The organism is Methylobacterium sp. WL8, assembly GCF_008040045.1.
In the GTDB taxonomy this organism is placed as follows: Bacteria; Pseudomonadota; Alphaproteobacteria; order Rhizobiales; family Beijerinckiaceae; genus Methylobacterium; species Methylobacterium cerastii.
Window position 1 is genome coordinate 55,484 of record NZ_VRVF01000010.1, and the last position, 46,134, is coordinate 101,617.

36 protein-coding genes and 1 pseudogene are annotated in these 46,134 nt (G+C 70.3%); 23 read left to right on the forward strand and 14 right to left on the reverse strand.

Annotated elements, in window-relative coordinates:
- Positions 1 to 6: 6 nt before the first annotated feature.
- Positions 7 to 936: a penicillin-insensitive murein endopeptidase gene (gene mepA / locus FV234_RS06110; RefSeq protein ID WP_147828391.1), complete on the forward strand. Its 930-nt coding sequence runs from the start codon at positions 7 to 9 to the stop codon at positions 934 to 936.
- Between the two features lie 116 nt (positions 937 to 1,052).
- Here the strand turns inward: mepA and FV234_RS06115 are convergent, their stop codons facing one another.
- Both FV234_RS06115 and FV234_RS06120 read right to left on the reverse strand, forming a co-directional pair.
- Positions 1,053 to 1,349: a hypothetical protein gene (locus FV234_RS06115; protein ID WP_147828392.1), complete on the reverse strand. Its 297-nt coding sequence runs from the start codon at positions 1,347 to 1,349 to the stop codon at positions 1,053 to 1,055.
- 62 nt (positions 1,350 to 1,411) lie between these two features.
- Positions 1,412 to 2,314 carry a LysR family transcriptional regulator gene (locus tag FV234_RS06120; RefSeq protein ID WP_147828393.1) on the reverse strand — a complete coding sequence of 301 codons (903 nt, stop codon included), beginning with the start codon at positions 2,312 to 2,314 and terminating at the stop codon, positions 1,412 to 1,414.
- A 170-nt stretch (positions 2,315 to 2,484) separates the two neighbouring features.
- Here FV234_RS06120 and FV234_RS06125 point away from each other — a divergent pair, with 170 nt between their 5' ends.
- Genes FV234_RS06125 through atzF form a run of 6 tightly spaced genes read left to right on the forward strand, consistent with a single transcriptional unit; the run spans position 2,485 to position 8,677 of the window.
- On the forward strand, positions 2,485 to 3,429 hold the full coding sequence (locus tag FV234_RS06125) for an NrtA/SsuA/CpmA family ABC transporter substrate-binding protein (protein WP_147761689.1): 945 nt from the start codon (positions 2,485 to 2,487) through the stop codon (positions 3,427 to 3,429).
- Position 3,430: 1 nt separating this feature from the next.
- Positions 3,431 to 4,324 carry an ABC transporter permease gene (locus FV234_RS06130; protein WP_147828394.1) on the forward strand — a complete coding sequence of 298 codons (894 nt, stop codon included), beginning with the start codon at positions 3,431 to 3,433 and terminating at the stop codon, positions 4,322 to 4,324.
- Between the two features lie 5 nt (positions 4,325 to 4,329).
- Positions 4,330 to 5,109, forward strand: coding sequence for an ABC transporter ATP-binding protein (locus tag FV234_RS06135; protein WP_147828395.1), 780 nt, complete (start codon positions 4,330 to 4,332; stop codon positions 5,107 to 5,109).
- A complete protein-coding gene (locus tag FV234_RS06140; RefSeq protein ID WP_147828396.1) occupies positions 5,106 to 6,023 on the forward strand; it encodes a polysaccharide deacetylase family protein in 918 nt (305 codons plus the stop codon). Before FV234_RS06135 ends, FV234_RS06140 begins: the two co-directional genes overlap by 4 nt.
- A 4-nt stretch (positions 6,024 to 6,027) precedes the next feature.
- Complete coding sequence (locus tag FV234_RS06145; protein WP_246686125.1) at positions 6,028 to 6,831, forward strand: alpha/beta hydrolase fold domain-containing protein; 804 nt, start codon at positions 6,028 to 6,030, stop codon at positions 6,829 to 6,831.
- Positions 6,832 to 6,880: 49 nt separating this feature from the next.
- Positions 6,881 to 8,677: an allophanate hydrolase gene (gene atzF / locus FV234_RS06150; RefSeq protein WP_147828398.1), complete on the forward strand. Its 1,797-nt coding sequence runs from the start codon at positions 6,881 to 6,883 to the stop codon at positions 8,675 to 8,677.
- A 15-nt stretch (positions 8,678 to 8,692) separates the two neighbouring features.
- On the opposite strand, the gene FV234_RS06155 is transcribed toward atzF, so the two are convergent.
- The gene (locus tag FV234_RS06155) at positions 8,693 to 9,331 is read right to left on the reverse strand and encodes an invasion associated locus B family protein (protein ID WP_147828399.1); all 639 of its coding nucleotides are present in this window, start codon (positions 9,329 to 9,331) and stop codon (positions 8,693 to 8,695) included.
- A gap of 8 nt (positions 9,332 to 9,339) precedes the next feature.
- Positions 9,340 to 12,282 (reverse strand): YadA-like family protein, encoded by a 2,943-nt coding sequence (locus FV234_RS06160; RefSeq protein ID WP_187273596.1) that lies wholly within the window; start codon positions 12,280 to 12,282, stop codon positions 9,340 to 9,342.
- Between the two features lie 705 nt (positions 12,283 to 12,987).
- On the opposite strand from FV234_RS06160, the gene FV234_RS06165 reads away from it, so the two are divergent.
- The 4 genes from FV234_RS06165 to FV234_RS06180 all read left to right on the forward strand — a co-directional run bounded on the left by FV234_RS06165 (position 12,988) and on the right by FV234_RS06180 (position 19,503).
- Positions 12,988 to 15,651, forward strand: coding sequence for a DUF3772 domain-containing protein (locus tag FV234_RS06165; RefSeq protein WP_238272238.1), 2,664 nt, complete (start codon positions 12,988 to 12,990; stop codon positions 15,649 to 15,651).
- 356 nt (positions 15,652 to 16,007) lie between these two features.
- A complete protein-coding gene (gmd, locus tag FV234_RS06170) occupies positions 16,008 to 16,991 on the forward strand; it encodes a GDP-mannose 4,6-dehydratase (RefSeq protein ID WP_147828401.1) in 984 nt (327 codons plus the stop codon).
- Positions 16,992 to 17,043: 52 nt separating this feature from the next.
- Entirely contained in the window at positions 17,044 to 18,015 is a 972-nt protein-coding gene (locus FV234_RS06175; protein WP_147828402.1) for a GDP-mannose 4,6-dehydratase, read from the forward strand.
- Positions 18,016 to 18,072: 57 nt separating this feature from the next.
- Positions 18,073 to 19,503, forward strand: coding sequence for a phosphomannomutase (locus tag FV234_RS06180; protein ID WP_147828403.1), 1,431 nt, complete (start codon positions 18,073 to 18,075; stop codon positions 19,501 to 19,503).
- A 42-nt stretch (positions 19,504 to 19,545) separates the two neighbouring features.
- On the opposite strand, the gene FV234_RS06185 is transcribed toward FV234_RS06180, so the two are convergent.
- The gene (locus FV234_RS06185) at positions 19,546 to 20,553 is read right to left on the reverse strand and encodes a sensor domain-containing diguanylate cyclase (protein ID WP_147828404.1); all 1,008 of its coding nucleotides are present in this window, start codon (positions 20,551 to 20,553) and stop codon (positions 19,546 to 19,548) included.
- Positions 20,554 to 20,775: 222 nt separating this feature from the next.
- On the opposite strand from FV234_RS06185, the gene FV234_RS06190 reads away from it, so the two are divergent.
- The 3 genes from FV234_RS06190 to FV234_RS06200 all read left to right on the forward strand — a co-directional run bounded on the left by FV234_RS06190 (position 20,776) and on the right by FV234_RS06200 (position 24,601).
- Positions 20,776 to 21,279 carry a CAP domain-containing protein gene (locus FV234_RS06190; RefSeq protein ID WP_147828405.1) on the forward strand — a complete coding sequence of 168 codons (504 nt, stop codon included), beginning with the start codon at positions 20,776 to 20,778 and terminating at the stop codon, positions 21,277 to 21,279.
- A gap of 37 nt (positions 21,280 to 21,316) precedes the next feature.
- Positions 21,317 to 22,258 carry a TAXI family TRAP transporter solute-binding subunit gene (locus FV234_RS06195; protein WP_147828406.1) on the forward strand — a complete coding sequence of 314 codons (942 nt, stop codon included), beginning with the start codon at positions 21,317 to 21,319 and terminating at the stop codon, positions 22,256 to 22,258.
- A gap of 558 nt (positions 22,259 to 22,816) precedes the next feature.
- Positions 22,817 to 24,601 (forward strand): glucan ABC transporter ATP-binding protein/ permease, encoded by a 1,785-nt coding sequence (locus FV234_RS06200; protein ID WP_147828407.1) that lies wholly within the window; start codon positions 22,817 to 22,819, stop codon positions 24,599 to 24,601.
- A 470-nt stretch (positions 24,602 to 25,071) separates the two neighbouring features.
- Here FV234_RS06200 and FV234_RS06205 read toward each other — a convergent pair whose 3' ends face one another.
- Positions 25,072 to 25,947 (reverse strand): YihY/virulence factor BrkB family protein, encoded by an 876-nt coding sequence (locus FV234_RS06205; protein ID WP_147828408.1) that lies wholly within the window; start codon positions 25,945 to 25,947, stop codon positions 25,072 to 25,074.
- A 280-nt stretch (positions 25,948 to 26,227) separates the two neighbouring features.
- Here FV234_RS06205 and FV234_RS06210 point away from each other — a divergent pair, with 280 nt between their 5' ends.
- On the forward strand, positions 26,228 to 27,106 hold the full coding sequence (locus FV234_RS06210; protein ID WP_147828409.1) for a DMT family transporter: 879 nt from the start codon (positions 26,228 to 26,230) through the stop codon (positions 27,104 to 27,106).
- Positions 27,107 to 27,290: 184 nt separating this feature from the next.
- Entirely contained in the window at positions 27,291 to 28,973 is a 1,683-nt protein-coding gene (locus FV234_RS06215) for an acyl-CoA dehydrogenase family protein (protein WP_147828410.1), read from the forward strand.
- A gap of 467 nt (positions 28,974 to 29,440) precedes the next feature.
- Here the strand turns inward: FV234_RS06215 and FV234_RS06220 are convergent, their stop codons facing one another.
- From FV234_RS06220 to FV234_RS06230, 3 genes are all read right to left on the reverse strand, one after another.
- Positions 29,441 to 30,721, reverse strand: a complete 1,281-nt coding sequence (locus tag FV234_RS06220) for a hypothetical protein (RefSeq protein WP_147828411.1) — start codon at positions 30,719 to 30,721, stop codon at positions 29,441 to 29,443.
- A gap of 89 nt (positions 30,722 to 30,810) precedes the next feature.
- Positions 30,811 to 31,092, reverse strand: a complete 282-nt coding sequence (locus FV234_RS06225; RefSeq protein WP_147753141.1) for a hypothetical protein — start codon at positions 31,090 to 31,092, stop codon at positions 30,811 to 30,813.
- A complete protein-coding gene (locus tag FV234_RS06230; RefSeq protein WP_147753140.1) occupies positions 31,067 to 31,441 on the reverse strand; it encodes a hypothetical protein in 375 nt (124 codons plus the stop codon). The genes FV234_RS06225 and FV234_RS06230 overlap by 26 nt, the downstream gene beginning before the upstream one ends.
- On the opposite strand from FV234_RS06230, the gene aat reads away from it, so the two are divergent.
- Positions 31,440 to 32,126, forward strand: coding sequence for a leucyl/phenylalanyl-tRNA--protein transferase (gene aat, locus FV234_RS06235; protein WP_147753139.1), 687 nt, complete (start codon positions 31,440 to 31,442; stop codon positions 32,124 to 32,126). The two genes, FV234_RS06230 and aat, sit on opposite strands and share 2 nt — an antisense overlap.
- Before the next feature lie 48 nt (positions 32,127 to 32,174).
- Here aat and FV234_RS06240 read toward each other — a convergent pair whose 3' ends face one another.
- Both FV234_RS06240 and FV234_RS06245 read right to left on the reverse strand, forming a co-directional pair.
- Positions 32,175 to 32,828: a DUF2155 domain-containing protein gene (locus FV234_RS06240; RefSeq protein ID WP_147753138.1), complete on the reverse strand. Its 654-nt coding sequence runs from the start codon at positions 32,826 to 32,828 to the stop codon at positions 32,175 to 32,177.
- Between the two features lie 347 nt (positions 32,829 to 33,175).
- Complete coding sequence (locus FV234_RS06245; RefSeq protein WP_147753137.1) at positions 33,176 to 33,592, reverse strand: NADH:ubiquinone oxidoreductase subunit NDUFA12; 417 nt, start codon at positions 33,590 to 33,592, stop codon at positions 33,176 to 33,178.
- Positions 33,593 to 34,152: 560 nt separating this feature from the next.
- Between FV234_RS06245 and FV234_RS06250 the strand changes: the two genes are divergently transcribed.
- The 4 genes from FV234_RS06250 to FV234_RS06265 all read left to right on the forward strand — a co-directional run bounded on the left by FV234_RS06250 (position 34,153) and on the right by FV234_RS06265 (position 41,414).
- Positions 34,153 to 37,878: a vitamin B12-dependent ribonucleotide reductase gene (locus FV234_RS06250; RefSeq protein WP_147828412.1), complete on the forward strand. Its 3,726-nt coding sequence runs from the start codon at positions 34,153 to 34,155 to the stop codon at positions 37,876 to 37,878.
- Positions 37,879 to 38,741: 863 nt separating this feature from the next.
- Positions 38,742 to 39,896: a nucleotidyltransferase gene (locus tag FV234_RS06255; RefSeq protein ID WP_210250849.1), complete on the forward strand. Its 1,155-nt coding sequence runs from the start codon at positions 38,742 to 38,744 to the stop codon at positions 39,894 to 39,896.
- Between the two features lie 2 nt (positions 39,897 to 39,898).
- Positions 39,899 to 40,378, forward strand: a complete 480-nt coding sequence (locus FV234_RS26100) for a hypothetical protein (RefSeq protein ID WP_246686126.1) — start codon at positions 39,899 to 39,901, stop codon at positions 40,376 to 40,378.
- A 13-nt stretch (positions 40,379 to 40,391) separates the two neighbouring features.
- Positions 40,392 to 41,414, forward strand: coding sequence for a CBASS cGAMP-activated phospholipase (locus FV234_RS06265; RefSeq protein ID WP_246686127.1), 1,023 nt, complete (start codon positions 40,392 to 40,394; stop codon positions 41,412 to 41,414).
- Positions 41,415 to 41,484: 70 nt separating this feature from the next.
- On the opposite strand, the gene FV234_RS06270 is transcribed toward FV234_RS06265, so the two are convergent.
- On the reverse strand, positions 41,485 to 42,072 hold the full coding sequence (locus FV234_RS06270; protein ID WP_210250851.1) for a hypothetical protein: 588 nt from the start codon (positions 42,070 to 42,072) through the stop codon (positions 41,485 to 41,487).
- 32 nt (positions 42,073 to 42,104) lie between these two features.
- Entirely contained in the window at positions 42,105 to 43,016 is a 912-nt protein-coding gene (locus FV234_RS06275; RefSeq protein WP_147828416.1) for an ATP-binding protein, read from the reverse strand.
- 746 nt (positions 43,017 to 43,762) lie between these two features.
- Here FV234_RS06275 and FV234_RS06280 point away from each other — a divergent pair.
- Positions 43,763 to 44,116, forward strand: a pseudogene (locus FV234_RS06280) (DUF4113 domain-containing protein); the annotation flags it as partial.
- A gap of 61 nt (positions 44,117 to 44,177) precedes the next feature.
- On the opposite strand, the gene FV234_RS06285 reads toward FV234_RS06280, so the two are convergent.
- Positions 44,178 to 44,852: a Crp/Fnr family transcriptional regulator gene (locus tag FV234_RS06285; RefSeq protein ID WP_147828417.1), complete on the reverse strand. Its 675-nt coding sequence runs from the start codon at positions 44,850 to 44,852 to the stop codon at positions 44,178 to 44,180.
- Positions 44,853 to 45,064: 212 nt separating this feature from the next.
- Between FV234_RS06285 and FV234_RS06290 the strand changes: the two genes are divergently transcribed.
- On the forward strand, positions 45,065 to 45,865 hold the full coding sequence (locus tag FV234_RS06290) for a pentapeptide repeat-containing protein (protein ID WP_147828418.1): 801 nt from the start codon (positions 45,065 to 45,067) through the stop codon (positions 45,863 to 45,865).
- The last annotated feature ends 269 nt before the right edge of the window (positions 45,866 to 46,134 follow it).

Here is a 46,134-nt window from a genome sequence, read left to right on the forward strand (position 1 = left end):
ACCCGCATGCACACGCGCCGCCTCGCCCTCTCCGCCGCCCTCGTCCTTTCGTCGGCCCTCGCTTCGCCCGCCCACGCACAGGACAAGGGGACCCTCAACCCCAAACCCCTGCCGCCGCTGGAGAATCCCGACGCGCCCTCGACGCCGGCCAAGGCGCTGTTCGGGCGGGTGACCGGCCCGGCCTCCGGCCCCGCCCACGCCTACGGCTCCTACGCCAAGGGCTGTTTCTCGGGCGGCGCGGCGCTGCCGATCGACGGGGCGACGTGGCAGGTGATGCGCCTGTCGCGCAACCGGAACTGGGGCACGCCCTACCTCGTCGACTTCCTGGAGCGGCTGGCGGCCAAGGCGCCGCGGGTCGGCTGGCCGGGCCTGCTCGTCGGCGACATGTCGCAGCCGCGCGGCGGTCCGATGCTCACCGGCCACGCCTCGCACCAGCTCGGGCTCGACGCCGACGTGTGGCTCACCCCGATGCCGGACCGGCGCATGACGCGGGCGGAGCGCGAGGAGACCTCGGCCACCGACATGGTGCGGCCCGACCGCCTCGACATCGACCCCGACACCTGGACGCCGGAGCGGCTGAGCCTGATCCGCCTCACCGCCGAGCAGCCGGAGGTGGCGCGCATCTTCGTCAACCCGGCGATCAAGAAGGCCCTGTGCCGGGAGGCGGACGGCAGCCGCGGCTGGCTGCGCAAGGTGCGCCCGATGTACGGGCACAATTACCACTACCATATCCGCCTCGCCTGCCCGGGCGGTCAGGATTCCTGCGGCGACCAGGCCGCCCCGCCGCCCGGCGACGGCTGCGGCGAGGAGCTCGCCTACTGGTTCAGCGACGCGATCCTCCACCCCCGCCCCCCGAAGACCAAGCCGAAGCCACGCCCGCCGATGACCATGGCGGCCCTGCCGGCCGAGTGCCGGATGGTGCTGAAGGCGCGCTGAAGGCGAAGGTTCGCAGGCGGACGGCGCACGCCATCACCCCACCCTGAGGTGCGGACGCGAAGCGGGCGCCTCAGGATGTGGTGGTGGGTTGGACGATGGGTCGGCGGCCCGTCGGATTACGAAAGCTCCTCTCCCGGCGTCGGCTCGGCCGCGGCGGCGCCGGGCTCCGGGGCGGGGGCGGGCGGCGCGGCCGGGGGCTGGTCGACGAGAGTGCCGATCAGGTCGAGGAGCGCCCGGTGCTCGGGGCCGCCGGCGCCGGCGCGCAGGAAGGCGCCGACGGGGGTCTCGGAGGTGCGGCCGCCGGACGACGCGTTCGGCTCGTGCAGGATGGCGACCTCGGCGCCGTCCGCGCGGCGGAGCCACCAGCGGTCGTCGTTCTCGCTGGCGTGGATCAGGCGTCGATCGGTCTTCATGGGGGCGCTGTCCTGGTTGGCACGGACGGAGAAGTCGGCGGGCGCGGTTTCGCTCCCGTACCTCAGGCGCCTGCCTGCCGCCGGTCGAGGCTGTGGGTGAGCTGGTCTGCGAACTTCGCCGCCGCGACGGAGAGCAGGCGCCCGCGCAGCTGCCCGAGGATCATCACCATCGGGTCGAGGTCGCGCGCGTCGATCTGGCGGCTGGCGAGGCGCGGGTCGTCGGGGATGCCGCTCGGCACCTGGAGGCTCACGGCCTCCTCGCGCAGAACGAGGTTGCGCAGGAACTCGAGCGAGCTCGACTCGACCCCCGGCCCGAGCGGCACGCCCTTCCGCGCCAGGGCCTGCTCCAGGTGTAGGCGGATCGCCAGCGACCGGTCGGGCAGGGCCATCGCATGGGCGAGGCAGTCGCGCAGGCGCACCGGCCCGGCCTCCCGGGCGAGGGGATGGCCGGCCCGCATCAGCGCGCAGAGCGGCTGGCGGCAGGAATACAGCACGTGCAGGTCGGCGGAGGGCGGCGGCTGCAACACCAGGGCTAGGTCGGCCTCGAAGGCGGTCAGCGCCGCCACCGCCTGGACGTGGTCGCGCACCTGCACCGTGAACCCGACCTGCGGAAACCGCTCGCGGTAGGCCTGGACCTCCTCCGGCACCACCTGCGTGACGAAGGCCTGGCTGCAGGCCAGCGCCACGTGCCCGCGCCGGACCCCGGAGAGGTCGGCGATCTGCGAGCGCACACGCTCGAGGTCGGCGAGCTGGTCGCGCACGTGCCGGACCAGCAGCTCGCCGGCCGCGTTGAGCCGCATCCCCTGCGCCAGCCGCTCGAAGATCGGCGTGCCGAGTTCGTACTCGATGTCCTGGACTTGGCGCGTCAGCGCCGAGGGGGCGATGTTGAGGCGCTCGGCCGCCCGGCGGATCGAGCCGCTGCGGGCGATTTCGGCGATGCAGGCCAGCGTCCGGGTGTGCTTCATCGCAGATCCCCGCCTCGGGCGCGCTTCGGACGGCCCATACCAACCAGCTAGACCGCCTGTTGCCGAAATCGCAACAGCCCCATCCCGATTGAGCACTCGTTAGCAACGGCAGGGGGATCTACGCTTCGTACCGTCGCCGTTCCCCGCCTCGCCGGCCTCGGAGTGAAGCCATGATCGCCCGCCGCACCCTCCTTGCCGGCCTCGGGGCCGGGCTCGTCTCGGCGCCCTTCGTGGCCCGCGCCGCCGCGCCGGTGACGATCCGCATGGGCTCGCTCAAGCTGATCCATTCGATCGCGCCATACTTCTACGAGCGCTTTACGCCGGCTGGCTACGTGGTCGAGGTGATCCCGTTCGAGAGCCCGACCGAGTGCAAGAACGCGGTGGTCACCAAGTCGGTGGATTTCGGCACCTTCGGCATCGCCTCGGCGACCCTGGGCGCGGCCGCCGGCGAGCCGCTAACGGTGATCGCCTCGACCTGCAACGGCGGCATGGCGATCATCTCCAAGAAGGATTCCGACGTCCGCGCGGTCAAGGACCTCAGGGGCAAGCGCGTCGCCCTGTGGCCCGGCTCGACGCAGGAGGTGTTCGCCCTCGAGCGCATGCGCATGGAGGGGCTCTCGATCAAGGACATCGTGCCGGTGCGCATCTCGTTCTCGGAGATGCACATCGCCTTGGCGCGCGGCGACATCGACGCCTATGTCGGCGCCGAGCCGGCCCCCGGCGTCAGCCTGTCGAGCGGCGTCGGCCAGCTCGTCGAGTACCCCTACGGCACCGAAATGGGCTCGCTCAACATGGTGTTCGGCACCCATCGCGACACGATCGCGGGCAAGCCCGACCTCGTCCGCACCATGCTGGAAATCCACCGCAAGGGCACCGAGTTCGCCGCCAAGAACCGCGACGCGATGATCGACATGGCGGTGATGAAGCTCGGCCAGAAGCGAGAGGCTTTGGTGGTCTCGGCTCCCAACGTCGACCTGACGTGGAAGCTCGGCCCGGACGAGGTGAAGAAGGCCGAGGCCTACGCCCGGCACATGCTCGCCCTCAAGCAGATCAAGCGCCTGCCGGAGCCGGGCTTCGTCGACACCACGTTCGTCGACGCGATGCGGGACGCGTGACATGAGCGCGACGACGGCGACGGAGGCGGACGTGGCCGCCGCGGGCGACGCGGCGCTCCCCCTCTCCCGCACCGGAGAGGGCACCCGCGTTCCACGCCGTCGCACCAAGGACATCCTGCAGCGCATCAAGGGCGCCGCCCTCGCGCTGGCCCTGCCCCTCGCGCTCGCCCTCGTCTGGCACCTCGCCACGGTCGGGAAACCCTACAGCCTGATCCCGCCGCCGGCCGAGGTCTGGACCGAGATGCGCGACCTCGCCGTCGGCGGCGTCAACGACGACGCGTTCAGCGGCACGCTGTGGACGCATCTCGCGGCTTCGCTCGCCCGCGTCTTCGGCGGGTTCGCGCTCGCGGCGGCAGCCGCCCTGCCGCTCGGGCTGTTGATCGGCCGGGTGCCGCTGATGCGGGCGCTCCTCGACCCGACCTTTCAGATCCTGCGGCCGGTGCCCGTCACCGCCTGGCTGCCGCTGGCGATGATCCTGTTCGGGCTCGGGCCGCGCTCAGCCTACTTCCTGGTGTTCCTCGGAGCGTTCTACCCGATCCTCGTCAACACGATCTTCGGCGTGCGCGCGGTCGAGCCCCGGCTGTTCGAGGCCGCCGCCATGCTCGGCTGCACCGGCCCGGCACAGTTCGCCCGCGTGGTTCTGCCCGCCGCCCTCCCATCGATCTTCAGCGGGTTGCGCCTCGGCCTCGGCTTCGCCTGGGTGGTCATCGTCGTCGGCGAGATGACCGGCGTCCAGACGGGCCTCGGCGCGATCATCATGGAGGCGCGCCAGCTCTCGCGCACCGAGATCGTCATCTGCGGCATGGTGGTGATCGGCGTCGCCGGGTTCATCTCCGACCGGATCGTCATGGAGATCGGTCGCCGCCTGCTCTCGTGGAGCCCCGCGCATGGTTGAATCCGATGGCTGATCCAACGATCCCGATCGTCGATGTCCGCGACGTCTCGAAGACCTACCTGTCGCAGGGGCGCCGGACCGAGGCCCTGCGCGGCGCCAACCTCACCGTCCAGCGCGGCGAGTTCGTCTGCCTTCTCGGGGCGTCGGGCTGCGGCAAGTCCACCCTGCTGCGGATCGTGGCCGGCTTCGAGGCCACCACCGCCGGCGAAGCGCTGATGTGGGGCAAGCCGATCCCCGGACCCGGCCCGAGCCGGGGCATGGTGTTCCAGGATTACGGCCTGTTCCCGTGGTTGACCGTCCGCGACAACATCGGCTTCGGCCCGAACTCGCGCGGCCGCCCCGCCGCGGAGGTGCGCGAGACAGCCGCGCGCTACATCGACCTCGTCGGCCTGGGCCAATTCGCCGACGCCTACCCGCACCAGCTCTCGGGCGGCATGAAGCAGCGCGTGGCCATCGCCCGCGTGCTCGCCAACGAGGCCGAAGTGGTGCTGATGGACGAGCCGTTCGGGGCGCTGGACGCGATGACCCGCGAGCGGCTGCAGGACGAATTGCTCGAGCTCTGGAGCCGAACCGGCCTCACGGTGCTGTTCGTGACGCACGCCATCGAGGAGGCGATCGTGCTCGCCGACCGCATCGTGCTGATGTCCCCCGGCCCCGGCCGGATCGAGGCGGTGCACACGGTCGACCTCCCCCGCCGCCGCGACGTCTCGAGCCCCGCCTTCAACGACGTTCGCCGCATGCTCTCGGCTCAGCTCCACAGCCACCACGCGCCGAAGGCCGCATGAGCGAAATTCCGCGCACCGACCGGCGTCGGCCGGAAAACCGCCTCGCCTATCGTGCCGCGATCGACCGGCCGCGCCTCGCACTGCCCGGGGCCAAGGCCGTCGCGGTCTGGCCGGTGGTCAATGTCGAGCACTGGCTGATCGACCATCCGATGCCGCGCCAGATCCTGGTGCCCCCGACCGCGGCCACCCTGCTGCCGGACGTGCCCAACTGGGCGTGGCATGAATACGGGATGCGCGTCGGCTTCTGGCGCTTCCTCGAAGCTTTCGCAGTGCGCGGCATCCGGCCGACCCTGTCGATCAACGGCTCGGTCTGCACCGCCTATCCGCGGGTCGCAGCCGCCGCGCACGCAGCCGGCTGGGAGTTCATGGCCCACGGCTTCGAGCAGGTTCCGACCCACCGGATCGAGGACCAGCCCGGGATGATCGCCCGCACCGTCGCCGCGATCCGCGATCTCACCGGCGCGGCGCCGCGAGGCTGGCTCGGGCCGGGCCTCACCGAGACGCTGGACACCCCAGACCACCTCAAGGCGGCAGGCATCGAATATGTCGGCGACTTCGTGGTCGACGATCGGCCCGCGCGCATCGCTACCGCGCACGGGCCGCTGGTGGCGATGCCCTATTCGGTGGAGCTGAACGACATCCCGCTGCTCGCGATCCAGCATCATCGCGCCGACGAGTTCGTGGAGCGGGCGCTGGCGCAGTGCGACCGCCTCGCCCGGGAAGCTGTCGGCGACGGGCCGCTGTCGGGCGCGAAGATCATGAGCTTCGCCATCCACCCCTACATCACCGGGGTGCCCCACCGCATCGGGCTGCTCGAACGCCTGCTCGACGCGCTGCTCGCCCGGCCGGACGTGGTGTTCCTGCAGGGCGGCGAGCTGCTCGACTGGTACCTGGGGACCGGCGACGATGCCTGAGACGATGGATTGGCGAGACCTCGACCGCGCGGACTTGAGCCGGGCCTACGACAATTCCGGCGCGGTGGCCGACAGCGCCGCGATCGTCGCCGGCTGGCGGACGCGCAGCGCCGCGTTCCGCGAGGCCCAAGTCGACGCGCTCGACCTCGCCTACGGGCAGGGTGAGCGCCAGCGCATCGACGTGTTCCGCTGCGGCCGGCCGAGCGCGCCGATGCTGGCCTTCGTCCACGGCGGCTACTGGCAGCGCAACGATCGGCGCGGCTTCTCCTGCATGGCCGAGGGGCCGCTGGCGCGCGGCCTCGACGTGGCGCTCGTCGGCTACACCCTGGCGCCGGAGGCGCGCCTGACGGACATCGTCGCGGAAGCCCGCGCCGCGCTGGCGCTGCTGCGGGCCGAGGGCGGCGGGCGCCGGCTCGTGGTCTCGGGCTGGTCGGCCGGCGGGCACCTGGCCGCCGCGGTCGCCGACGCGGCCGACGCGGCCCTCGCGATCAGCGGCATCTTCGACCTCGCGCCGATCGCCGGCACGACCCTGAACGACGCGCTGGCCCTCTCCACCGAAGAGATCGAGACGCTCTCGCCGGTCCGCCACCTCCGCCCGGGCACGCCGCCCGTCGCGGTGATGTACGGCGGCGACGAGCTTTTCGAACTTCGCCGCCAATCGGACGCCTACCACGCCGCCCGCGGCGCCGCGGGGCTGGACGGGCCGCTGATCCCGGTGCCGGGCGCCAACCACTTCACCGTGCTCGACGCGCTGATCGACCCCGAGGGCGTCATCAGCCGCACGGCCGCGCGGCTCGCCGGATTGTAGGCCCCGACACGAGGCCCCTTCCCATCAGATCGACCCGACGAGACGCGCCATGCCCCCGTTCCCGACGATCCCCGCCCTGCACGCGGCCTACGCCGCCGGAGAGGACCCGCGTGCGATCCTGGCGGAGGTGTACCGCCGCGTCGCGGACGCCGACGATCCCGGCATCTTCCTCGCCCTCGTGCCGGAGCCCGAAGCCGCGGCGGCCTTGGCCGCGCTCGGCCCGTTCGATCCGGCAAGCAAGCCGCTCTGGGGCATCCCGTTCGCGGTGAAGGACAACGTCGACGTCGCCGGGATGGCGACGACGGCCGCGTGCCCCGACTTCGCCTACACCGCCACCGAGACCGCCCACGCGGTCGAAAAGCTTCTGGCGGCGGGCGCGATCCTCGTCGGCAAGACCAACCTCGACCAGTTCGCCACCGGCCTCGTCGGGGTACGGACACCCTATCCGGTGCCACGCAACGCGATCGATCCGGCCTACGTACCGGGCGGCTCCAGCAGCGGCTCGGCGGTGGCGGTCGCCCGCGGCCTCGTCGCCTTCGCGCTCGGCACCGACACGGCGGGCTCGGGCCGGGTGCCGGCGGCCCTGAACAACGTCGTCGGCCTGAAGCCGTCGCTCGGCAGCGTCTCGACGCGCGGCATGGTTCCGGCCTGCCGCACGCTCGACACGCTCTCGGTCTTCGCCGGTACCGTGGCCGACGCCGACGCCGCCTTCCGGATCATGGCCGGCTACGACCTCGCCGACGCGTATTCCCGGCGGCTGCCGCTGCCGGCGCCGTCGGCGATCCCGCCCGGCCTGCGCCTCGGCGTGCCGGATGCGCAGGGGCTGGATTTCGCCGGAGACGCCCTGTCGGAGGCGGCCTTCGCGGCGAGCCTTTCCGACCTCGAAGCCCTCGTCGGCGCAGCGCGCCCGGTGGACTTCGCGCCGATGTTTTCGACCGCGCGCCTGCTCTACACCGGCCCCTGGGTGGCCGAGCGCTACCAGGCGATCCGCGACGAGATCGAGACGCGGCCCGAGATCCTGCATCCGACGACGCGGGCCGTGATCGAGAACGCGAAGGGTTTCTCGGCGGCGGACGCCTTCGGCGGGCTCTATCGCCTGGCCGAGCTGCGGCGTGCGGCCGACGCGGTCTGGGACGCGGTCGACGTGCTCGTCGTGCCGACCTTCCCGCGTCCGCGGACGGTCGCCGACCTCGCCGCCGACCCGATCGGACCGAACAGCGAGCTCGGCACCTACACCAACTTCGTCAACCTGCTCGACTGGTGCGCGCTCGCCGTGCCCGGCCGCTTCCGGGCGGACGGCTTCCCCGCGGGGGTGACGCTGCTGGCGCCCCGCGGCCGCGACGGGCTGATCGCGGCAATCGGCGCCCGCCTGCACGCGGCGTCCGGCGTGCCGATCGGGGCGAGCGCCGTGCCGGTCCCGGAGGCGGTCGCGCCGAAGGGGCCTCAGGGCGACGCAATCGAGCTGGCGGTGGTCGGCGCGCACCTGTCGGGCCTGGCCCTCAACGGCGAGCTGACCGGCCTCGGCGCCCGCTTCCTGCGGGCCGTCTCGACGGCGCCGGACTACCGCTTCTACGCGCTCCCCGGCGGCCCGCCGCATCGCCCGGGCCTGCTGCGGGTGGCGGCCGGCACGGGCACGGCGATCGAGACCGAGGTCTGGGCGCTCCCGCCCGAGGCCTTTGGCCGCTTCGTCTCGACGATCCCGAGCCCGCTGGGCGTCGGCACCCTGCGCCTTTCCGACGGCACGGCCCCGAAGGGGTTTTTGGTCGAGGCCGAAGGCGTCGTCGGCGCCGAGGAGATCGGGCGCTACGGCGGCTGGCGCGGGTTCCTGGCCCGCGCCGCCGGTTGATCCGGGCGAAACGCGCTACTTGAGGCTGGCGATCGCGCCAGCGAGGCCGTCGAGGGAGGTCGCGATGGCGACGGGGGCGGCGGTCTCGCTCCGGCGATAGCGTACGCGGACGGAGGCGCGCGCGGCGATCGCCCGGCGAAGAGCCTCGTCCACCGCCAGGAAGCCGAGGCAGAGGCTGGCGTTGCAGCTCTCCAGGCGGATCACGGTCTCCTCGGCCGCGCCGAACGCCAGCCCCACGGTGCGAGCCGACCATGCGCCCACCGGCGCGCGCACCACGAAGACCGGCGCCCCCGCGCTGGTGGCCGCGAGCGACCAGCTGAAAGCGAAGGCCCCGTCGCCGTCCACGATCGATTGCGAGGCGTTGCAGACCCTGCGATGGCGGCGCAGGTTCTCGTCGCAGATCAGGGTCCAGGTCGCGAAGGCCTGGATCATCCGGCGGGTGTCGCCCGGCGCCTCGCCGGGAAGCGGCGCACCCTCGGGCTGGTGGACGCGATAGGCCGGCGCCGCGAACTGGGCGCGGGGCGCGTCGTCGGTGGAGACTGCGCCGCGCATCGCGAACGGCCCGAGGGCGCCGTCTCCGGCCGGGGCCGCGAGCGCGGGCGCCGCGAGCAGCATCCCGAGCCCGGCCACGGCGGCGATGGCCTGTGTGCGCACGGCCCGCCTCAGTTGAGGGTGAAGCTGGCGCCGGCGCCGATCCCGAAGTCGCGTCCGGCGGCGACGCCGGTGGCGTTCACCCGCGCGGACCCGTCGGGAAGCGTGTAGCCGATGCCCATCGAGGCCGCGCCCTCGCCGCGCCAGACGCCGCCGCCGGCCGCCATGCTCAGCTTGCCCGGGCGGTCGTCGAAGCGGAGCGAGGCGGCCGCCAGGCCGATCGCCGCGCCGCGCCGCGCCTCCTGGCGGACCTGCCCGACCTCGTTCTGAAGGCCGGCGAGCTGGCTGCCGAAGGCGTTCGCCTGCTTCTCCAGCGGCGCGACGCGGGCGTCGGTGTAGGCGGTGCCGGCGGCGTAGCTCGCCTGCACCCGCTGGTCGGTGTAGGCAAAGCTCTGCGCCTTTGCGGTCGCGACCTGGGCCGTCACCTGCCCGAGGTTGGCGGCATCAGTGGGCTGCACCCCGGCCGCGACGTTGCGGATCAGAACCGGCTGGTTCGGGTCGCTGCCGGCCAGCGTCATCGACTGGCCGCGCCCGCCGGTCGCCGGGTCGACGTCGTACTTCACCGCGAACGCGTCCACCGCCGCGAGCGCGTCGCCGACGCCGGAATAGGACCGGCCGCCGAGGGCGTAGGTCGGCCCGGTGAAGCTGCCGTCGGCGGCGAAACCCGCTCCGCCGCCGAGGGCGCCGGCGAGGTTGCCGCCGACCGCGCGGAGCTGGCGCAGGTTGACCGCGTCGGTGTCCTGGGTGCCGCCGGCGACGTTGACGATCTGCCGCTCCGCGCCCTCCGCGCCGACCGAGACCGCGCCCGCGGTCGAGGCCACCGTGATCCCTGAGAACGCCTCGGCAGCCCCCGAGAGCCCGGCGCGGCGGGCGATCGCGTTGGCGCCGAGCGCGACGCCGCCCTCGACGCTCGCCACCGAGGCCGGACCGATGGCGAGGCTGTCGGTCGCGGTGGCCTGGGCGGCGGCACCGGTGCTGCGCACCGCGACGTAGCGGCTTCCGGCGGTGTTGAGGGTGGTCACCGCGGCGTCGAGGCTGCCGAGCGCGGAGCCGACGTCGCCGAAGCTCGCGCCTTGGATCGCGTAGCTCGGGGCGGTGACTGTGCCGTCGGCAGCCACGCTCGACCCGCCGCCGAGGCTCCTCGCAAGCGAAGCGGAGAGCCCGTAGACCTGCCCGCCGCTGACCGCGTCGGTGGAGCCCAGGGCGATCCGGCCGCCGGAGACGCCGGTGAGCGTTCGGGCCGTGCCGTCGCGGTCGGCGAAGCTCACCGTGGTGCCGTCGGTCTCGGCGCCGACGGTCAGGCCGCGGGTCGCGGCGTCCTGCTTCACGAGGCCGACGCTGCCGTTGGCCAATCCGGCCGACAGGCCGGCGACCGCCTGGTTCGTCGCATAGAGCTGGCCCCCGTTGACCGCTTCGTCGGAGCCCGCCGAGAGGGCGCCGGAGGAGACGCCGCGGAGCACACGGCCGCTGCCGGCACTGTTGCGGAAGTCGACGAGCGCCCCGTCCGTCGCGGCGGCGACGCGGATCGCACGGCTCGTCGAGTCCTGCCGCACCAGGCCGAAGGTGCCGTCGTCGATGCTCTGGCGCAGCGCGTAGAGCTGGTCGCCGTTGACAGCATCGGTCGAGCCCGCGGCGAGGCTGCCCGGGGCGAGGCCGGTGATGCGGACCGCGGAGCCGACGGTCCCGGCGCGGCTCAGGTCGACGCTGGCCAGCCGGTTGCCCGACCCGTCGGTGTCGTAGCGCAATGCGAGTTGGTCGAGGGCGCCGACGACGCCGGGCACGGTGGCGTAGGATCGTCCGTTGTAGGTGTAGCTCGGCGGCGTGTAGGTGCCGTCGCTGCCGAAGCTGCCGCCGAGCGCTGTCGCATTCTTGGTGACCCCGCTCCCGACCGAACGGAGCTGGCGGACGTTGACGGCATCTGTGTCCTGCTGGCCTCCGGCGACATTCGTGATCTGTCGCTCAGCCCCTTGTGCGCCGACCGACACTTCGCCGTTGGCGGAGGACAGGGTGTTGGTGGTGTAGGCCTCGGTGCCGCTGAGGCTGCCCCGCAGCGCCATCGAGCCGGCACCGAGCGCCACGGACTGCGCCTTCGTCGCCGAGGCTCCGCTGCCGAGCGCCAGCGCCGAGCCGCCGACGGCCCTGGCGTTGTCGCCGATCGCGATGTTGCTGGCCGTCGGATTGCTCCCGGTTTCACCGGCGACGGAGAGGCGGCCCAGCGCCAGCGCGTCCTGTCCGTAGGCGCTGGCGATGAACCCCTGGGCGAACGAGAAGTCGCCGACCGCATAGGATTGTCGTCCCAGAGCGATGGCGACGTCGCCGAGCGCTTGGTTGTTCGTCCCGAGCGAAAGGGTCGAGCGGCCAGTAGCGAGGTTGGCATAACCGATCGCGACGCCGTAGGAGCCGGCCGCGTCGTTGTTCGCGCCGATCGCGGTCGAGTTGAAGGTCCCGGTGCCGGCCGAGTTGTGGTAGCCGACGGCCACGCCGCCGGCGGCGCCGACCGTGGACTTCTTGCCGATCGCCGTGCCCGACGGCTGGGCGCCGGCACTGGTCTCCCCGGCGCCGGGCGGTGTGGTGCTGCCGTTCGCGCCGTTCTGGATGTTGCCGCCGGTCCCGGCCGCGGGGATGCCGACGCCGCTGGCATCCCGGTAATTGATGATGCCCTGGTTGTTCGTCGCCGACTGCGCGGAGGCGCCCGACCCGATCGCCACGGCACCGGCGCCAGCCGAGCTCGCGTTGTAGCCGCCGGCGAAGGACTCGTCGCCGCCGGCCGTCGCATTCGGGCCGATCGCGGTCGCGTTCGTTCCGGCCGACGTGGCGCCGGTACCGGCATTGTAGGCTTGTGCCGAAGCCGAGCCCGTCGCGGCGAAGCCGAGGGCCAAGGTCAGCGCGGTCGTGGTCAGCAGGTGGCGATGCAGGCGCGCCGCAGGGCGGTCACAGGGTCGGTGGCTGGACATGACGACCGGTGGTTCCTCGAAACACGCAACGAAGAGAACGGGACGGGCAAGGCGGTGCCGCGAACATCCAGTCACGCGATGGGCGGATGCTCTCGGTCGATCGGGTCGGGCGGGCGTTCCGGCCATGCGCCTTGGAGGTCGGAAGGCGGATCATGCTTCGGGCAGGCGATCACCCTAAAGAAACTTCCTTGTTCTCACGGCCCCTTCAGCGCTGTTTGCTGCATTCGGATTTGCGCTTCAGCGAACATTTGAGTCCAGCCGTGTCGTTTATGACGGGTCATGATTAAAATCATGCTACTCGCGGCGATGTCGGATCGGCGTCGCTCAGGGACACATCGGGGCCGCTTTCGCGATCCGGCCAGGGGGGCGGTGTGACGGCCGACGTTGTGGCCGGCGGTCGTCCCGTCGCGATCACGTCCAATTGATTGCGCGGGCGGGCCGGCGGGCGCGGACGGGCCGAATGCCGGCCTCAGCCTTCGACCACCGGGGGGCGAACTCGGATCGCGGACGGCCGCAGGGTTATCGTCTCCGCCGGGGGTTCTGGGCGGCCCCCGGCACGCTTTCGCCCCATTGATCGGCGACACGGCGCACCTCTTGCGGGACGGCACCATGGCAAGGGCATCACGGAAGGGCGTCGCGGAGCCCGCGCCCACGGCCCTGTGCCCCCATCCTGCCGTCGCCCCTGCCGAGCATCCAAGGATTTCGATGAGTCGTCGCCCGTCCGCGCGCAGCCGAATCGCCCGCGAAACGCGCCTGCGCAGTCCGATCCGCTCGATGATCGCCGCCGGGCTGGCGGCGCTCCTGCTCGCCCCCGGCCTTGGTTGGGCGCAGTCGGCCCCGCCGCCGGCCCCCGCGGCCGGGACCCAGACCAAGACGCCCGACGCCAAATCCTCGGAGACGAAGCCGGCCGAGGGTAAGCCTGCTGACGCCAAGCCGGCCGACGCCAAGCCGGCCCCCCCGAAGCCCGAGATGTCCGAGGCGCTCAAGGCGGTGCGGGCCAAGCTCGACGCGGCCAAGAACGACCTCGCCGCGCGCGAGAAGGAACTCGCCCGCACCGATCTCGGCACGCCGGAGCTGTCGGCCATCCGCGACGGCGTCGGCCCGGTCACCGACGAGATCCGGACGATCATCGGCCGGCTCGACGCGCCGCTCGAATCGGCCCGCGAGCGCCTGACCCAGCTCGGGCCGAAGCCCAAGGACGCCGAGGAGAGCCCCGAGGTCGCCCAGGAGCGGGTCGAGCGCGACGCGGCGGTCTCGCGCATCGACGAGACCCAGCGGCTGGCGCGCTCGCTCCTGGTCCAGGGCGACCAGATCATCGACCGGGTCTCGAACCGGCGGCGCGAGTCCTTCACCAAGGGACTGTTCGAGCGCAGCTTGGCCCTGGTAAGTCCGCAGCTCTGGAGGCGGGTCGCGGCCGACGTGCCCCGCGACGTGCGCTCGCTGCAGAGCGCGCTGTCGGACATCCTGCTGCTGTTCTCGCGCAACGGCACCCTCGGCAACCTGCTGCTGCTCGGCCTCGCCTTCGGCGTCTCGGTGGCGCTGTATTTCGGCCGCCGCAACATCGCCCCGCGTCTCGGCCGGCGCGACGCGGCGATGGCCGAGCCGACCCGGCGCCAGACCCTCCTCGGCGCGTGGCGGGTGCTGCTGCTCGGCACCGTGCCGGCGGTGATCGGCTCCTACGCGGTCTATTACGCCCTCGACGGCACCGACCTCCTGCCCTCCCGGCTGCTGCCGGTGGCCGGCGCGATCCTGGCCGGCCTCGCCTTCATCGCCTTCGTCGAGGCCTTGTGCGACGGCCTGCTCTCGCCGGACAAGCCGCAATGGCGGCCCGCGCCGGTGAGCGACGCGGCGGCGATCCGGGTGACGCGGCTCGCGGTCGGCATCGCCACGGTGATCACCGTGGTGAAATCGATCGAGGCGCTGAACTCGGGCATCTCGGCGGCGCTGCCGATCTCGATCGCCACCCGCGGCATCGGCGCGGTCGCGACCGCGCTGATCCTCGCCATAGGCCTGCACCGCTTCGCCGACAAGGAAGAGGAAGAGGAGGCCTGCTTCGGCCCCTACGTGCCGACGAAGACCACCACCGGCCTCGGCGGACCGGCGCGCCTCGTCGGCTGGGCGGCGACGGCCGTCATCGGCGTCGCCGCCCTCGTCGGCTACGTCGCCTTCGCCGCGTTCGTGATCGACCAGCTGGTCTGGACCGCGAGCCTCCTGGTACTGCTCTACCTGCTCGTACAGAGCGCCGACACCTTCGTCGGCGGCTCGCTGTCGGACGACACCCGGCTCGCCACCGCGCTCCAGGCCAACACCGGCCTGCGCAAACGCTCGCTCAACCAGATCGCGGTGCTCTCGACCGGGGCCGCGCGGGTGCTGCTGTTCCTGATCGTGGCGCTCCTGGTGCTCGCGCCCTGGGGCCTTGATTCGACCGACATCGTCTCCTCGATCCGGCAGGCCTTCTTCGGCTTCAAGGTCGGCGACGTCACGATCTCTCTCTCGACCATCGCGCTGGGCCTCGGGATCCTGATCCTCGGCATCGTCATCACCCGGGCGGTCCAGCGCTGGCTCGAGCAGGTCTACCTGCCCGCCACCGACCTCGATGCGGGCCTGCGCAACTCGATCTCCACCGTGTCGGGTTATTGCGGCTTCCTGCTCGCCCTGGCCCTGGCCTTCTCGTATCTCGGCCTCAGCCTCGAAAAGCTGACGATCGTGGCCGGCGCGCTCTCGGTCGGCATCGGCTTCGGCCTGCAATCGATCGTCAACAACTTCGTTTCGGGCCTGCTCCTGCTCTGGGAGCGGCCGATCCGCGTCGGCGACCAGGTGGTGATCGGCGATTCGGAGGGCATCGTGAAGCGCATCTCCGTGCGCTCCACCGAGATTCAGACCTTCGACCGCTCGGCGGTGATCGTGCCGAACTCCAACCTGATCTCAGGCATCGTCAAGAACCGCGTCCGCGGCGACCGGACCGGGCGGGTGTCGCTGACCGTCAACGTGCTGCGCAACCAGGACCCGGCGCGCGCCGCCGAGATGCTGCTCGCCTGCGCCGCCCAGCACGCCGACGTGCTGAAGGAGCCGGCACCGCGCGTGGTGTTCCGCAAGATCGGCGACCCGTTCCTCGAATTCGAACTCGTGGTGATGATCGTCGACGTGAGCCTCGGCCTGAAGGTGCAGAACGACCTCAACTTCGCGGTGTTCGGGACACTGTCCCAGGCGGGTTTCATCCCGCCGCTCGGGCCGGGCTCCAGCATCGTCACGGTTCAGGGCCTCGACGGGATGCAGGAGGCGTTCTCCGAAATCGCCGGCCGGTTCCGCCCTCCGCCGGAGAACGGGATCGACTCCGGCCGCGACACGAGCCCGCTCGGCGCCCGGTAGCACGCGAGGCTCGCTTCCGCGGGCGGGCAACCGAGGTTCGCAAGCACGCAGAGATAGATTTCGTCCGCCGCCATGCCCGCCTGGGTTGCAAAAACAAAAGTCCTTGGCCAAACGCTCCGGCATCGTTCGCGAGCGGGCGGGACGATTCGCGATGGCGACGCACCCGCCTGCCTCCGCCAACGGCACGGTGGCGCCGCCGGGGACCGGACCCGCACTACGCCTGCGTATCGGCAGCCGAGGTCGGGCCTCTGATGCGTTGAAAACGGCGGTTCCGGTGGATATGCCACCGGGAAACACCGTGCGCCCTCGCTCATCGAACGACGGAACGTCACGTTTAGATGGAAGAGGTCTCGCAGATGAGCACCAAGACGGCACTGATCACCGGCATCACCGGGCAGGATGGGGCGTATCTCGCGCAGCTTCTGCTGTCGAAGGGCTATGCGGTGCATGGGGTGGTACGGCGCTCGAGCCATGCCGGGGTGTTCGACCACCGGCTGAAGTGGCTCGGGATCGAGGACGACGTGGAGCTTCACGACGGCAACCTGCTCGACCTGTCGAGCCTCGCCCGGATCGTTCAGGCTGTGCAGCCGGACGAGGTCTACAACCTAGCCGCGCAGTCGTTCGTCACCGCCTCGTGGCAGCAGCCGCTGCTCACCGGCCAGATCACGGGCCTGGGCGCCGTCAACCTGCTCGAATGCGTGCGCACCCTGAAGCCCGATGCGCGCTACTACCAGGCCTCGTCGTCGGAGATGTTCGGCCTGATCCAGGAACAGGTGCAGAGTGAGGCGACGCCGTTCTACCCGCGCTCGCCCTACGGCGTGGCCAAGCTCTACGCGCACTGGATGACGATCAACTACCGCGAGAGCTTCAAGCTGCACGCCTCGAACGGCATCCTGTTCAACCACGAGAGCCCGCTGCGCGGCGTCGAGTTCGTCACCCGCAAGGTCACGGACGGAGTGGCGCGGATCAAGCTCGGGCTGGCCAAGGAATTGCGGCTCGGCAACATCGACGCCAAGCGCGACTGGGGCCATGCCAAGGACTACACCCGGGCGATGTGGATGATGCTGCAGCAGGAGAAGCCGGACGACTTCGTGATCGCCACCGGGCGCACCACCACGGTGCGCGACATGTGCGCGCTCGCGTTCTCTCACGTCGGCCTGCCGATGGACGACCACCTGATCATCGACGAGAAGCTGTACCGACCGGCCGAGGTCGAGGTGCTGCTCGGCAACCCGGCCAAGGCGGAAGCCGCGTTCGGCTGGAAGGCCGAGATCTCGCTCGAGACGATGATCCAGGAGATGGTCGAGGCCGACCTGAAGCGCCTCGGCGGCCGCGCTTGACCGGCAAGCGCGTCATGGACCAGTGCCGCGCCGTGACGGCCGCCGTTCGCTCGTGAAGCGGATCCTGGTCACGGGGGCGGCCGGCTTCGTCGGGCAGCACGCGCTCGCGGCGCTCTCGGCCGCAAGCGGGCCGGCGGACCGGATCCTCGGGATCGGCCGCGGCAGCCCGGACGTGCTGCCGGAGCGCGTCGCCTACGAGACGGTCGACCTGCTGGACGAGCCGGCGCTGAATGCCTGCCTCGCCGCGTTCCGGCCGACCGACGTGCTGCATCTGGCCGCGATGGCCTCGGTGCAGCAATCGGCGGACGCGCCGGGCGAGACCTGGCGGGTCAACCTCGTCGGGCTTTTGAACCTCGCCGAGGCGGTGGTGCGATCCGCGCCCGGCGCGGGCTTCCTGTTCGTGAGTTCGGGTGAGGTCTACGGCCGGGCGTTCCTCTCCGGGCGCCCGCTGACCGAGGAGGCGGCGCCCGACCCGCAGGGACCTTACGCCCGCTCGAAGTGGTTCGGCGAGACGATCCTGCGCGACGTGCTGGCGCGGACGGGCGTGCGGCTGGTGATCCTGCGGCCGTTCAACCAGGTCGGCGCCGGCCAGGACGAGCGCTTCGTGCTGCCGTCCTTCGCCGGCCAGATCGCGCGGATCGAGGCCGGCCTGGTGCCGCCGGTGCTGGAGGTGGGCAACCTCGCCGCCGAGCGCGACTTCCTGCCGGTGGGCGACGTGGTGCGGGCCTATGCCGAGCTGATCGCCCGCGGCGTGGACATCGCCGACGGGTCGGTGTTCAACGTCGCCTCGGGGCGGCCGCGCAGCATCGCGAGCGTGGTGTCGGACCTGCGCCGGCACGCACGGGTCGCGTTCGAGGTCCGGGTCGCAGCCGACCGGATGCGCGCGTCCGAGATCCCGGTGGCGGCCGGCGACGCGACCCGGCTGCGCACGGCGACCGGCTGGACGCCCCGCGGCGACTGGGACGCCGCGATCGCCGACGTGCTCGAGCATGCGCGCGCAAGGCTGGGCCGGCCCGGACCGTGAGCACGGCCATCGAGTCGGCGAAGGGCAAGTTTAGGTCGGCAAGGAAATGAGGACGTCGTGAGCAGCCTGAAGTTCGGGACGAGCGGCCTGCGCGGCCTGGTGGCCGACCTCGTCGGGTGGCCGAGCTACGCCTATGCCGGCGCGTTCTTCCGCTCCGTCGGCGCCACTTCCTGCGCGAGCCGCACCGCGGTGATCGGACGCGACCTGCGCGACAGCAGCGCGGACATCGCCGCCACCGTCGCCACGGCGGCTGCCGCCGCGGGCTTTGCCGCGATCGATTGCGGCCCGCTTCCGACGCCGGCGCTGGCGCTGGAGGCGATCCGGCGCGGGGCCTGCGCCGTGATGGTCACCGGCAGCCACATCCCGCAGGACCGCAACGGCCTGAAGTTCTACCGGCCCGACGGCGAGATCACCAAAGCCGACGAGGCCGCCATCCTCGCCGCCCTCGGCGACGTCTCCGCGGTCGGGACGATGCCGGCGCCCGTCGCCGCGACGCCGGACCCGGACGTGGTCGAGCGCTACCGGCGCCGGTACAGTGCGGCCTTCGCGCCCGACATCCTCGCCGGCCTGCGCGTCGCCGTCTACCAGCAGAGCTCGGTCGCCCGCGACCTGCTCGCCGACTTGCTGGCAGGGTTCGGCGCCGAGGTCACGCCGGTCGGCCGCTCGGACACGTTCGTCCCGATCGACACCGAGGCGCATCGCCCGGAGGATGTGACTTACATCGCCGAGACCATGGCGTCGGGCGCCTACGACGCGCTGGTCACCACCGACGGCGACGCCGACCGACCGCTGGTGGCCGACGCCGCCGGCGGCATCCTGCGCGGCGACGTGCTCGGCCTGATCACGGGGCGGTATCTCGGCGCCGACGCGGTGGCGGTGCCCGTCACCGCGGGCTCGGCGATCGAGCGGGCCGGCGGGTTCGCGCAGGTGCTGCGCACCCGGGTCGGCTCGCCCTTCGTCATCGCCGGCATGGAGCAGGCGCAGCGCGCAGGCGCGAAGACGGTGGCCGGCTTCGAGGCGAATGGCGGCTTCCTCCTCGGGTCGGACGTAGCGCTCGGCGGATCGGTGCTGCCCGCCCTGCCGACGCGCGACGCGATGCTGCCGATCCTCGCGACGCTGGCTGCGGCCCGCGACGCCGGCCTGCCGCTGGCCGGCCTCGTCGCCGCGCTCGACGTCGGCGCGATGGCGAGCGACCGCCTGCCCGAGACGCCGCCCGAGCGCAGCGGCGCGCTCCTGCGCAGCCTCGGCGACGCGGGGTTCCGGCACACGTTCCTGAAGCCGGTCGGCGTGCCGGAGGCGGTCGACGCGCAGGACGGGGTCCGGATCGCGCTCGACGGCGGCCGCACGATCCACTTCCGCGCCTCGGGCAACGCGCCGGAGCTGCGCTGCTACACCGAGGCGCGCACCGAAGCGGAGGCCAAGGGCCTCCTGGCCTGGGGCCTGAAGGCGGCGGCGGCGGCGATGGCGGCGCACCAGCGGGACGCGTAGGCGTCGTCGTATCCTCGGGGGCGGCCGCGCGAGGCTGGGCGATCACGCGAGGCGGATCGGGGCGCCATGGGTGCGGAACGTGTTCCGGCCGGCGCGCTTGGCGGCGTAGAGCGCCGCGTCGGCGCGGGTGAAGGCATCCGCCGGCCCGCCCCCTACCAGGGCCGCGATGCCCACCGAGGCGCCGACCCGGATCGTGACGCCGCCGACCTGCATCGGCCGGCCGACCGCGCCGACGATCCGCGCCGCGAGGGCTTCGGCGGCGTCGGCCGCGCAATCGCCGCCGAGCAGGATCGCGAACTCGTCGCCGCCGATCCGCGCCACGAGGTCGGCCCGTCGGCAGAGCCCGGCCAGGCGGCGGGCCGCCTCCCGCAGGCAGGCATCGCCTGCCGCGTGGCCGAAGCCGTCGTTGACTGCTTTGAAGCCGTCGAGGTCGACCAGCACCAGCAGCCCCGCGCCGGCACGGCACAGGGCCGCAAGGCGGTCCTCGAAGCACATCCGGTTGGCCAGCCCCGTCATCCCGTCGACCTCGGCGCGCCGGCGCGCCGCCTCGGCGGCCAGCCTCTCCTCGGTGACGTCCTGCTTGATCCCGAACAGCCGAACCGCGACGCCCGCGCGCGCCTCCACCGTAGCGGTCAGGCGAATCCAGCGGAGCTGCCCGGCGGCGGTCCGGATCTCGGCGTCGAGGCGGAAGCCGGTCCGCTCGGCGATCGCCCGCGTGCGGGCCGCCTCGAGGGCGCGGCGCGAGGCGGCCGGATAGTGCTCGAGGGTGCGCCCCCGCGACAGGGCCGTCCCGCGCGGAATCCCGAACAGGTCGTAGACGCCGGACGACCAGTCGAGGGCCTCGTCGTGCAGCCGGCATTCCCACAGGCCGATCCCGGCCGCGGCAGCGGCCTGATCGAAGCTGCGCTGGCGCTCGGCCAGCCGCTCGGCGTCCCGGCGGATCAGGCGCAGCTGCGCCTCGGCGGACCGGAGGGTCGCCGACGCCGCAGCAGCGGCATGGGTGGGCAGCCCGGTCATGCGGTGGGCGACGCCGCCTTGCGGGAGCCGCACCACAGGTTCGCTTCGGAGATTGCCACGCGATCCTCTCGGCGGACCGGAGCGAGCACAGGGAACGTCCCGGCATCCACGGTTCGATTCGGCACAGCCTAAGCGCAAGCCGGTGAACGGATCGTCAATCCTGATGACCGTCGCCGCTGCACGGTGCCGGCGGACACCCTATATGATCGTGCGGATGGCCCGGCGCGGGCCGATGGCGAGCGGCGGGTCGGACACGTGGGCAGGATCGGACGATACGGTGCGGGCGTCCTGGTGCTGGCCGTCACGGCGTTGCTGGCCGGCTGCGCCACCGACACGCAGACGACCTCGGCGCTGCCGAGCCTCTACCTGCCGCTGTCGAACGACGCCGCCCACGTCGACACCGAAGCCGCCCGCGACATGATCTCGGCCTATCGCCGCGGCCGCGGCGAAGCGGCCCTCACCCTCGATCCGCAATTGCAGAAGCTCGCCGAGGCCGAGGCCGCGTCGATGGCGCTCGCCGACCGGCCGAGCAAGGCGCAGACCGTGAAGGGCGCGGTGGAGCGCCTCGGCTTCTCCTCGGCCAACGCCAACCTGTCGGCCGGCTACCACACCCTCGCCGAGGCCTTCTCCGGCTGGCGCGACAGTCCGCCCCACAACGCGGTGATGCTCGATCCGAAGGCCGCGCGGATGGGCATCGCCACCGCCTACGCGCCCGGCTCGAAGTACAAGGTCTACTGGGCGCTGCTGACCGCGAAATAACGGCTCGCCGTCCCGGCAGGCCGATCCGGAGGATGCGATGCCGCCGACACGCGTCCTGCTCGCCCTGTGCCTGTTCGCGCTGCTGGCGCCGTCGGTGCGGGCCGATCCGCTCCGCCTCGTCCTCGGCACCGCCACCCCCGGCGGCGGCTTTCCGGCCTACGGCGCAGTGTTCGCCGCCGCCCTCCACGAGGTCGATCCGGACCTCACCATCGAGACCCAGGCCACCGGCGGCTCGGCCGAGAACGTCGGGCTGCTGCGCGCCGGCGCCGTCGACCTCGCCCTGGTGCAGGGGGAGGTCGCCTACCCGGCGCTGGCGGAGAAGGACGCGCCGCGCCTCACGGTGGTCGCGCCGATGTACGCCACCCCCGGCCTTCTCGTCGTCGCTGCTGCGAGCCCCGTGCGGACGCTGGCGGACCTCGCCGGCAAGCCGGTGGCGCTCGGCACACGCAATTCCGGGCTGACGGCGATGGGCCGCGCGGTGCTCACCGCCTCGGGCCTCGACCCGGAGCGCGACGTCGTCCCGATCCTGCTGGCCCATGCCGGCGACGGCCCGGCCCTGGTCGCCGACGGGCGCGCGGCCGGGCTCTGGGGCGGCGGGATCGGCTGGCCGGGCTTCATGGCGGTGGCGGCGCTGCCCGGCGGGGCCCGCTTCGTCGGACCGGCGCCGGAGGCGATCAACCGGGCGCTCGCCGCCAGCCCGTCGCTCCGCCGCATGACCGTGCCGGCCGGCAGCTTCCGCGGCCAGGACGCGGCGATCGACACCGTCGGATCGTGGAGCCTCGTCCTCGCGCGGCCCGGCCTCGACCCGGAGGCGGCCCACCGGCTGGTGGCGGCAATCGACCGGGCGGGCGCGGACTTGGCCCGGCGCCTGCCGCAGGGCCGCGACAGCGATCCCCGGAACCTCTCCGGCGCGGTGCCGGCCGAAAACCTCAACCCGGGGACGGCGCGCTACCTGCGCGAGGTCGGCGCGGCACGCTGACCGTCCGATCTCGAGCAGGCTCTCGGCTTCGGGAGGGGCATCGTCTCGACGCACGCCGTCAGTCACCGCGCGTGAAGATGTTCCGGCCGTCGTCATTCTGGGGCTGCGAAGTGGAGCCCGGAATCCAGAGCCTACGACGAAACCAGGTCCGACACCGCCGGCGGTCCCGGAATGACGGTGCTGGAGGAGGTGGCCTCAGGCCGAGCCGGCGCGGGCGCTGCCGAACATGACGCCCGACGCGAGAATTCGCCCGCATGCGCCGTTCGCGCGCTTGTGAACCGCTCGGGCGCGGGGTTAGGAAATCTTGCTGAACGAACCGTAAAGACGGCCCGCCCCCGCGGCGGCTCCGTCAGGCGCCGTTCAGCCAACCCCTGGCATAAGCCCCATCGCGCCAAGCGTTTGGGAGCCCGGAGTTCGGGACGTCCCACTTGACCGTCCGCACGATCGGACGGGGCGCGACGGAATGAGGAGGCCGGGCCGCAACCGCGGACCGGTTCGGGGAAGAAGCGCGCGGGACCCGGGCAACACGGGGCGTGCAGAGGTCGGTTCGGAGCTGACATGTCGCTGTTTCGTCTCTACGCGCGCGTCCTGAGCCTTCTGGGCCACGACAAGCGGCTCGCCGTCGGCCTCGGCTTCGCCAACGTGGCTCTGGCGGTGGCGGCGTTCGCCGAGCCGCTGATCATGGGCCGCATCATCGACGGGCTCACCCACCTCAAGCGCGGCGGCAACGGCCTGCAGACCATGCTGCCGCTGATCGGCGCGTGGGTGGCGTTCGGCTTCTTCACCATCGCGGCGGGCGTCGCCATCGCGCTCCACGCCGACCGGCTGGCCCACCGCAACCGCCTCTCGACGATGGCGAACTACTTCGAGCACGTCCTCGACCTGCCGCTCGCCTTCCACTCGGCCAACCATTCCGGCCGCGTGCTGAAGGCGATGCTGGAAGGCACAAACGGCATGTCGACCCTGTGGCTCGGCTTCTTCCGCGACCACTTCGCGGCCCTGGTCTCGCTGGGCGTGCTGCTGCCGATGACGCTGTTCGTGAACTGGCAGCTCGGCTCGATCCTGCTCGTGCTGGTGCTGGTGTTCACCGCGCTGACCACCTTCGTCATGCGCCGCACCGAGACCCTGCAGGGCGAGGTCGAGTTCTACAATTCGGGCCTCGCCGCGCACGCCTCCGACGCGCTCGGCAACGTCGCCGTGATCCAGTCCTTCACCCGTGCCAAAGCCGAGAAGGACGCGATGCGCGACATCATCGGCAACCTGCTCGCCGCGCAGATCCCGGTCCTGTCCTGGTGGGCGCTGGCCAACGTCGCGACCCGCGCCTCGGCCACCATCACCATGACCGCGGTGTTCGTCACCGGCATCATGCTCTACCAGGCCGGCTCGACCACCGTCGGCGAGGTCGTGGCCTTCATGAGCCTCGCCACCGCCTTGGTGACCCGCCTCGACCACGTGGTCGGCTTCGTCAACGGCCTGTTCCAGCAGGCCCCGAAGATCGCCGAGTTCTTCACCATCTTCGATACGGTGCCGGCCGTCCGCGACCGCGCGCACGCGGTCCAGGTCGCCCGCTTCGAGGGCGAGGTCGAGTTCGACGCCGTCGGCTTCTCTTACGACGGCCGCCGCAAGGCGCTCGACGGGGTGTCGTTCTCGGCGCGCGCCGGCGAGACCGTGGCGCTCGTCGGCACCACCGGCTCGGGCAAGTCGACTACGCTCGGCCTGCTCCACCGCAGCTTCGACCCCGGCGCCGGCGCGATCCGCATCGACGGGATGGACATCCGCGACGTCGGCGTCTCGTCGCTGCGCCACAACATCGGCGTGGTGTTCCAGGAGCCGATGCTGTTCGCCCGCTCGATCCGCGAGAACCTCCAGGTCGGCCGCCCGGACGCCACCGACGCCGAGATGCTCGACGCGCTGGAGCGCGCCCAGGCCTCCGCCTTCATGGCGCGCCAGCCCGACGGCCTCGACACGGTGATCGGCGAGCGCGGTCGCTCGCTCTCGGGCGGCGAGCGCCAGCGGCTCTCGATCGCCCGGGCGATCCTGAAGAACCCGCCGATCCTGATCCTCGACGAGGCGACGAGCGCGCTGGACGCCGCCACCGAACGCCGCCTGCAGGGCGCGCTGGAAGCCGTGATGGAGGGCCGCACCACCTTCGTCATCGCCCACCGCCTCGCGACGATCCGCAACGCCGACCGCATCCTGGTCTTCCACGAGGGCCGCATCGTCGAGAGCGGCACCTTCGACGGCTTGGTCGCCCAGAACGGCCGCTTCGCCGAACTCGCCCGGGCGCAGTTCATGGCAGCCGAGGCCGACGAGGAAGAGGCGGTGCTGGCGCTGGCGGCGTGAACGAGGACCGTTACGCGGATGCGGGGCCGGGCCGAGAGGTCCGGCCTCGTGCGTTCGGAGCTGCCGGCCACTCCTCTTCTGCAAGACGGCATGTGATTCCGACACCTCTCGTTTTCGGCTTCCGCATCCTCCCCGTCCTCCCGGGGCCCCGAAGGCGAGCCCGGGATCCAGAACCGGAGGTCATGCTCCAGTCTGCGCCGTCGGCGGCTCTGGATCCCGGGTTCTGCTGCGCAACCCCGGGATGACGGCGCGGGTGCGGTTCGCTTCGACGAGCGCTGGGAATCCGGCAGGCTCGCGGTGGAGGGGAGTGGCGCGGACCATCGCCGCGACAGGTCCTGATCGGCTGACGCCCAAAGAAAAACGGCCCGCCGCCCGTTTCGGGGAGGCGGGCCGGATAAGGTTTCGGATCACATGGAGTCTCGTGGCAAACAGCCCGGATCGGACTCGGTTCCCGGCAAAGCGTCTCGGCTCTAGGGGTGCGCTTGGCGCGCCAGCATCCGGGCCCGGAGCCGGGCGCGACGGGCCGCGATCACCGTGCCGTTGATCTCGCCGCCGAACAGGAACATCGCCGCGAGCCAGTAGAGGAACACCAGGAACACCATCGCGGTGGCCAGCCCCCCGTAGGTGGAGGCGTAGGCGGTCGAGAAGCGGTCGAGGTAGTATCCGAAGCCGAGGCCGGCGAAGAACCACAGCAGCAGCGTCACCCCGATGCCCGGCAGCACCGCCAGGAACGAGCGCCGGCCGGCGGCGACGAACTTGTGGGCGATGATCAGCACCATGGCCAGCAGCAGCGCCGTGATGCCGATGCGCGCGATCGCCACGGTGAGGCCGAGGGGCTCCAGCCCCGGCGCGACCAGGACGACGTTGCGCCAGATCAGAGGCCCCAGCACCACCAGCAGCGCGAAGGCCAGCATCGCGAAGGCGCCGCAGACGACGTAGCCGATCGATTCGAGGCGCGTCAGCCACCACGGCCGCATCTCGCGTAGGCCGTAGGCGCGGTTCAAACCTACCCGCAGGCTCTCGACGCCCGAGGACGAGAAGTACAGCGCCAGCACCGCGCCCAACGTCAGGACCCCGCCGCGCTGCTCGGTGAGCACCCGGTGGACCTCGCCGACGATCGGCTTGGCGACCTCCCGGGGCCAGGCGTCGAAGATCAGTACGCCGGCCTCGTCCGCCAGGGACTTGGTGCCGAGCAGGCCCGCGAGCGCCGCGAGCAGGATCAGGAACGGGAACAGTGAGGTCAGGATCGACAGGGCGATGTGGCTCGCGATCGCCCAGCCGTCATGGGACACGAAGCGCTGCGCGGCGATGCCCGCGACCTCGAGGGCGGTGCGGAGGGGCTTCATGCCGGCATCCCCCCTCCCCGGGTGCGCGGCAAAGGGATGTGCGGCGATCCTTCCGTCAAAACGTTTGTCACGTGCGGCGATGCTACCCGATGGAGGATGCGTTTTACGGATACGTGATCGCCCGCCCGCCTCCGTCAACGCGTGGAGAGGCGGGCGGGGGCGTTCGGTGCCGGGGTGAAGCCTTCGGGCAACGGCAGGCGGCCCCCTGTCCCGCAATCGGGGGCGCGAGGCGGCTTTTTCGGTTGTCACCGCGGGCGCCGCGTGCTGCCTGCGCGGCATCATGCCAGCCCTCCTCGCAAACGTCCTGATCCCGGGCCTGTTCGTCCTGATCTGGGCGACCGGCTTCATCGCGGCCCGGTTCGTCGCGCCCTACGCCCAGCCGATGCCCTTCGTGGCGTTGCGGGTCATGGGTGTGGCCCTAGTGCTCGCCGCCATCGCGCTGGCCCTCCGCGCCCGCTGGCCGCGGACCGGCGCCGGGTGGCGCGACGCAATGGTTGCGGGCGTGCTGATGCAGGGCTGCTACATCGTCGGCGTGTTCTGGGCGATCCATCGCGGCCTTCCGGCGGGGATCGCCGCCCTCGTCGGCAGCCTGCAGCCGCTGGCGACGGCGATGCTGGCCGGGCCGGTGCTCGGCGAGGCGGTGAGCCGGCGCCGCTGGTTCGGGATCGGGCTCGGCTTCCTTGGGGCCGGCCTCGTCCTCGCCCCGAAGATCGGCGCCGCCGACCCCGCCGGCATCCCGCCCGTGGCGCTCGCCGCCTGCGCCGGCGCGGTCGCCGCGATCACGCTCGGCACGCTCTGGCAGAAGCGCACGGGCGCCGACGCCGACCTCCTCGCCACGGCGACGCTGCAGTTCGTCGGCGCCTGCTTGGTCGCCGTGCCGCTGGCGCTGCTCTCCGGCGACGGCCTCGGCGTGCCGCTGCTGCTGCCGGTCTGGCTCGGGATGGCGTGGTCGGTGCTGGTGAGCTCCGTCGCCGGGATCCTGCTCCTGCTCGTCCTGATCCGCCGCGGTGCGGTGGCCGGCGTCTCGGCGCTGCTGTTCCTGGTGCCGCCGGTCTCGGCGGCGATGGCCTATCTGATGTTCGGCGAGGCGCTGACCGGGCTGCAGATCGCCGGCATGGCGGTCGCCGCGGTCGGCGTCGCCGTGGCCAACCGGGGCTAAGCTCGACGGCGCGGCGACGGCGCCCACTGTTTCGCCAACCAGTTGCGGCGTTGAGGAAAATTGCACGCGGCTGCATAGAAAATTCAAGACGAATTGCGGTCCCGAGCCTGAAGAATTTGCTACGTCCCGGCCGATCGGGCCTATATTGCTGGCAACCGGAAACGTTCAGACGAAAGTGCCAGCCATGTCCGCTTCGCCCGCCTTCCAGCCCGAGCCGCAGGATCTCGTCGCCCTCACGAAGGCCGCCGGCGAATCCGCGAAACGTCTCGTCGCCGAGGCGACCCGCCGGGTCCGCACCCGCGTGCTCGGCACCGACGGCAAGGTCGACGCCGCCAAGCTGGAGGCCGAGCAGCACGCCGCCCACGGGCTGGCCTGGATCGCCACCTACGGCGAGGCGGTGCGCGAGCTCGGCACCTACGCCGCGAACCTGCGCGATGCCGGCCGCCTCGGCGAGACCGAGACGCTGCTCGTGAAGATCGGCGCCGGCGAGTACCTCGAGCAGATGTTCTCGGGCATCCCGATGAGCCAGGGCGAGATGGTGCGCCCGGTCGGCTCGCTCGGTCTCACCGCCCGCGAGGTGCAGCAGTTCCGTACCGACGCCGTCGAGGCGCTGATCGCCGACGGCAACACCCCGGAGAACCGCGCCGCCCTGGTGCAGAAGATCCGCGACGGCGCGGCCTCGGCCACCGTCGGCGATTCCGGCCTCGACGAGGACATGGAGGCGATCCGCTCCGAGATGCGCCGCTTCGGCAAGGCCGAGGTGGTGGCCCAGGCCCACGAGTGGCACCTGAAGAACGACTACATCCCGATGGAGATCGTCGCCAAGATGGCCGAGCTCGGCGTCTTCGGCCTGACGATCCCGGAGGAGTACGGCGGCATGGGCCTGCCGAAGATCTCCATGTGCGTCGTCTCCGAGGAGCTGTCGCGCGCCTATATCGGCGTCGGCTCTCTCGGCACCCGCTCGGAGATCGCCGCAGAGCTGATCCTGTGCGGCGGCACCGAGGAGCAGAAGCAGCGCTTCCTGCCCAAGATCGCGTCGGGCGACATCCTGCCGACCGCGGTGTTCACCGAGCCGAACACCGGCTCGGACCTCGCATCCTTGCGCACCAAGGCGGTGAAGGACGGCGAGACCTGGAAGATATCCGGCAACAAGACCTGGATCACCCACCCCGTCCGCGCCGACATCATGACCGTGCTGGTCCGCACCAAGCCCGAGGAGAAGGGCCACCGTGGCCTCTCGATGCTGATCGCCGAGAAGCCCCGCGGCACCGACGCGGAGCCGTTCCCGGTCGAGGGCCTAACCGGCGGCGAGATCGAGGTGCTCGGCTACCGCGGCATGAAGGAGTACGAGCTCGCCTTCGAGAACTTCGAGGTGCCGGCCGCCAACCTGCTCGGCGAGGTCGAGGGCAAGGGCTTCGCCCAGCTGATGCAGACCTTCGAATCGGCCCGCATCCAGACCGCGGCCCGCGCCGTCGGCGTCGCCCAGTCGGCCCTCGACCTCGGCCTGCGCTACGCCGAGGACCGGGTGCAATTCGGCAAGCCGCTGATCAGCTTCCCGCGGGTGGCCGACAAGCTCGCGATGATGGCGGTGGAGATCAACATCGCCCGCCAGCTCACCTACTTCTCGGCGCGCGAGAAGGACGAGGGCAAGCGCTGCGACCTCGAGGCCGGCATGGCGAAGCTGCTGGGCGCCCGCGTCGCGTGGGCGGCGGCCGACAACGCCCTGCAGATCCACGGCGGCAACGGCTTCGCCCTGGAATACGCCGTCAGCCGGGTGCTGTGCGACGCCCGCATCCTCTCGATCTTCGAAGGCGCGGCCGAGATTCAGGCCCAGGTCATCGCCCGGCGCCTGCTCGAGGCGGCGTGAGTCGATGCCCGGGCCTTTAGGCTCGGGCACCGCGGGCTCCGCGTTTTCCACCTTCGGACGTCTGCAGAGTGATGCGCGGGTCCCTTCTCCCATGAGGAGAAGGACAGGATGAGGGGCGTGCCCCCTCGGTGTAGGTCACGCCCCCCCAAGCCTACCCTCTCCCCTGGGCAGGGCGATCGCAGATGGCGATTTGCTCTTCGGAAACACACTGGCAGCACCGCGTCATCCCGGGGCCGCGCAGCGGAGCCCGGGATCCAGAAACGCAGGTCGAGCCGGATTTTGCACCAACGGCGGCTAGGGATTCCGGGCTCGCCTGCGGCGCCCCGGAATAACGGTGTGGTGCCTCCTGCAATTACCGTCCCCCACGGGGGGCCGAGCGGTGCTTCGGACAGTCCAACCGCGACCGTGCGCAGAGACGCGTGAACACGACCGCCAGCGGGGAGGGAGACGCCTCCCCCAAACCGCACTCACGGCACGGCGACCGCGGCGACCGCGTGCGGCGTGTCGTCGAGAAGCAGTGCCCGCAGCCGGGCGGCGGCGTCCGGGCCTGTGCCTTCGAGCACCTGCCGTAAAGCCGCGATCCGGGCGCCGCACCGGACCGCCAGGTGCCGGGCGTGTCGCCGCGGGCGCGCGGCTTCGGCATCCGCGGCGGTCGTCGGCTCCCTGGCGGCTGTGGCTTGCCGCAACGCCTGCGCCACCAGCGCCGCCAGGCTCGGCACCGGATGATGGGCCTGCCGCAACGCCTCCTCGATCGCGACCAGGTCGCCGCCGGCCATCGCCTCGCAGGTGCTGTCGTCGGAGGCCTGCGCCGCGCGCATCGCCGTCAGGGTCGCATGCCCGAGGGCGCGGACCGTGGCGTCGTCGGCCCGGCGGAACAGGCCCCGCAGGTGCGCGCTCGCGTGGGCGCGCATCCCGCCGAGGGCATCCGCCTCCGAGCGGCCGTCGTGGTAGCCGTCGCGGTACCAGGCGGCGATCCGATCGATGGCGCCAGGCTCCGCTTGGGCGAGGATCGGCAGGTTGCGCAGCACCTGCGCGCGGGCCGCGAGCGGGCTGTCGTCGTCGTCCAGGGTCGAGTCGGGGAAGCGGTCGGTCTCCACCACCTCGGTCACGGCGCCGGCCCGGATCAGGCGGTCGGCGTCAGGCATCCAGATGTCGTCGGAGGCGACCGCCAGCGCCTCGGCGGTGAAGTCCGCAGCGAGCCCCGCCGCGCGATAGGCCGCCCGCTCAGGGGCCGCGTCGATCGGGAAGGCCTGCCCGAACAGACCGGCTTCGTAGGGGGCGTGGAAGCCGAGCCGTCCGCTCGCGCCGAGGTAGCGCCCGCGACCGCGGACGAAGGCCAGGGTGCAGGCCGAGGCGCACTCGTCGGGAACGTAGGTGTCGAGCTGGTGCGCGGCGATCAGCGCGCCCAGCGCCAGCCCCTCCTCGACGAGGCCGCCGCCGCTGGTGAGATGGATGCGGCGAACGTTTGGATGCGCGGCGAGCAGGTTCGCGACCTGCAGTGCGACGCCGTCCATCAGGTCGCCGGCCACCCGCACGTCTGCCCCGCCCGGCCCGAGGACGACCCGCGCCCCAGCCTCCTCCGGCGCGAAGCGCTGCGCGAGGTCCGTCGAGGCGCCGACGAACGCCATCCGCACGGCGGTCCGCGTGTCGGCCGAGACCGCGCCGACGAGGCAGGCGACGCCGAGCGCCGAGACCGCACACGTGGTCGCGAACTGGGTCGCGAAGCGGCGGGGCTTGTCGTTCGGCATGCCAAGACCTCTCGCCTGCGCCTTCGCGCAGGCCGTCTCACGGATTGGAGTTTATTGGGATCACGCTTCGGGCCGAGCGGGCCGGCGGCTTAGAACGCCTCATGCGCGAGGTAGGCGACCATCATCTCGGCCACCGCGCGGCCGGCATAGGCCGGCGGGCTCTCGCCCCGTCGCACCGGGAAGGCGTCGACGATCCTGCGGCCGGCCAGGATGCCCCGGACCTCGTCGGGCATCAGACCGTCGTCGACGGCGGTCGCGAAGGCGGCCCGGCCGTAATCGCGGCGCCGCAGGCGGGCCGCCGCGGCGGCGTCGCGGTATCCGGACGCGCGGCCGGCGCCGGTCGGGTCAAACGTTGCGTCGTGATAGCCCATGATCGAAGTCCTTCCCTGCCTGCTCTCGCTCCTTCCCCATGCCGTCGGTGCGGCAACAGGCGTGGATCGGGCCGGCAGGCATCCGGGACTTCAGCTGTGACTTGCGCATCGCCACGGTCATGCCGGCCTCCATGCGGCGTGTACGCCGCCGCGTCCTTTCGATAATCCTGACGATACGCTGCGAAGCCGGGGATGTGCTTCCAAAGTTATCCGCGGATGCAGACCAGTCGTGGCGCGGACGGATCGAACCGCAGAAGGATTGCGATCCGCGCGCCGCGGCGTCGGCGGCGCGGATTTGCGCGCCCGCCCCCTGGCGTTCCGGGCGCGCGCACGCCAGAATCGACGCCATGCACGACGGCACCCGCGTGGAGATCACGCCCGAGATCCTGCTCAAGGCCTACGCCGCCGGCATCTTCCCGATGGCCGAGGACGCCGACGACCCGACGCTGTACTGGGTCGAGCCGCGGGCGCGGGGCGTGCTGCCGCTGGACGGGTTCCGGGTGTCGAAGCGGCTCGCCCGCACGGTGCGCTCGGACGCGTTCGAGGTCCGCAGCGACACCGATTTCGACGGCGTGATCGCCGGCTGCGCCGCCCCGCGCCGCGAGAGCGAGCGCACCTGGATCAACGGCCGCATCCGCGAGCTCTACGGCGCACTGTTCGACCGCGGCCACGCCCACACCGTCGAGGTCTACGCCGGCGAGCCGCGCCGCCTCGTCGGCGGGCTCTACGGGGTGTCGATGGGCGCGGTCTTCTTCGGCGAGAGCATGTTCCACGAGGTCCGCGACGCCTCGAAGGTCGCCCTCGTCCACCTGATGGGCCGGCTTCGCGCCGGCGGATACCGCCTCGCCGACACGCAGTTCGTCACCGAGCACCTCGCCCAGTTCGGCGCCGAGGAGCTGCCGCGCCACGTCTACAAACGCCGCCTCGCCGAGGCGCTCGGCCATGCCGGCGACTGGAACGCCTGGCCGACGGACGGCAGCGTGCGCGGCGCTCAGGCGCTCGCCGCGCTCGGGGTGGGTGGCGCAGGGGATTGAGGCGAAAGCGTTTTCCTCCCGCACAAGGGGAGGAAGAAGAGATCGCGATCAGCGGAAGAGCGCGTCGAACAGCGATTGCGGCTGCTGGGGCTGCGGCGGGGCTGCGGCCGGGCCTTCGTTCGAGGGGAAGAACTTCCGCGAGGGCTTCTGGCGCGGCTGCACGGGGACGCCGCGTGGCGCCTCGACGTCGACCTGACCGGCCGAGTTGACCTGCTGCACCGTCTTGGTCGCATCCTTCGTGCCGCGCTTGCGCTCGGGCTTGGCGGCCATCGCCGGCACATCCTCCTGCTCGCGCGCCTCGGCGATGATGTCGCTGCCGCCCTTACAATCCACGAGCCACACGTCGTAGATCGGGTGCTCGATCGCGTGCAGGCCGGGACTCGAGGCGAACATCCAGCCGGTGAAGATCCGGCGGTACTTGTTCTCCAACGTCACCTCGTCGACCTCGAGGAAGGCCGTGGTCTTGGCGCTCTCGGTCGGCGGCCGCGTGTAGCAGACCCGCGGGGTGAGCTGCAGCGCGCCGAACTGCACGGTCTCGTCCACCGCCACCTCGAACGAGACGATGCGGCCGGTGATCTTGTCGAGGCCGGAGAACACCGCGGTCGGGTTCTTGATCTTGTCGGCCGAGGCTGGGCCTGCGCAGAGGGCGACGAAGGCGATAGCGAAGGGCCCGAGTGCGGCGCGTGCTGTGATGCGGCTCAAGGCACGCCCCTCCCGACGATTGGACGACGCGGCGAAAAGCCGACGGATGGCGGGCGTTCAACACCGGAACGGTGGTGGAAAAAGGGCGTGGCGCTTGTGATCCCGCCGTACGTCGGACGGACGAGGCCTGCAGGCTCCGTTTCCAGCCCCCCCGTCATTCCGGTGCTGCGCAGCAGAGCCCAGAATCCAGATCCGCCGACAGCGCATGCTGAAGAGCGACCTGCGGCTCTGGATTCCGGGCTCGCCTACGGCGCCCCGGAATGACGGTGCCCTCGTCAGAAAAGGCCCTACAATCCCGAAGCCGGGTCAGCACAGGTCGGTGACCTGCCGGCAGGAGGACCGGAGCGCTACTCGCCTGGATTCCACGGCACGTAGTCGCCGGTCGCGGCGGGCCGCGCGCCCCAGGAGAGCTGCGAACCCTTTGGGCGGTAGGCGTCGGCCGTGCCGGTCATGTTCTCGACGTGGGGCTTCTGCCACTCGCGCGGGGTGTAGGCTTCCTCGCTCGGCGGCAGCTCGACGTTGTGGCAGAGCCAGCCGCGCCAGCCGGGCGGGACCTTCGAGGCGTCGGCATAGCCGTTGTAGACCACCCAGCGCCGCTCCGAGCCGACCGAGCGGTCGATCAGGGCGCCTTGCGCGCGATAGTACTTGTTGCCGTGGTCGTCGCTGCCGACGAAGTTGCCGCTGCGCGCGGTGTAGAGCGCGAGCGACATCGTCTGCCCGTTCCACCACGTGAAGATGCGCAGAAGCGTATCCTTGAGCGCCATCGCCGTCTCCGAGCCTCGTCGCACACGCGACCGCGATCGGTGTGCCGGGGCGGTTATGCGGAGCGGGTGCTCGCAAGTCCAGATCCAAGTCCGGAACCAGATCGAGATCCAAGTCCGCAGCGAGGGCTGCAACCCGGCGGCGCCGTCGCCGGGGGCCGAGGTATCGCCCGGCGGTCACGCCCGTGCGGCCATGCGGCGCGAAGGCGCCTCGAGCCGTCCGCCGACGCTGTGGACGCAAAAATTTTCCGCGCGAAATCCCCACAGCAGAAACAGCACTTACGCAGTGCCGCGACTTATCCACAGTTTTACCCGCAAGACCACAACATCTAGCGTGGAACCGGCCGCGCGAACACCACTTGTTGACGTAAGGGCCGGCCCGGCGTTAATGTCCGGGTCATGGTTCGGGCGCACCGATCCGTTCGATCAGCGCGCGTCCAGCCACCTTCTTACCAACGTCGGCCAGTCCGGGCAGCGTCCATCCAGGCGCCCGGATTCGGCTCTTCGGATCTCCGGATTCAACCCCGGGGCGCAGCTGCGCCTCGTCGGGAGAGGTGCGTCTCATGCGGTTCGAGCGTCGTTACACCACGTCCGGTTCTTCGCCCTATGCGGCGATCCCCTTCCGCAAGGCGCTGTCGGAGATCCGCAACCCGGACGGCTCTACGGTCTTCCGCCTCGACGGCATCTCGGTGCCCGAGGCGTGGTCCCAGGTCGCCAGCGACGTGTTGGCGCAGAAGTACTTCCGCAAGGCCGGCGTGCCGGCGCGCCTGAAGAAGGTCGAGGAGAACGACGTTCCCTCCTTCCTGTGGCGCTCGGTGCCCGACGAGGTGGCGCTGAACGAACTCCCCGAGGCTGAGCGCACCGGCTCCGAGACCTCCGCGACCCAGGTGTTCGACCGCCTCGCCGGCTGCTGGACCTATTGGGGCTGGAAAGGCGGCTACTTCACCAGCGAGGAGGACGCCTCCGCATTCCTCGACGAGCTGCGCTTCATGCTCGCCAAGCAGATGGTCGCGCCGAACTCGCCGCAATGGTTCAACACCGGCCTGCACTGGGCTTACGGCATCGACGGCCCGAGCCAGGGCCACTACTACGTCGACTACAAGACCGGCGTGCTGACGAAGTCCGAGACGGCCTACGAGCACCCGCAGCCGCATGCCTGCTTCATCCAGTCGGTCCAGGACGACCTCGTCAACGAGGGAGGCATCATGGACCTGTGGGTCCGCGAGGCGCGCCTGTTCAAGTACGGCTCCGGCACCGGCTCGAACTTCTCGTTGTTGCGTGGAGAAAACGAAAAGCTCGGCGGCGGCGGCAAGTCGTCGGGGCTGATGTCGTTCCTCAAGATCGGCGACCGGGCGGCGGGCGCAATCAAGTCTGGCGGCACCACGCGGCGCGCGGCCAAGATGGTCATCGTCGACATCGACCACCCGGACATCGAGCAGTTCATCGACTGGAAGGTGAAGGAGGAGCAGAAGGTCGCCGCCCTGGTGACCGGCTCCAAGGTCGTCTCCAAACACCTCACCGCGGTGATGAAGGCCTGCACCCAGTGCGAGGCCGAGGGCGACGCCTGCTTCGATCCCGAGCGCAACCCGGCGCTCAAGCGCGAGATCAAGGCCGCCCGCAAGGCGATGGTGCCGGACGCCTACACCAAGCGCGTCGTCCAGTTCGCCCGCCAGGGCTTCACCAAGATCGACTTCCCCGTCTACGACACCGACTGGGATTCGGAGGCCTACCTGACGGTCGCCGGCCAGAACTCCAACAACTCCGTCTCCCTCACCGACGACTTTTTGCGCGCGGTCGAGGCTGACGGGGAGTGGCTGCTGCGCGACCGCAACTCGAACAAGACCAAGTCGGTCGGCGCCCGCCACCTCTGGGAGAAGATCGGCGAGGCCGCCTGGGCCTCGGCCGACCCGGGCCTGCACTTCAACACCACGATGAACGACTGGCACACCTGTCCGACCGGCGGGCGGATCCGGGCCTCGAACCCGTGCTCCGAGTACATGTTCCTCGACGACACCGCCTGCAACCTGGCCTCGGCCAACCTGCTGACGATGTACGACCGGCAGACCAAGCAGTTCGACGTCGAGGCGTTCGAGCACCTCAACCGCCTCTGGACGGTGGTGCTCGAGATCTCGGTGACGATGGCGCAGTTCCCGTCGAAGGAGATCGCCGAGCTCTCCTACAAGTACCGCACGCTGGGGCTGGGCTACGCCAACATCGGCGGCCTGCTGATGACCATGGGCCTGCCCTACGATTCGGATGCGGGCCGGGCTCTCGCCGGCGCGCTCACCGCGATCATGACCGGCGTGGCCTACGCCACCTCGGCCGAGATGGCCGCCGAGCTCGGGGCCTTTCCGGCCTACGAGGACAACGCGGACGCCATGCTGAAGGTGATCCGCAACCACCGCCGCGCGGCGCATGGCGAGGCCGAGGGCTACGAGTTCCTGTCGATCTCGCCCGTTCCCCTCGACCACGCCAACATCCCGCAGGGCAACCTCGGCGACCACGCCCGCGCCGCCTGGGACCGCGCCCTGCGGCTCGGCGAGGAGCACGGCTACCGCAACGCTCAGGCGACGGTGCTGGCACCGACGGGCACGATCGGTCTCGTCATGGATTGCGACACCACCGGCATCGAGCCCGACTTCGCCCTGGTGAAGTTCAAGAAGCTCGCCGGCGGCGGCTACTTCAAGATCATCAACCAGGCGGCGCCCGATGCGCTGCGGGCCTTGGGCTACCGGGAATCCGAGATCGCCGAGATCGAGGCCTACGCGGTCGGCCACGGCTCGATGGGCCAAGCGCCGGCGATCAACCCCGGCAGCCTGCGGGCCAAGGGCTTTTCGGACGACAAGATCGCGGCGATCGAAGCCGGCCTGAAGTCGGCCTTCGACATCAAGTTCGTGTTCAACCGCTGGACGCTGGGCGACGACTTCCTCATGGGCACCCTGAAGGTGCCGGCGGAAAAGCTCTCCGACCCGACCTTCGAGCTGCTGCCGTTCCTCGGCTTTTCGAAGAAGGACGTCGAGGCCGCCAACACCCACATCTGCGGGGCGATGACCCTGGAGGGAGCTCCCTTCCTCAAGCAGGAGCACTACGCGGTGTTCGACTGCGCCAACCCGTGCGGGCGGATCGGCAAGCGCTACCTCTCGGTCGACAGCCACATCCGCATGATGGCCGCCGCCCAGCCCTTCATCTCGGGGGCGATCTCCAAGACCATCAACATGCCCAACGACGCCACGGTCGAGGATTGCAAGGCGGCCTACACCCTGTCCTGGCGCCTCGCGCTTAAGGCCAACGCCCTCTACCGCGACGGCTCGAAGCTGTCGCAGCCGCTGAACTCGGCCCTGATCCAGGACGAGGACGACGAGGAGGACATGGTCGAGGCGCTGGTCCAGGCGCCGGCCGCCGCCAAGGCGACGCAGCTCGCCGAACGCATCGTCGAGCGGGTGATCGAGCGGGTCGAGCGCATCCGCTCGCGGGAGAAGCTTCCGCACCGGCGCAAGGGCTACACCCAGAAGGCGGTCGTGGGCGGGCACAAGGTCTACCTGCGCACCGGCGAGTACGACGACGGCCGCATCGGCGAGATCTTCATCGACATGCACAAGGAGGGCGCCGCCTTCCGAAGCTTGATGAACAACTTCGCCATCGCGATCTCCCTCGGCCTCCAGTACGGCGTTCCGTTGGAGGAGTACGTCGAGGCGTTCACCTTCACCCGCTTCGAGCCGGCGGGCTTCGTGCAGGGCAACGACGCGATCAAGAACGCGACCTCGATCCTCGACTACGTCTTCCGCGAGCTGGCGATCTCGTACCTCGCCCGCATGGACCTCGCCCACGTCGACCCCTCCGAGATCGGCTCCACGATCCTCGGCGGCGGCGAGGGCGACACCACCCGCGAGCCGGGCAAGCCGCAGCAGACGGCCGCCAGCGTCGTCTCTCGCGGGCTGCTCCGCGGCTCGGCCGACCGGCTGACCCTGATCCAGGGCGGCCCGTCCGGCGCGACCGTCGGGGTCGGCTCCGGCAACGCGGGCCAGTCGGCCCCGGCCGGCGGCGTGGTCCACGCCCTACGCGGCGCGACGGCGCTGAAGATGGAAACCGAGCTGTCCGTCCACGCGGAGACCTCGATCGAGGCCCTGCCCTTCGCCAAGCCGGAGCGCAGCGTCGCAGACCGGCGGGCCGAGGCCAAGATGAAGGGCTACGTCGGCGAAGCCTGCCCGGAATGCGCGAACTTCACCCTGGTCCGCAACGGAACCTGCCTGAAGTGCGACACCTGCGGCGGCACGACCGGCTGCAGCTAGTCAGATATGGACTTGATGTGGGCCGCCTTTGAGTTCGGTGTTTTTCGCCGGTTTTGGAGTTCTTAGAGCACCAAAAGTTTGCTTGAGGCGGCGCGCTCTGGGCTAGTCCGAAATGGCCTCTGCTCAAAATGCAAGATCTGCGGGAGCACAACGCCGAGCCTTGAAATTCAATGGTTTCGGTTTGTGTAGCGATCGGGTGAGTTTGGTTGTGCGAAGGGGATGATTGGTAGCTCCCCATAGGGATGTTTGGTTGCGGCCTCCTTCCGGGGGCCGCCGCTGAAGACGGATCACCTGCGGCCGTTAATGCGGTTGATGGTGTGCGTTGGGGATCGAAACGGGCACGGCGACGGTCTTCTGATCCCGGACCCGACGCTCCAATTATGTCCGCGAAGTCTCGGACTTACGTCGTGCTGAGAATTGACCGGAAGTAGGTCCTGTCGCGGCGGGGGGAGTAACACGTAAGGAAGGGCGGCCCCGTCGGGCCGCCCTAGCCCGATCCGAACAAACCATGAACTTATCGTCAAGCTTGGGTCTTGGGCTCAGTTGAAAGGTGAGGGCGATGACGCGACTGCCGTGAAGAACTTGGCCCATAGCGCATCCCTCCACTCCGACGTGAAGACTGCACCATCAAACCCTGGGATCAAACATCTAGCGCCGGCACGATCGCCGGGGAACGTCGGATGTCCGTTCGACGGCCCTCGGCGTGATCGCACCTCGCTCGATGACGGCTTGCGCAGCGCGCCATTCATTGATAAATCCGGTTAATTGAAAGCACTGAACCAGATTATCGAGAGCCGCACGAGGGCGAGGAGAAGACCGACATGTTCATGGATCGAAGGGGCGTCTTTCGAAAAACACGCCTCATGGAGCTCTTCCACGCAACGGCCATGACCCTGGACATCCCCCAGGGGAGGAGGGAGGAGGCGGCGGACCGCTACGACGGAGTCGCCCGCTGGCTGTCGGAGGGGGATCACCCGTTCCTGCGAAACCTGAGGCTGTACCTTCAGGGTTCGGTCGCGCTCGGTACGGTCGTGAAGCCGCTCGGAGTTGCCGAGTTCGACGTCGACCTCGTGTGCCTCCTCCTTGCCGCCTCCTTGGGCATCGCACCGGCGGAGGTGAAGAGGATCATCGGCGACAGGCTGCGCGCCTCCGGCATCTACGCACCCCTGTTGGAGGAGATGCCCCGCTGCTGGCGGCTCAACTACGCCGACCGGTTCCACTTGGACATCACGCCCTCCGTCAGGAACCCGGATTGCCCGAACGGAGGGGAGCTCGTCCCCGACAAGGCGCTGAGGCAGTGGAAGCCGTCGAACCCGAGCGGCTACCGTAGCGACTTCGAGGCCAGGGCCTCCCTCACGTTGCGCATCCGCGTCACGAAGTCCTTCGACGAGGCGGCCGGCCTCCGCGCCGACATCGAGCCCTTCCCCGTCCACGCGTCCGAGAAAGGCATGCTTCGGGTCATCGTGCAGGTGACCAAGCGGCACCGCGACGTCCACGTCGATCGACACGGGATCGATCTCTCCCTCGCACCGATCTCGGTAATCGTGACGACGCTGCTCGCCTTGAGCTACTCGGCGCTGGCGGGCACCACCTTCGACACGGAGTACGACGCCCTGGTCGCCGTCGTCCGCGGGATGACGGACTTCATCCGCCACGAGGTCGTGGACGGGCGCCTCGTGTGGTTCATCATGAACCCGGCCACCCAGGGCGAGAACTTCGCCGAGAAGTGGAACAGGAAGCCCGGCCGGGCCAAGGCCTTCTTCGAGTGGCACGCCAGCGTGCTCGCCGACCTCGAAGCCCTTGGGCAAGCCGAGGGACTCGATCAGGTTCGGCGCAGGATGGAGGGAATGTTCGGTCCGCGGCCGATCGGCAAGGTGTTCGCCGCGATGGACGCCGAACTCGCCGCGGCCCGACGGACCGGGACACTTTCCGTGGCCCCGGGCGTCGGCCTGACCACGGTCACGACGCCCCTTCTCGGTGCCACCCCCGTCCGTTCCAACACCTTCTACGGGAGCTGATGTTGGCCGCCGCGATCCGGAGACGGCGTTCACTGACGCCGGCGCAGCAGTTCCTGAACCTGAGCACCAATCCGATCTGCCCGGGGAACGGCGCCTCCGGGCCGGCCGGGCTGGACTGGCGCTTCACGACTTCGCCCGACCCGCTCGGGCGGCTCTACGACCTCCGGATCGTTCAGGCCCCGCGCCGCGCGCCACGTGTCTTCGTGGACGCCCCCGACCTGCGGGCCGTCGCAGGCGGGCGAAAGCTCCCGCACGTCTATTCGCAATCCCCCGTCTCCCTGTGCCTCCACCTTCCCGGCACCGGGGAATGGGAGCCCTGGATGCCCCTCGACAGGACCCTGGTCCCGTGGAGCGTCTTATGGCTCCGCTACTTCGAGGAGTGGCTCTTCTCGGACGACTGGAAGGGAGGCGGGATGCATCCGCCGACGCGCCCCGCCAAGCGCATCCCGATCCGCGCGGACCGCCCGCGCCCATCCTTCTGAGAAAGCGAAAATCATGAGCATGATCGAACCCGAAGACCCTCTCCGTCGCGAGTACCGCGTCCTTTCCCTCGACGGCGGCGGCATCCGCGGCGTCTTCCCGGCCGCGATCCTGGCCCGCCTGGAAGAACATCTCGACCGACCGATCGGACGCTACTTCGACCTCATCGTCGGGACCTCCACCGGCGGGATCATCGCCCTCGGCCTCGCACTCGGCCTGAGCGCCCGTGAGATCTTGGCGTTCTACGAAGAGCGCGGACCGGAGATCTTCGACCAGCACCGCGGGCCGGTGGCGAACTGGATCCGGCAACGCTACCGAGGCTTGGCCAACTGGCTGGGATACAAATACTCCTCTCGCAGCCTGAACAAGGCGCTCAGGGACATCCTGGGGGATCGGCGACTGGGCGAGAGCCTGACCCGGGTCGTCATCCCGTCCTGGCACCCGGTGAACGAGCACGTCTACCTCTACAAGACGGCGCACCACCCTCGGTTCGAGAGCGACTATAGGCAACCGGCCATCGACGCGGCCATGGCCACCGCGGCCGCGCCGACGTTCCTGAGCCCCTACCTCACCAGCGACGACATCGAGCTCGTCGACGGCGGCGTGTGGGCTAATAATCCTATCGGTGTCGCGGCGGTCGAGGCGGTCGGGGTCCTGGGGTGGCCAGGCGAAAGCCTGAAGATCCTGAGCATCGGCACCACGACTGACGTGAAGGCTCCGTCCCGCTTTGGGGGCAAGCTTTTCATGGCTCCGAACGTAACCAGGCTGTTCATGGCTGGGCAGTCGCACAGCGCCATGGGTGCGGCCAGGATCATCACAGGGGACCCGCACACGAGGAAGGCGATCTGGCGGATCGACCACGTCGTCCCGACGGGTCGCTACACCCTCGATAACGTCGCCAGGATCGCGGAGATGAAAAGCCGTGCCTTCGCCGAGGCGAGGGAGCAGCTGCCCGAGCTTCGACGTCATTTCTTCCACTCGCCCGCCGAGCGGTTCGTGCCCGTGCACGCGCTGCCGCCGCTGAAGAACGCAGCCTAGTTCCTCTCACTCCTCGGAGACACGAAAGGCCCACATCGACGATGCGGGCCTTTATCACGAAGACTGACTATTAACGGGCGTAAGCCGCGATCGGCGCGTCGGAGATGGGATGGTAGACGAACTCCGCCCCTCCCGAGTCGGCGCTGCCGTCGGACCTCAACAGGAAACCGCCGTTCCATAACTGCTTGAACTTGGATGACGAGTTCGCGATGGACATGCTCTCGCGCGTCGACGCGAAATCCGATGCGCGGGTAGCCGGCCGATCGAGAGCGAAAGCGAGGGCTTCGCGATTGCCGGGGCTGGGCGGCGCACCGATCAGGGTGGGAACGCGATTGCACCACACGAACAAGGGCTGATCCTTGCGAGCCGCCGCCGCGTCGATGTTGTCGCGAACGTCGTCGTCGGGCATGTCGGTCAAGTAGAAGCCCTTCGTGCCGCGATAGCGCTTGGCTATCTCGACGAGGCTTTCAGAGGCGAAGGACAGGTCCAAGTGCTCGATGCCAGCGAGCGATATGCCGAAGATCCGTTGTTCAGGACGCTTGTCGACATGGTCCCGGAGACGATCAAAGACCTTGCGGCCCATGGAACGACCCCAGCCGTCCGTTCCGCCTCCCATCATCTCGATAAGGGCGATCACGATATCTGGCCTCTCGTTCATCGGGATCAGTTAAGCAGACTTGTCAGACGACGTCAAGCAGCTAGGCTGAAGGTGAACGTCATGTGCGTTCCCGCCAGATAGGGCATCTCACCGTCATGGTGGCCTCGGTCGGGTTCGTAGGCATTCGCGGAAGGAACGAGCAGGACACGCTGATCCTCCGTACGGATCTCCAGCTTGGCCTTGTATTTCAGGGCTTTCTCCGCGCAGCCCTGAAGGCCCATACCGCGCCCCTCCTCGCCGGTACTCGAAAATCCCCTGCGGATGGATTCGCAAAGGATCTCCCCGTTGCTCGCCCCCTCCAGCTCCGGAACCTCCGCCAACAGCGCGGGACGTAGCTTCCGGAGGATACCCACGCCGCTGTCGGCCACGGTCAGGACGAGGTTGTTGCGGTTGCGGTAGACCTGAAGGGCGGCAAACCCATCGAGCGTCGTACAGCTATGGTCCTCCACGTTGCTGATGAGCTCCGTCAACGACGTCCAGGTGGCTTCCTTCAGCGGGCCGATGTCGGGGCGGTTCGCACAGGCCAGCTCCACGGCCTTGATGAGGCGACGCGGCAGTCCGGGATCGCAGCCATCCCTATTGACCGGCTCGATCTCGACGAGCCCGCCGTTCCTCCCTCGATGGATCGCCGTCTCAAGCGGCGAGGGACGCTGCGGAAGGACGGCCACCGAGGGATGCAGTCGTTCGAAGAACATCATGCGGCCGATGTAGCCGAGCGCGTTCGGACTTCCGGTGAGGTCTATCGTGACGCTCATCCCTCGGTCGGCGCACTGGTTGGCGTAACAGAGCAGTCGGACGGCAGCGTCCACCTTCAGGTTGCTTCCAGAGGGCGCGAGCACCGTGAGGAACTGCGTCGTCCTCAGATCGGGGCCCAGCGCCCTCCTGACGTGATTGTCGATATCGAAGGCGGTGAGCCAACCCCCGCTCAGCGTGACGATCCTCAATGCCCCGACCGCCCTTCCGTCGGACCCGTCGCACGATGCCGTGACGACGTCTGTCAGCGCGTGATGCTTCCGGCCAGGAAGGATCTCCGTCCCGCATCCACGGCCTAAGCTGAGCCGGGCGCACCCTGGCCCAACCTCAACGCCGATCTCGCCGGTCGGTTGCGCTCCTGCGGGCGCATTCGCAGGCGAGGCGGTATCACGAACATCGATCAGGCTCTCGAACGATTTTCCACAGTCATCACCAGCTCTCTTTTCGGGACGACTTGCAGACCGCCTCGTTCAGCTGCAGTTATCCCTCATGGTCACGCATTCGAAACGCGCGGTGATCCGGACGGCCAGGGCCGTTCCGGCGTAACCTGATTCCGGTTTCCACGGATAGCGTCGCGCCTCGTCGCGATGCCCGGGAGACCCCTTTGACGGAGCCTCCCGATGACACGATCCCACCACACCTTCCGAAAACGGCCGCCCTCGGTCCGGGTCCGTCCCGGCCGCGAGACGTCATCGGCGCGCGAGCGCCTTTCCGACACCCCCAGGGCTGACCTGCCGCCATCGTGAGCCACCGCGGTGGCCTGCGCCCCTCGCGCGGCGGAGGGACGGCTATGAGTGCCGCTCCCGCCCGAAACGTCGTGCCCTGGCAGTTCGGCGAGCACGACCGGATCACCATCGACAACGTCCAGTATCTCGATCCCGTGCCGACCACGCATGGCTGGGCCTTGAGGCGGGCGAGCAATCCCAACCTTACGGAGACCTTCCCCGAGGCGACCAGCGACACCCTCGCCCTGGTGAAGGCCGCCACCCACGGCGTCCGGAAGACCTGGCGGGACGGGTACCGCTATTCCAAGGCCGGGGTGGTCACCACCGACCTGATGCCGCTGGCCGCCTCCCAGCGGGCGATGCCCGGCCTCGGCCAACTCGACCGGGAAATGGGGGCGGCCCTGATGGAGGCGCTCGACGCTTGCAACCGCCGCTTCGGGCGTGGGACCGTCGTCCCGGGCGCAGCCGGGTTCGCCCCCAAACGCGAATGGTCGACCAAGTTCGAGATGCGGTCGCCCCGGTACACCACCCGGCTCGACGAGCTCCCAGTAATTGCGGCTGCCTAGGCCCGGTCCGGGGCGTCTTGTCGGCGAGGGGCCGTGAACCTCGACCAATGCCCTTCGATACCTAAGGCATCCTTCCAGTCGCCAGACCAGCGCGGTCCATCAACTGGACCTGCCCGCGACGGACCTCGACCAAGCCGGTGTCGGCCCACTCTCCCAGGAGGCGGCTGATCACCTCGCGAACGCTCCCGACGTCGGAGGCAAGCTGCTGATGCGTCTTCCAGACGATCCCATCGGCGTCGGCCTCGACCAACAGCCGACGGGCCAGACGCTGCTCCAGCGGTGCGAAGGCAACCTCCTCCACCAGGTCGAACATCCCCGTGAGGAGCTTGGTGTAGTCGTCGAGGACGAAGTCCCGAAAGGCGTCGCTCTCCCGCATCAACTGGCGAAAGGTATCCGCTGGCAACGCGGCGAGTTCGGTCCGTGCCTCCGCGATGCTCTGCGCCGGGAAGCCCCCGCCCGACAGGAGGCATTGGGTGGTGAGGACGCAGGTCCCGCCAGCACCGACCTTGTAGATCAGCATCTCCCGGCCGCTCTCGGACATCCGGAACACCCGGGTGCGGCCGTCGATGCACATGAGGTAGTTCGCGCATGAGTCCTGGAGTTCGTACGCGATGGCACCCGCTTCCAGGATGGGGAAACCGACCGTGCCCCGCGCGAGCTGAAGGTGGTTCGCGCTGAAATTTCGGACCAGCGGAAAGCGCTCGATCCAGCGCTCGACCTGATGGGCGCTCTGCATGGTCTTCCTCCTCGGGCTGGCGGTCATTGAACGCCACCATGCCCCGGTCGATGCGCGAAACCTGGGGATCCACAGCCTTCGGTGACCTGGGTCACAGACGCTTGGAAACGTCCTCAGTACCACCGTCCCTAGAGAACAAAAATCCGCTCGGGCGACGGCATGAGGAAGCAAAGGCTTCCTGTGGGCCGGGGCAAAACCAACGGGAGAAAACCATGCGCCGCCTCGCCCCCCTTCTGCTCGCCTCCGTCCTCCTGAGCGCCCCGGTCCATGCCGAACAGGACCTGCTCCTGGGCGCCGACATGGGCTCGGCCGCGATGACCAAGGCCGAGATGACCCGGGCCGACGTCGAGGCGCTGATCGCAAAGGCGGACGGCAAGCCCATCGACCTCTCCGACAAGGCACTCGCCGGCCTCGACCTGTCGGGTCTGAACCTCAAGGGCGCGAACCTTCGCACCGCGCGGCTGAACAAGGCCAACCTGCGCGGCGCCGACCTGAGCGGGGCGAACCTGGAGCAGGCCTGGTTCATCAAGGCCGACCTCTCGGGCGCCAAGCTCGTCGGCGCCAAGATGTTCGGCATCACCGCCCGCGACGCGAACCTCAGCGGGGCCGATCTGAGCCGGTCGATGCCCATCGGCGACTTCAAGGGCGCCAACATGGCCGGGGCGACGCTCGTCGACCTCAAGGGCGGCGCCGACATCAAGAACCAATCCATGGGCCTGATGCGGGCCGTGTTCGTCTCGGTGAACCTCAAGGGCGCCAACCTGAAGGGGGCAAACCTCGGCCGTTCCCGCCTGGAATACGCCGACCTCACCGACGCGGACCTGACCGACGTGGTGCTGATGGGCTCGGACCTGTCGGGCGCCAACCTCACCGGCGCGACCGTCACCGGGGCCGACTTCAAGAACGTCGACGTCACGGCCGCCCGTCTCATCGACCTCAAGGGCCAGGACAGCGCCAAGGACTGGTCCGCCCGCGTGAACGTCGAACGGGCGATCACGCAGGTCTCGAACTGAGCCATCCGCCGTCAACGGCACGCAAAGGCTTTCCGACGATGTGTGCCTGGAAGCTTACAGGTCAGCACTTACGAAGGTTTGCCTCGGTGCTATGCAGCGTCCGCTTTTCAAAAATTCGGGCTGAAAGCAGACCGTCGCATAACCTGAAGAGTTTCGGGCGCCGCGAGGCGTACGAAAGTCGTGGAAGAACGAACCCGCGGGATGGCGGGCGCAGAGCTATGGGGATTTGGGCAGACCGTCGACCCCAGCGAGGGACGGAAGGCGTGTGA

What these genes read in the sequence shown, in the direction of transcription:
- FV234_RS06140 (WP_147828396.1), top strand. Translation starts at nt 5,106, where the DNA reads ATGAGCGAAATTCCGCGCACCGACCGGCGTCGGCCGGAAAACCGCCTC.
- FV234_RS06290 (WP_147828418.1), top strand. Translation starts at nt 45,065, where the DNA reads ATGCGCCGCCTCGCCCCCCTTCTGCTCGCCTCCGTCCTCCTGAGCGCC.
- aat (WP_147753139.1), top strand. Translation starts at nt 31,440, where the DNA reads ATGCACGACGGCACCCGCGTGGAGATCACGCCCGAGATCCTGCTCAAG.
- FV234_RS06145 (WP_246686125.1), top strand. Translation starts at nt 6,028, where the DNA reads ATGGATTGGCGAGACCTCGACCGCGCGGACTTGAGCCGGGCCTACGAC.
- FV234_RS06225 (WP_147753141.1), bottom strand. Translation starts at nt 31,092, where the DNA reads ATGGGCTATCACGACGCAACGTTTGACCCGACCGGCGCCGGCCGCGCG.
- FV234_RS06245 (WP_147753137.1), bottom strand. Translation starts at nt 33,592, where the DNA reads ATGGCGCTCAAGGATACGCTTCTGCGCATCTTCACGTGGTGGAACGGG.
- gmd (WP_147828401.1), top strand. Translation starts at nt 16,008, where the DNA reads ATGAGCACCAAGACGGCACTGATCACCGGCATCACCGGGCAGGATGGG.
- atzF (WP_147828398.1), top strand. Translation starts at nt 6,881, where the DNA reads ATGCCCCCGTTCCCGACGATCCCCGCCCTGCACGCGGCCTACGCCGCC.
- FV234_RS06210 (WP_147828409.1), top strand. Translation starts at nt 26,228, where the DNA reads ATGCCAGCCCTCCTCGCAAACGTCCTGATCCCGGGCCTGTTCGTCCTG.
- FV234_RS06195 (WP_147828406.1), top strand. Translation starts at nt 21,317, where the DNA reads ATGCCGCCGACACGCGTCCTGCTCGCCCTGTGCCTGTTCGCGCTGCTG.
- FV234_RS06270 (WP_210250851.1), bottom strand. Translation starts at nt 42,072, where the DNA reads ATGAACGAGAGGCCAGATATCGTGATCGCCCTTATCGAGATGATGGGA.
- FV234_RS06120 (WP_147828393.1), bottom strand. Translation starts at nt 2,314, where the DNA reads ATGAAGCACACCCGGACGCTGGCCTGCATCGCCGAAATCGCCCGCAGC.
- FV234_RS06165 (WP_238272238.1), top strand. Translation starts at nt 12,988, where the DNA reads ATGAGTCGTCGCCCGTCCGCGCGCAGCCGAATCGCCCGCGAAACGCGC.
- FV234_RS06200 (WP_147828407.1), top strand. Translation starts at nt 22,817, where the DNA reads ATGTCGCTGTTTCGTCTCTACGCGCGCGTCCTGAGCCTTCTGGGCCAC.
- FV234_RS06135 (WP_147828395.1), top strand. Translation starts at nt 4,330, where the DNA reads ATGGCTGATCCAACGATCCCGATCGTCGATGTCCGCGACGTCTCGAAG.
- FV234_RS06125 (WP_147761689.1), top strand. Translation starts at nt 2,485, where the DNA reads ATGATCGCCCGCCGCACCCTCCTTGCCGGCCTCGGGGCCGGGCTCGTC.
- FV234_RS06160 (WP_187273596.1), bottom strand. Translation starts at nt 12,282, where the DNA reads ATGTCCAGCCACCGACCCTGTGACCGCCCTGCGGCGCGCCTGCATCGC.
- FV234_RS06205 (WP_147828408.1), bottom strand. Translation starts at nt 25,947, where the DNA reads ATGAAGCCCCTCCGCACCGCCCTCGAGGTCGCGGGCATCGCCGCGCAG.
- FV234_RS06230 (WP_147753140.1), bottom strand. Translation starts at nt 31,441, where the DNA reads ATGGCGTCGATTCTGGCGTGCGCGCGCCCGGAACGCCAGGGGGCGGGC.
- FV234_RS06220 (WP_147828411.1), bottom strand. Translation starts at nt 30,721, where the DNA reads ATGCCGAACGACAAGCCCCGCCGCTTCGCGACCCAGTTCGCGACCACG.
- FV234_RS06255 (WP_210250849.1), top strand. Translation starts at nt 38,742, where the DNA reads ATGGAGCTCTTCCACGCAACGGCCATGACCCTGGACATCCCCCAGGGG.
- FV234_RS06215 (WP_147828410.1), top strand. Translation starts at nt 27,291, where the DNA reads ATGTCCGCTTCGCCCGCCTTCCAGCCCGAGCCGCAGGATCTCGTCGCC.
- FV234_RS06115 (WP_147828392.1), bottom strand. Translation starts at nt 1,349, where the DNA reads ATGAAGACCGATCGACGCCTGATCCACGCCAGCGAGAACGACGACCGC.
- FV234_RS06250 (WP_147828412.1), top strand. Translation starts at nt 34,153, where the DNA reads ATGCGGTTCGAGCGTCGTTACACCACGTCCGGTTCTTCGCCCTATGCG.
- FV234_RS06285 (WP_147828417.1), bottom strand. Translation starts at nt 44,852, where the DNA reads ATGCAGAGCGCCCATCAGGTCGAGCGCTGGATCGAGCGCTTTCCGCTG.
- mepA (WP_147828391.1), top strand. Translation starts at nt 7, where the DNA reads ATGCACACGCGCCGCCTCGCCCTCTCCGCCGCCCTCGTCCTTTCGTCG.
- FV234_RS06130 (WP_147828394.1), top strand. Translation starts at nt 3,431, where the DNA reads ATGAGCGCGACGACGGCGACGGAGGCGGACGTGGCCGCCGCGGGCGAC.
- FV234_RS06265 (WP_246686127.1), top strand. Translation starts at nt 40,392, where the DNA reads ATGAGCATGATCGAACCCGAAGACCCTCTCCGTCGCGAGTACCGCGTC.